This is a genomic window from Leptolyngbya sp. CCY15150 (assembly GCF_016888135.1).
Taxonomy (GTDB): domain Bacteria; phylum Cyanobacteriota; class Cyanobacteriia; order RECH01; family RECH01; genus RECH01.
The window spans coordinates 115,344-173,014 of record NZ_JACSWB010000157.1 but is presented as its reverse complement, the minus strand read 5'-3'; the positions used below and the strand labels follow the sequence as shown (position 1 = coordinate 173,014).

General features: G+C 55.8%; 48 protein-coding genes (2 of these 48 cut by a window edge). 17 read left to right on the top strand and 31 right to left on the bottom strand.

The features are described 5' to 3' along the window. Window positions 1-1,703: the 5' portion of a glycosyltransferase family 39 protein gene (locus JUJ53_RS08380; protein ID WP_204151539.1), read on the bottom strand. The gene continues 37 nt to the left of window position 1, outside the view; the window shows 1,703 of its 1,740 coding nt (coding positions 1-1,703); it begins with the start codon at window positions 1,701-1,703; its stop codon lies off the left edge, out of view. Between the two features lie 26 nt (window positions 1,704-1,729). Between JUJ53_RS08380 and JUJ53_RS08375 the strand changes: the two genes are divergently transcribed. Next, the gene (locus tag JUJ53_RS08375) at window positions 1,730-4,114 is read left to right on the top strand and encodes an ATP-dependent helicase (protein WP_239124879.1); all 2,385 of its coding nucleotides are present in this window, start codon (window positions 1,730-1,732) and stop codon (window positions 4,112-4,114) included. A 237-nt stretch (window positions 4,115-4,351) separates the two neighbouring features. Here JUJ53_RS08375 and JUJ53_RS08370 read toward each other — a convergent pair whose 3' ends face one another. From JUJ53_RS08370 to JUJ53_RS08340, 7 genes are all read right to left on the bottom strand, one after another. Further along, window positions 4,352-4,783 carry an RNA-binding protein gene (locus JUJ53_RS08370; protein ID WP_204151538.1) on the bottom strand — a complete coding sequence of 144 codons (432 nt, stop codon included), beginning with the start codon at window positions 4,781-4,783 and terminating at the stop codon, window positions 4,352-4,354. A gap of 653 nt (window positions 4,784-5,436) precedes the next feature. Continuing rightward, complete coding sequence (locus JUJ53_RS08365; protein ID WP_204151537.1) at window positions 5,437-7,878, bottom strand: M48 family metalloprotease; 2,442 nt, start codon at window positions 7,876-7,878, stop codon at window positions 5,437-5,439. Window positions 7,879-8,259: 381 nt separating this feature from the next. Continuing rightward, window positions 8,260-9,555: an ABC transporter substrate-binding protein gene (locus JUJ53_RS08360; protein ID WP_239124878.1), complete on the bottom strand. Its 1,296-nt coding sequence runs from the start codon at window positions 9,553-9,555 to the stop codon at window positions 8,260-8,262. After that, window positions 9,552-10,208 (bottom strand): flavin prenyltransferase UbiX, encoded by a 657-nt coding sequence (locus JUJ53_RS08355; RefSeq protein ID WP_204151536.1) that lies wholly within the window; start codon window positions 10,206-10,208, stop codon window positions 9,552-9,554. Before JUJ53_RS08355 ends, JUJ53_RS08360 begins: the two co-directional genes overlap by 4 nt. A gap of 66 nt (window positions 10,209-10,274) precedes the next feature. Next, window positions 10,275-12,731: a ribonuclease R family protein gene (locus JUJ53_RS08350; RefSeq protein ID WP_204151535.1), complete on the bottom strand. Its 2,457-nt coding sequence runs from the start codon at window positions 12,729-12,731 to the stop codon at window positions 10,275-10,277. An 891-nt stretch (window positions 12,732-13,622) separates the two neighbouring features. Further along, window positions 13,623-15,191, bottom strand: coding sequence for an NAD(P)H-hydrate dehydratase (locus JUJ53_RS08345; RefSeq protein WP_204151534.1), 1,569 nt, complete (start codon window positions 15,189-15,191; stop codon window positions 13,623-13,625). A 65-nt stretch (window positions 15,192-15,256) separates the two neighbouring features. After that, complete coding sequence (locus tag JUJ53_RS08340; protein WP_204151533.1) at window positions 15,257-16,195, bottom strand: hypothetical protein; 939 nt, start codon at window positions 16,193-16,195, stop codon at window positions 15,257-15,259. Between the two features lie 303 nt (window positions 16,196-16,498). Between JUJ53_RS08340 and mnmA the strand changes: the two genes are divergently transcribed. The 3 genes from mnmA to JUJ53_RS08325 all read left to right on the top strand — a co-directional run bounded on the left by mnmA (window position 16,499) and on the right by JUJ53_RS08325 (window position 21,413). Then, a complete protein-coding gene (gene mnmA, locus JUJ53_RS08335; RefSeq protein WP_204151532.1) occupies window positions 16,499-17,596 on the top strand; it encodes a tRNA 2-thiouridine(34) synthase MnmA in 1,098 nt (365 codons plus the stop codon). 274 nt (window positions 17,597-17,870) lie between these two features. After that, entirely contained in the window at window positions 17,871-19,049 is a 1,179-nt protein-coding gene (gene sat, locus JUJ53_RS08330) for a sulfate adenylyltransferase (RefSeq protein WP_204151531.1), read from the top strand. Between the two features lie 9 nt (window positions 19,050-19,058). Then, window positions 19,059-21,413, top strand: a complete 2,355-nt coding sequence (locus JUJ53_RS08325) for a caspase family protein (RefSeq protein WP_204151530.1) — start codon at window positions 19,059-19,061, stop codon at window positions 21,411-21,413. 116 nt (window positions 21,414-21,529) lie between these two features. Here the strand turns inward: JUJ53_RS08325 and JUJ53_RS08320 are convergent, their stop codons facing one another. Beyond that, a complete protein-coding gene (locus JUJ53_RS08320) occupies window positions 21,530-21,826 on the bottom strand; it encodes a DUF3288 family protein (RefSeq protein WP_204151529.1) in 297 nt (98 codons plus the stop codon). A gap of 54 nt (window positions 21,827-21,880) precedes the next feature. Then, window positions 21,881-22,351 carry a thioesterase family protein gene (locus JUJ53_RS08315; RefSeq protein ID WP_204151528.1) on the bottom strand — a complete coding sequence of 157 codons (471 nt, stop codon included), beginning with the start codon at window positions 22,349-22,351 and terminating at the stop codon, window positions 21,881-21,883. 439 nt (window positions 22,352-22,790) lie between these two features. On the opposite strand from JUJ53_RS08315, the gene JUJ53_RS08310 reads away from it, so the two are divergent. Further along, on the top strand, window positions 22,791-23,645 hold the full coding sequence (locus JUJ53_RS08310) for a universal stress protein (RefSeq protein ID WP_204151527.1): 855 nt from the start codon (window positions 22,791-22,793) through the stop codon (window positions 23,643-23,645). A gap of 205 nt (window positions 23,646-23,850) precedes the next feature. On the opposite strand, the gene JUJ53_RS08305 is transcribed toward JUJ53_RS08310, so the two are convergent. Together JUJ53_RS08305 and murJ are read right to left on the bottom strand one after the other, a co-directional pair. Further along, the gene (locus JUJ53_RS08305; protein ID WP_204151526.1) at window positions 23,851-25,335 is read right to left on the bottom strand and encodes a calcium-binding protein; all 1,485 of its coding nucleotides are present in this window, start codon (window positions 25,333-25,335) and stop codon (window positions 23,851-23,853) included. Between the two features lie 325 nt (window positions 25,336-25,660). Further along, entirely contained in the window at window positions 25,661-27,289 is a 1,629-nt protein-coding gene (gene murJ / locus JUJ53_RS08300; RefSeq protein ID WP_204151525.1) for a murein biosynthesis integral membrane protein MurJ, read from the bottom strand. Window positions 27,290-27,562: 273 nt separating this feature from the next. On the opposite strand from murJ, the gene JUJ53_RS08295 reads away from it, so the two are divergent. From JUJ53_RS08295 to JUJ53_RS08265, 7 genes are all read left to right on the top strand, one after another. Continuing rightward, window positions 27,563-28,873 (top strand): GNAT family N-acetyltransferase, encoded by a 1,311-nt coding sequence (locus JUJ53_RS08295; RefSeq protein WP_204151524.1) that lies wholly within the window; start codon window positions 27,563-27,565, stop codon window positions 28,871-28,873. After that, the gene (gene ruvX / locus JUJ53_RS08290) at window positions 28,874-29,332 is read left to right on the top strand and encodes a Holliday junction resolvase RuvX (RefSeq protein WP_204151523.1); all 459 of its coding nucleotides are present in this window, start codon (window positions 28,874-28,876) and stop codon (window positions 29,330-29,332) included. A 338-nt stretch (window positions 29,333-29,670) separates the two neighbouring features. Continuing rightward, window positions 29,671-30,231: a DUF3727 domain-containing protein gene (locus JUJ53_RS08285; protein WP_204151522.1), complete on the top strand. Its 561-nt coding sequence runs from the start codon at window positions 29,671-29,673 to the stop codon at window positions 30,229-30,231. A gap of 129 nt (window positions 30,232-30,360) precedes the next feature. Further along, window positions 30,361-31,458: an endolytic transglycosylase MltG gene (mltG, locus tag JUJ53_RS08280; RefSeq protein ID WP_343327917.1), complete on the top strand. Its 1,098-nt coding sequence runs from the start codon at window positions 30,361-30,363 to the stop codon at window positions 31,456-31,458. Window positions 31,459-31,665: 207 nt separating this feature from the next. Further along, window positions 31,666-32,220, top strand: coding sequence for a YqeG family HAD IIIA-type phosphatase (locus JUJ53_RS08275; protein ID WP_239124890.1), 555 nt, complete (start codon window positions 31,666-31,668; stop codon window positions 32,218-32,220). A 199-nt stretch (window positions 32,221-32,419) separates the two neighbouring features. Continuing rightward, window positions 32,420-32,725: a glutaredoxin family protein gene (locus JUJ53_RS08270; protein ID WP_204151521.1), complete on the top strand. Its 306-nt coding sequence runs from the start codon at window positions 32,420-32,422 to the stop codon at window positions 32,723-32,725. A 27-nt stretch (window positions 32,726-32,752) separates the two neighbouring features. Further along, the gene (locus tag JUJ53_RS08265; RefSeq protein ID WP_204151520.1) at window positions 32,753-34,258 is read left to right on the top strand and encodes a UDP-N-acetylmuramoyl-L-alanyl-D-glutamate--2,6-diaminopimelate ligase; all 1,506 of its coding nucleotides are present in this window, start codon (window positions 32,753-32,755) and stop codon (window positions 34,256-34,258) included. A 79-nt stretch (window positions 34,259-34,337) separates the two neighbouring features. On the opposite strand, the gene JUJ53_RS08260 is transcribed toward JUJ53_RS08265, so the two are convergent. From JUJ53_RS08260 to JUJ53_RS08245, 4 genes are all read right to left on the bottom strand, one after another. Continuing rightward, window positions 34,338-34,529 carry a DUF2949 domain-containing protein gene (locus tag JUJ53_RS08260; RefSeq protein ID WP_204151519.1) on the bottom strand — a complete coding sequence of 64 codons (192 nt, stop codon included), beginning with the start codon at window positions 34,527-34,529 and terminating at the stop codon, window positions 34,338-34,340. Window positions 34,530-34,940: 411 nt separating this feature from the next. Beyond that, the gene (locus tag JUJ53_RS08255) at window positions 34,941-35,687 is read right to left on the bottom strand and encodes a hypothetical protein (RefSeq protein ID WP_204151518.1); all 747 of its coding nucleotides are present in this window, start codon (window positions 35,685-35,687) and stop codon (window positions 34,941-34,943) included. A 122-nt stretch (window positions 35,688-35,809) separates the two neighbouring features. After that, window positions 35,810-36,586: a tRNA (adenosine(37)-N6)-threonylcarbamoyltransferase complex dimerization subunit type 1 TsaB gene (gene tsaB, locus JUJ53_RS08250; RefSeq protein ID WP_204151517.1), complete on the bottom strand. Its 777-nt coding sequence runs from the start codon at window positions 36,584-36,586 to the stop codon at window positions 35,810-35,812. A gap of 71 nt (window positions 36,587-36,657) precedes the next feature. Beyond that, window positions 36,658-38,010, bottom strand: coding sequence for a proton extrusion protein PcxA (locus tag JUJ53_RS08245; RefSeq protein ID WP_204151516.1), 1,353 nt, complete (start codon window positions 38,008-38,010; stop codon window positions 36,658-36,660). A 286-nt stretch (window positions 38,011-38,296) separates the two neighbouring features. On the opposite strand from JUJ53_RS08245, the gene JUJ53_RS08240 reads away from it, so the two are divergent. The 4 genes from JUJ53_RS08240 to hisS all read left to right on the top strand — a co-directional run bounded on the left by JUJ53_RS08240 (window position 38,297) and on the right by hisS (window position 42,412). Further along, on the top strand, window positions 38,297-40,420 hold the full coding sequence (locus JUJ53_RS08240) for a recombinase family protein (protein ID WP_204151515.1): 2,124 nt from the start codon (window positions 38,297-38,299) through the stop codon (window positions 40,418-40,420). 82 nt (window positions 40,421-40,502) lie between these two features. Then, window positions 40,503-40,787 carry a LuxR C-terminal-related transcriptional regulator gene (locus JUJ53_RS08235; protein WP_204151514.1) on the top strand — a complete coding sequence of 95 codons (285 nt, stop codon included), beginning with the start codon at window positions 40,503-40,505 and terminating at the stop codon, window positions 40,785-40,787. Window positions 40,788-40,799: 12 nt separating this feature from the next. Next, window positions 40,800-41,120: an acyltransferase gene (locus JUJ53_RS08230; protein WP_204151513.1), complete on the top strand. Its 321-nt coding sequence runs from the start codon at window positions 40,800-40,802 to the stop codon at window positions 41,118-41,120. 5 nt (window positions 41,121-41,125) lie between these two features. Further along, on the top strand, window positions 41,126-42,412 hold the full coding sequence (gene hisS, locus JUJ53_RS08225; protein WP_204151512.1) for a histidine--tRNA ligase: 1,287 nt from the start codon (window positions 41,126-41,128) through the stop codon (window positions 42,410-42,412). 23 nt (window positions 42,413-42,435) lie between these two features. On the opposite strand, the gene JUJ53_RS08220 is transcribed toward hisS, so the two are convergent. The 10 genes from JUJ53_RS08220 to JUJ53_RS08175 form a co-directional block, all read right to left on the bottom strand. Beyond that, window positions 42,436-43,284, bottom strand: coding sequence for a M28 family peptidase (locus tag JUJ53_RS08220; protein WP_343327916.1), 849 nt, complete (start codon window positions 43,282-43,284; stop codon window positions 42,436-42,438). 1 nt (window position 43,285) lies between these two features. Next, entirely contained in the window at window positions 43,286-45,520 is a 2,235-nt protein-coding gene (locus JUJ53_RS08215; protein WP_204151510.1) for a glycoside hydrolase, read from the bottom strand. Between the two features lie 241 nt (window positions 45,521-45,761). After that, window positions 45,762-45,992 carry a NifU family protein gene (locus tag JUJ53_RS08210; RefSeq protein ID WP_204151509.1) on the bottom strand — a complete coding sequence of 77 codons (231 nt, stop codon included), beginning with the start codon at window positions 45,990-45,992 and terminating at the stop codon, window positions 45,762-45,764. 199 nt (window positions 45,993-46,191) lie between these two features. After that, complete coding sequence (locus JUJ53_RS08205) at window positions 46,192-46,833, bottom strand: DUF3386 domain-containing protein (protein WP_204151508.1); 642 nt, start codon at window positions 46,831-46,833, stop codon at window positions 46,192-46,194. A 284-nt stretch (window positions 46,834-47,117) separates the two neighbouring features. After that, window positions 47,118-47,750 carry a thylakoid membrane photosystem I accumulation factor gene (locus JUJ53_RS08200; RefSeq protein ID WP_239124876.1) on the bottom strand — a complete coding sequence of 211 codons (633 nt, stop codon included), beginning with the start codon at window positions 47,748-47,750 and terminating at the stop codon, window positions 47,118-47,120. 132 nt (window positions 47,751-47,882) lie between these two features. Next, window positions 47,883-48,845 carry a YihY/virulence factor BrkB family protein gene (locus tag JUJ53_RS08195; RefSeq protein ID WP_204151507.1) on the bottom strand — a complete coding sequence of 321 codons (963 nt, stop codon included), beginning with the start codon at window positions 48,843-48,845 and terminating at the stop codon, window positions 47,883-47,885. A 403-nt stretch (window positions 48,846-49,248) separates the two neighbouring features. After that, entirely contained in the window at window positions 49,249-49,422 is a 174-nt protein-coding gene (locus JUJ53_RS08190) for a hypothetical protein (protein ID WP_204151506.1), read from the bottom strand. A gap of 648 nt (window positions 49,423-50,070) precedes the next feature. Next, window positions 50,071-50,685, bottom strand: coding sequence for a hypothetical protein (locus tag JUJ53_RS08185; protein WP_204151505.1), 615 nt, complete (start codon window positions 50,683-50,685; stop codon window positions 50,071-50,073). Then, a complete protein-coding gene (locus JUJ53_RS08180; RefSeq protein WP_204151504.1) occupies window positions 50,666-51,877 on the bottom strand; it encodes a sulfite exporter TauE/SafE family protein in 1,212 nt (403 codons plus the stop codon). The genes JUJ53_RS08185 and JUJ53_RS08180 overlap by 20 nt, the downstream gene beginning before the upstream one ends. An 89-nt stretch (window positions 51,878-51,966) precedes the next feature. Beyond that, complete coding sequence (locus tag JUJ53_RS08175; protein WP_204151503.1) at window positions 51,967-52,461, bottom strand: redox protein; 495 nt, start codon at window positions 52,459-52,461, stop codon at window positions 51,967-51,969. Window positions 52,462-52,758: 297 nt separating this feature from the next. Here JUJ53_RS08175 and JUJ53_RS08170 point away from each other — a divergent pair, with 297 nt between their 5' ends. Next, window positions 52,759-53,646, top strand: a complete 888-nt coding sequence (locus JUJ53_RS08170) for a LysR family transcriptional regulator (RefSeq protein ID WP_204151502.1) — start codon at window positions 52,759-52,761, stop codon at window positions 53,644-53,646. 36 nt (window positions 53,647-53,682) lie between these two features. Here the strand turns inward: JUJ53_RS08170 and larE are convergent, their stop codons facing one another. The 5 genes from larE to JUJ53_RS08145 form a co-directional block, all read right to left on the bottom strand. Continuing rightward, the gene (gene larE / locus JUJ53_RS08165) at window positions 53,683-54,489 is read right to left on the bottom strand and encodes an ATP-dependent sacrificial sulfur transferase LarE (protein WP_204151501.1); all 807 of its coding nucleotides are present in this window, start codon (window positions 54,487-54,489) and stop codon (window positions 53,683-53,685) included. 232 nt (window positions 54,490-54,721) lie between these two features. Further along, entirely contained in the window at window positions 54,722-55,177 is a 456-nt protein-coding gene (aroQ, locus tag JUJ53_RS08160) for a type II 3-dehydroquinate dehydratase (protein ID WP_204151500.1), read from the bottom strand. A 48-nt stretch (window positions 55,178-55,225) separates the two neighbouring features. After that, on the bottom strand, window positions 55,226-55,363 hold the full coding sequence (locus JUJ53_RS08155; protein ID WP_204151499.1) for a hypothetical protein: 138 nt from the start codon (window positions 55,361-55,363) through the stop codon (window positions 55,226-55,228). A gap of 123 nt (window positions 55,364-55,486) precedes the next feature. Next, complete coding sequence (locus JUJ53_RS08150) at window positions 55,487-56,770, bottom strand: competence/damage-inducible protein A (protein ID WP_204151498.1); 1,284 nt, start codon at window positions 56,768-56,770, stop codon at window positions 55,487-55,489. 76 nt (window positions 56,771-56,846) lie between these two features. Continuing rightward, window positions 56,847-57,671, bottom strand: partial view of an MraY family glycosyltransferase gene (locus JUJ53_RS08145; protein WP_204151497.1) — the 3' portion only. Its footprint extends 234 nt past the window's final position; the window shows 825 of its 1,059 coding nt (coding positions 235-1,059); its start codon lies beyond the right edge, outside the window; it ends in the stop codon at window positions 56,847-56,849.

Sequence of the window (57,671 nt, the reverse complement as noted above, 5' to 3'; positions counted from 1 at the left end):
GTGCGGTAGCGCTGATCCTCCACCTGCTGGCAGGGGGGCGCTGGCTCCGCCGTTGAGGTAGATAGATTCAGGGTTAACGGTAAACCACTAGGGTTGGTATTCGGGGTGAGCACCGTCCAGAGATTGGCGGGCCGCGGCACGTTTCCGCCTAGCTCCGCCAGTTGTCGCCATACGGGACGATAGCCGGCGGGACGATGAATAAAGCCTAGTTGAATAGAGGTGGGGGAGGTGGGTAACCGTGGAGCCTGGCGATCGATCGCCACGGCAAAGCTGAGGCCTAGAGCCACATCTTGGAAGGATTGATCAACGGTTAAAACAGCTAGGGAGCGATCGGGGTTTGAGTAGAAGGTTTGGGCTACGCGGTCGGGATAGTAGGGTTTTTGGAACGCTAGACCGTAGCTGACGAACAGACTGCTGATGACGCCAACGAGACCTATCCCCCAGAGGAGCGATCGCCGCTGGATTTTCCAGGGTTCGGGCAGGGTGAGCAGGGCACCCAGCAGAAGACAACAGCCGGGATAGTAAACGAAGCTGTAGCGGGGCGCGAGGGTCAGGTCTTTGCCCAAACCATAGACAATGGCTAGAAATTCCAGCACCATACAGAGCGTGAACCCAGCTAGTAGGGCAATGGCTGGGTGGCGGCGGGCCGATTGTCGGAGGGCGATCGCCGGCTGCCAACAGCGCCAAACGATGACACTAAAGACGAGGAGCATCAGCACACCAGACAGCAGGATGATCGGTAGGGGCTGATGTTCAACGGGCAGCGCCACCACCATGAGAATCCATCCCATCACCAGTTGCAGCAAGGGCATGAAGCGATCGCCCCAGGTGGGATCAACGATGGTTAGCCAACTGGCTTCCGGACGGTTGAGGTGGGCCCAGAAGGTGGGCAGCCAAGGCACATAGCCCAGAGCCAGACCCATGAAAGTGATACCAATCCATCGCCAGCCAGCATAGCTCACCTGCTGCTCTTGCCAATCGTGCCACAGTAGCCAGAGGATGAGGGTGATCCCTTGGGCAGCGATCGCCAAGGCCACAAAGTAATGCACGTAGAGACCCAAAAGACTCAGACCCACCCAGGCTAGCCACAGGGGCCAGCGTCGATGCTGTCGCTGGAGATCCTGCTGCATTTGCACCAGGGCAGCGAGGGAAAGCGTAATCAGCAGCATGGGTAGGGTATAGTGGCGCGCCTCTTGGGACAGGTAGACGGCAAAAGGGGAGACGGCCATCAGCAGGGCGGCGGCTAACCCCGTGCGGGGGGAGAGGGTGACTCGCCCCAGCCAGTACATAGCGGCAATACAGGCGACACCGATCAGAGCTGGGAGCGATCGCACTGCCCAGGCTAGATCAAGGCGATCGAGGGGCAGCCAGCGCAGCCATTGATGCAAGGCACAAAAAAAGAGGGGTGGATGGTTAGAATCAGTAGCAACATGTTGGGTAATCTGGGCACAGGTGGCGGCGGCATTCAGGCTGAGCAGATTTGCCATGTCGGTGACGGGCCACCAGGTTTCTCGGGGAATGTCTGCGGAGTTGCGCCCTAAACTAAACAAAACCGTGAGCATCTCATCCAGCCATAGGGGCTTTTGCCCCAGGTTTAAAAACCGCAGCCCGGCTCCCACCAACAGGATTGCGGACAAGGCGCGATAGTGGTGCTGGGGATGGCTGAGGTGGGGTTGCTTGAGACGGGGTTGGGTGGAAGTCACGCGCTTTATCATAGGTGGACTGGAGTATGCCGTTATCATCAATGCCGCCGTCGATTCTAGAGCGATCGCAGCGGCTACAGCAATTGCGCGATCGCCTGCGATTGGGACAGCGCTGTCTGGCAGATTGGCAGGGTGGCCCGTTGGCGGTCTCAGCGGTGCCGGGGTCTGGCAAGTCTACAGGCATGGCGATCGCGACGGCCCTGCTCCTAGGGCATCGCCATCAGCAGCGCCAGCAGGCGATTCTGGAGAATCCAGAGGTGGTGCTACCGCCAGAAGGGCAAGTGGTGTTGGTCACCTTTACGCGATCGGCGGCGGCCAACCTTAAGGTGAAAATTCGTCAGTACCTGCAGGAGTTGGCGTTGCCAGCTCAGGGATTTGTGGTGCATACCTTGCATGGTCTAGCCCTGAGTATTGCCAACCGTCATCCCAATCTTTCAGGACTGAATCTGGATCAAACCACACTGATTTCCCCCAACCAGCATCACCGCCTGCTGCAGGTGACGGTTGAACAATGGATTGCTGCCCATCCCCAACTGTATCAGCAACTTTTAGAAGGACGGCAGTTTGATGGCGAAGAAACAGAACGTCTGCGACGGCAGTCGGTGTTGCGCACCGAAGCGCTACCTGAATTAGCCCAAACCTTGATTCATGAGGCCAAAAGTTCTGGACTATCCCCGGCAGATCTTGCTCAGGTGAGTACCTTGGCTCAGGGAGGCTCCGAACCAGGTGAGTATGACCTGTTGGCGATCGCAGCGGGACTGTATGAACACTATCAAACCAGTTTGCGATCGCGCTATCTGATTGACTACGATGACATGATTTTGGCAGCCCTGGCGGTGCTGGATGACCCCACGGCACGATCGCTCTGGCAATCTCAGATTTTTGCCGTATTTGAAGACGAGGCCCAGGATTCATCACCGTTGCAAACCCGGCTTTTGAATGTCCTAGCCGCCCGCCCCGAGGCCATGTCGCCCCAGGTGAATCTCGTGCGGGTGGGTGATCCAAACCAGGCGATCAATTCCACCTTTACGCCGGCTGATCCGATCTTTTTCCGACAGTTTTGTCAAGATTGCGATCGCCAAGGACGCCTGTTCGTGATGGATCAAGCCGGACGCAGTACGCCTCAAGTGATGAAAGCAGCCAATGCTGTGTTGACTTGGGCCAATCAATACCTTGTGCCGCTTGGGTCGGTCTCTGACCTGGATCGCCCGTTTCAGTTTCAGCTCATCCGTCCCGTGGATGCCGATGATCCGCAAGCCAATGCCAATCCCATGCCCCTGGGTCAGGGACTAGAACTGTGTCAGCCCCGCCATCCCGAGGAAACGGTAGCCCTGATCGCCCAGCGGGTGGCGGAGCTAGCCGCAGCAACGCCTAACCTCAGTTTTGCCGTGCTGGTGCGAGACCATCGCCAGGGACGCTTCCTAGGGCAGCGGTTGGCCCATCCCGAAAACTATGGGTTAACCACCCACCTGGAAGACTACGGCATCTCCCTCTACGACGTAGGACAGCAGGAACGCCAATCCCATGTGCCGCAAGACGTGCTGGCGCTGCTGCAGTTCATCGATCGCCCCCATTCCCCCGATCGCCTCAAGGCCGCGCTGAAGATTTTGACGGAGCGCCAATGTATTCCCAACCAAGATTTGAATGCGATCGCCAGCTTTCCTGAGCAATTTCTCTACCCTGGCCCCCTCGATCCACCGCAAGCTGAACCGGTGCGCCAGGCCCGCCGCTACTGTACCGGGTTGCTGCGAGCCCGCTTGGAGCTACCCCAGCATCAGATCATTCCGTTTTTGGCCCTCACCCTGGGGTACAGTCAGAGCGAACTGGCCACCGCCGATAAACTGGCCGAACGCCTAGCGCAGCAAACGATGGGTCACCTATCCCTAGGTGCGATCTTGGGTGCCCTCACCGATATCGTCAGCGCCGAGCGATTTGAGCCCGTGGACACGGAAGATGCCGACTCTCGCTATACCCGGTCGGGGCAATTGACCATTATGACCATGCACAAAGCCAAGGGACTAGATTGGGACGTGGTGTTTCTGCCCTTCCTCCATGCTGACCTACTGCCTGGCTCTCTACGGGTGATGCCACAAACTCAATTTCTGGGAGACTTTACCCTAGCGGAGGTGGCCCGCACCCAACTGCGCGCCCACCTCCATCAAGACACGGCTCTACCCACCATCCAAGCAGCCTGGAAACGAGCGATCGCCCTCAAGCCAGCAGAAGACTACCGATTGCTCTACGTGGCCATGACCCGCGCCAAGCGTCTGTTGTGGATGTCGGCGGCTGAGCAAGCTCCCTACAGTTGGAGCAATGTTGATAATCTTAATGCCAAGGAACCCTGTCCAGCCTTAACAATGTTGCAGCACAACTTTCCTGAAGCCGTTGTTCCCTGCGTCTTGAAGTCCTGATTGACGAACCCATTTTCTCCCCTTCTCCCCCACGAGAAGCCAGAAAGGTGCAGGTGTTTTCAAAGCCCCTCTACCGCCCTGGAAGAGGGGTTTGGGGTGAGGGTCTTTGAGGTTGGTCAGTCAACCAGCTTGGAGGTTCAGTAGGCCTCAATCAACGGCTACGAACATTCCCATAAAAAACTCTGCTGATCCGAACCTCATCTCAGCAGAGTTAACTTCATTCAAACTATTGGCCTCTTAGGAGTTAGCCGTTTGAGCTGCTAGTAGGCTCTTGAGCTTCTCTAGTTCACTAGCCCAACGTGGATCAGGCTGAGCGGCCGTTGTCGCGGTCTCAGGAGTGTCACCAGCACGGCGGGGCTTAGCACCCTTGGGAGCACGGCGGCTAGGGGCTGAACCTTCAGCTTCATCAGCTTTGGCTTTGGCCCGAGGCAGCGCTTTCTCAATTTTGAGGGTGGTTTCTTTGAATTCGTAGCCGTTAAATTTTTCGATAATTTGGTCGGCCAATTCATCATCCTTGACGGTCACAAACCCAAATCCACGGCACTTCCCGGTCTTGCGATCGGTGATGAGTTTCATTGAGGCGGCTTCCCCGTATTCTGCAAAGACGTCTTCAAACTCTTGCTTTTCGACTTCTTTGGGCAAATTACCAATGTATAAACGAACAGACATAAATACCTCCAGGTTCAGATATGACGGTGCTTTCTCAAATCAACTGTGTCAACGTTGTTGTGGCCTTCAACGCTCACCGACACCAAAACTTAATGTGGATTGTGATCAATACTTTCTATCCAGGTTTTACCGTTGCTGCTCCCTCGGATAATGGATGTGTGTCGATAGCTCGAGGTTGATGACGTACAGCATTCTCAATTTCAACAAACAACCGGTATCGAATCAACTTAGTCTAGATGCTCTCAACGGTAACCGAGGGTACCGGCGAAATTAGAGCAATGAGGGGGGCAGGTGGGCTGTGCCATTCATTAAGGTATCACGGCAGTTCGTCCAAGGATGATGCAGATTCAAAAAACCGTGGTGCGATCGCTCCATGTACCTTCTTGACGTTCTACAGACTTATGGTTCTACAGACTTACGTATGTTGCAGTTCACTCTGTAGAGCCTACGGAGTCATAGACTCAGACAGTCACCAAGACAACCTAAATCATTACCTCAACGGCTTGGATGATCGAGGGGGATGGCTACAAACTCCCGTAAAGAACCGTAACACTAACACCGGAGATCATGCAACCTGCAGACAGCGGACTTCTGTCCTATCAACGGGTGTAGGCATCCTTGGGGACTTTAGTGCTATTCAACTGTTCAGACCTTTAGCCAATACCCCGGATAATGATCCAAATTCCTAGGAAGGCAATGGCAAAGGCTGCCAGGGTAGACCAAATGGGATGACCGCTCTTGATGCTGGAACGGCCCTGGATTTGCAGGCGATCGACATCGATCCATGGGGTGGCTCCCCGTCGAAACCATCCGGTAATCGTCACAATATTTTGGATGGCGCGGTGGGGGCAGCCTGTGGCACCTAAGGGGGAGAGGTAATGTAGCTTGATCAATCCACTCTCAGTTTGTAGCAGCAAATCTTGCTCGCAGGCATTGCTCCAGCCCGGTCGTCCCAGCAATTTACCGTAGAGCTGGACGGGATGACCGGTTAATGGCAACGGGGGAGCGGTGGTGAGTAGGTCAGGCAAGGGCGGGTTGATGGCAGAGTTTTGGCGGGTGATATCGGGAAACATGGGATTAACCCGCAGGATGAGACCGATGGCGCAGCCTATGCATCCCAGTCCATACATCAGCGGGCGATCGCCCCAGAGCCAGATCAGGGGATCCCAGCGCATCCAGTCAGCAACTAAACCCAGGCCCCATAGGGCTAAAGCTAGCATCACGCCGATGGGTAACCCCACAAAGGGAGCAGCCTGCCGCAGCAGGGCAGAGAGTCTGAGCGTAGGCGCAACCGGGGAGGGCAGACTACATTCTGGGCTAAGCTGCCAGCGCTGGGCACAGCGGCTGAGGAAGAGGAGGCGATCGCCTAGGGGTGGGTGGGTGTTGTTGACCGACAGCCAGCGGCGGTGGGGATTTTGCACCTCCCAGGTGAGGATAGACTCAAGGGTGCTGAGATTCGAGGCTCCACTGAGGCTGAGGGCGCTGCGGTAGCTGATGGGCATGAGCAGATCCATACTCTCCAGCCCATGGGGCGTATGGGTCTGATGCTGAATATCCTGGGCCATGCCTAGGCTCATTTTCAGCAATGCTCGGCTCAGGGCATTGGGATTCCCCGTTTCGTTGGCAGCTAGGCGATCGCTGAGCTGGATGCGATAGCGTGAGAGCCACAGGCTTGGGTAGCGCAACAGTCGGTACAACCCATAGCCGATGAAGGACAAGAACACGAAGGGTAAGTTCACCACGGGAATCGCTAGGCGATCGCCCCAGACGGCGCATTTCCAATAGAGCAGGTAGGGCAATTGGATGATGACGGCCAACAGCGTCATCAAGGGGTTGGTGCGCTGCAGGATGTGAGCCATGTTGCTAGCGACGAGACTCGCGAGTTCTTCGTCTGCAAACTGATCTAGGGCTCCTTGGCTGATCACCAAATGATGGGTGTAGGGCAGATGTCCATAGGCTAAGGTGATGGGCGCTGTAGCGGGCAACCACAGCATGTGGGGACGCGGGCAGCGCTCTCGATTACACAATCGTTTGACCAAGCGCAGGGATTCTGGACTGGATTGTTCGAGCTGTTCGTTCGAGAGCGATCGCGCTCCGTAGTTCCAGCGCAGCATACCGGTCATGACCCAAGGAGCGATCGCCCACAGCAGCAGCACAATCGGCACCACCCACCAGAGAAAGCCTGTGGAGGGAAATCCATAGCGCTGTTGATAAAGAAGAGTTGTGACCAGATTACGGAGGGAATGGGCGATGATGACGATGCCTTGCAGCAGCCCCCGCAGAACTAAGACAAGGGCGATCGCAGTTAGCCCTTGAATCATCCAGGTTTCCACCCATTGCCCTTTATCGGGTAAGAGAGCGTTCCACTTTTGGGCTCGACCGCCGTTGCGCCAAGCGAAACCATGCTCCTCTGGGGGGCGATCGCTCTCTGGCGGCAGTTCAAGCTCGGCGGGATAGGCCGCGATCTCATCCGACGACCCAGACTCGGTGGGAAATGGGGGTGTTTGGGGCGCAGGAGAACTGGACGGTGCAGGTTCTACCTCGCTGATCTGACTGGGTTGAATCTGGGTGGAGGTGGATTGAATCTGGGTACCTCCCCCGGCGGGCCATTCCACCCGCTGGCGCTGGGTGGCGCTAGCTGGCGCAGCAAGAGGCATAAACCCGGTTGCATCCGGTACCTGAGGCGTAGGTGCTGGGGAGGCTGGTGGCGGATCGGGAGCCGGGGCAACCTCGGCTGGCGGGGGTGGCTGGGCAGCGCGGAGTTCGAGCTGACTGAGCGCCTGCTGGCTCCATTGCTTAATGCGTTCACTGGAATGCTGACAGAGGGGCTTACAGAGAGCGATCGCTAGTTTTAGATCACCGGTTTTTTCATAGGCCTTAATCAAGCCCATCTGCGCCTTGAGATGGGTGGCTTCATCCAGGGCACTTTGGCACACCGCTTCTAGGTGGGCGATCGCCTTCTTATAGTGACCTTGCTTGAGGGCGGCTAATCCCGTTTGCAGAGACGCTGTGGGCGGCGGCACGAGGTCATCATCGGCAGACTGAAAAAATTGATTGACCGGCGATCGGTCGGAGGCATCAGGGGAATGGGTCATGGCGGGTGCTCTATCGTCCAAGTCCGTTCACAGGCAAGCTGCACGGCCGAGTGGGAGTTGCTTTAGGATGCCCTGATCAGGGGTGATTGATAGCAGAGCGTAATGTTTATCCATGCAGACCAACCTGATGATGAGCGATCGCTGAACGTGATGGGGTAGACCTAGCCAAGGAGCCAATCCACTGGCTGTAGGGCTGAGGATCAAAAGGCGATGGCAGTCCCAGAGTCTTGCTGCCTGAGTCGATGAATTGGGCGAGAATCTAAGCCGGGACTCACGTCAGCTTCCAGGGAAGATGGGGAATGTTGAACGTTATCGTCGCCTTCAGCACCGCTCATTATAGCAATCTGGCTTCGTCCTACCATCCGAGGCGACAGGTGGCCTTTAAGGCGATGACGGCCAGCTTTCATCGACGGTATCGAGCACCTCATCGAGGTCTGCACCGCCCACATAATCAACCATACCGCTCCAGAAGGTGCCGGTGCCCACTGCCCCTGGCATCAGGTCAGATGCATCAAATCGCACAATCTCGGCATTGGCCAACATCTCAGCCTGCTGCTGAGTGACGGTATCTTGGTAGGCGGTTGGCGACACTTGCCGGTGCGGCGAGACATAGTTTTCGAGGCGCACCCAGGTTTCATGGGGAGTGGGGGTGAGCAAGTAGTCCATCACGGCCCGGGCGGCTGGGGTATCGTTCAACATGCCAAAGGCGGTACCGGCGACCAAAACCGGCTGCCCAATGGCTGGATCAATCTCTGGCAGCGGGAATATGGCGACATCATCGCCAACGACGACATCCGGGGGAAAAAACGTCGAGATGAAGTTGGTTTGACGATGCAGGTAGCAGCCTGGTGGGTCGTCAAACATGGGCAAGGGCGAATCGCCAAAGGGGGTGCTGAGGATGCCCACCGGGCCGCCCAGAACGTAGTCAGGATTGAGGGCGATCGCTCCAAATCGCTCAAAGGCATCGCGTACGGGGGGCGAATTAAAGGGAATCTCATGGGCCACCCACTGGTCGTAGACCTCGGGGCCCGCCGACCGCAGCAGGATATCTTCCACCCAGTCGGTGCCCACCCAGCCGCTGGCCGCCCCGCTCTCCATGCCCAAGCACCAAGGTACGTTGCCATCTGCGGCGATCGCTGCCGTGAGATCCATCATCTCGTCCCAGGTGGTGGGAATCTCGTAGCCCGCAGCGGCAAACACATCGGGGCGATACCACACCAGGCTTTTGACATCGGCCCTTGCCCATAGGCCATACACCTGTCCATCCACCCGTCCTAGCTCCAGCCAGTTGGGATCATAGGCGGCAGCTAGGGCATCGGCATCCAGGAACGGATCCAACGGCACTAGGGCCCCCTCGCGGGCCAGGTCAGCCATCAAGCCCGGCTGGGGAAAAAGGGCTAGATCGGGAGGATTGCCCCCCGCCACCTGCACCGGCAGCAGGGTAGCAAAGGAGGCATCGCCCACGTAGTTGACTTGGATGCCTGTGGCCTCGGTGAAGGGTTCAAACACCTGCTGGATCACCGTGGCACCGTCGCCGGTAATTGACCCTAGGATGGTCACGGTGTTGGGGTCTGGGGAGGATGGATTGGGATTGCAGGCCGTGAGCCCGATGATCGGTAGAGCGATCGCTCCCCTACCTACGGCCATCCATCGTTGCATCCATAGCTGCCGAATCATGCGCCCTCCTGGGTTCCATGCTCCAAATGCCCATCCCAACGCTTGATCGGGACGCATTGAATATCCAGCTGGTCTAACACCCGCGCCACGACAAAATCTACTAAATCGTTCACCGTTTGTGGGTTGTGGTACCAGGCGGGAATGGCCGGCACAATCTTCGCCCCCGCCTCTGCCAGGGTGGTGAGATTGCGCAGGTGAATCAGGCTGAAGGGGGTTTCCCGAGGCACGATCACCAACGGACGTCCTTCCTTGAGTTGCACATCCGCCGCCCGCTCTAGCAAGTCGGAACTGAGGCCCGTAGCGATTTTGGCCACCGTACTCATGCTGCAGGGCATGACAATCATCCCTTGGGTACGAAAGGAACCGCTGGCAATGTTGGCTCCCACATCGCCCCAGGGATGGCAATGGAGTTTACCGCCCGTTTCCACGCCAGCCTGCTGTCGCCAGAACTGCTCCTGCTGGGCGGATTCTAGGGGCATACGAATCGATTGTTCAGCCTGCCAGACCATATAAGTAGACTTGGAAGCGACCAGCTCGACAGCATAGTCAGCTTCCAGCAAAAACTTGATGGCCCGGATGGCATAGATGAGACCCGACGCCCCCGTGATGCCCAGAATCAGGGGGCGAGATAGTGGCGAATTAGATGAAGACACGCGATCGCTCAACGATAGACGATAAGCGGTGAGCCCGAGGGCAGATGGTCTGCCCTAAAACTCCCCTTAGCTATCGTAACGATCCTCTCCATCGCCGTCACCCACATCCAGGTCATCGGTCTGATCGATATCGTCCTCGTCTAGGTCATCCACGTCATCATCAAGGGCTTCACTACCGCCCCCTACCGCGACTAGGTCAATCTGCTGGCGATAATAATCCACACTCTTCACCTGCACTTCCACGCGATCGCCTAGACGATATTGGCGGCGGTTCTTACGCCCCACCAGCTTTTGCTGCCGAGAGCGATACTCGTACCAGTCATCTTTCAGGGAGCTGACATGCACCAGCCCTTCCACCAAGAGTTCTTCAATTTCCACAAAGAACCCGTAGGACTGCACGCCGGTAATCAAGCCGTGGAAAGTTTCGCCGGTATGCTGCTGCATAAACTCGGCTTTCTTCAGCCCTTCCAGATCCGCCTCAGCATCCTGAGATAGCTTTTCCTGCTCACTCAGGTACATGACGACGGAGGTGAAATGCTCCTCCAGCTCCGCGTGCATTTCTGGAGGAATCACGTTCCAGTTCACCTTGCCATGGCTGGAGCTATGGCGTAGGTCTACCCGATCCTTCGCGCGGGTGGAGCGGCGATCGCGCCCATGCTCAAACATGGTGTGCAGAACCCGATGCACCAGCAAATCTGGATAGCGGCGCATGGGAGAGGTGAAGTGGGTATAGCCCTGCTCAATGGCCAGACCAAAGTGGGGGCCAGGATGGGTGCTGTAGGTGGCAGGCCGCAGGGTAGACAGCAGGAGATAGGTCAACACCTTTTCGGCCTTGGAGTTGGCAAACTGCTGGGTGAGATGTTGATATTGGCGAGGATGCACCTCTTCTTCCTGATCCAAATCCGTTTCAATGCCCATATTGCTCACCAGCTTGAGCAATTCCTGCACCTCGTTAGGGTCAGGGGTGCGGTGAACGCGGTAGACGCCCGGCAACTGCAGCGCCTGGAGGTGTGATGCCACGGCTTGGTTGGCCAGCAGCATAAACTCAGTCACCAGCGATCGCGACGGCAGCAGCGATGAAACCACCATGGCTCCTAGAGCCCCTTCATCGTCATACTGAAACTTGGGCGAGAGGTATTCCCCGAGGTCGGAATGCATTTCATGGGGAATGATCTTTTCCGGTAGATTCAGCTCAAACGCTCCACGGGCATGGCGCTGGGTCTGCACCACTTGGCTGAGGGTAAAGAGTTGATCCAGCAGTTCAAACACCGACGCGTAGGGCTGCACTTCCTCTAGGCTGGGCAGCGGATAGGGAGAGGTTTCGTCGCTGGGGGGAGCATCGGTTTGGTTGCGATGGAGAATGGTTTCCACCTGCTGGTAGTCCAGTTGGTGATCCACCTGAATCAACGTGGGTTGAAGTTCAAACTCCACCAAGTTGCCATCGCCATCCATGGTAAGCAACACAGAGATAGCTAAGCGATCCTGACCTGGAGCCAGGGCACAGCACTGGTGCAGCTTTTCAGGCAGCATGGGCAACACCGTCTCTCCTAGATAGATGGAGGTACCGCGTCGCTGAGCTTCCACATCCAAGGGAGAGCCAAAGGGAATGTAGTGTGAAACATCGGCAATATGAACCCCCACCCGCCAGCAAAGATCATCACCTTTTTTCTTGGGAGGCAGGGCTTCTAGGGTCAACGCATCATCCACAACCATAGGATGATCTGGATTTTTAGACCCCACAATCGAAACCGTTGGCAGATGGCGTAGATCCATCCGCCCCTTCAGATCAGATTTCCGCAGCTTAGTGGGCAAGGCCTTAGCAGCTTGCAGTACGTCCTCGGAAAAGATCCGGGGCAGATCATACTTGCAGCAAACGATATCAATATCCGAAGCCGCTTCCGCATCACTACCCAAAATTTGCGCCACTCGGCCCAGAGGACGGTTTTGCCCCAGGGGGTAGCGGACAATGCCCACGTGAACCAGTTGATCCACAGCTTCTTCTAAGCGTTTGCCGTCTGGATCATCACGACCGGGCTGCAGCTCTAGTTCAAACAGCAAGCGATCGTCTAGGGGCACCGCTCGATATTCATCGCCCACCTTTTTGACGCGGGCTAACACCGAATTATTGGCCCGTTCCAGAATCAGCCGGACTTCTCCCTCAGGACTGCGCCGCCGACTGCCTTCCTTGGTGACTCGCACCAAGACGCGATCGCCATTCCAAGCTGTATTGAGCTGACTCTCGCGCACATAGATATCGTCTGCCCCCTCCGAATCTTGGATGGCAAAACAAAATCCCTTACTGGAGCATCGCAGCTTGCCCTCCACCACATCATTTTCTGAGACCCGGCGATAGCGCCCCCGATCCTTCGTCAGGATGCCGATGCGCTCTAGGGCATCTAGGGCAATTTGCAGCCTGCGCAGACTGGTATCGTCCTCACAGCTAAGTTTTTTCTCTAGTACCTTAGGTGCAACCAGTTTATCGTCAGAAAAGTTGGTGAGAAGCGTTGCGATCGTGAATTCCATGTGGCGGCTAATCCTTTGTCTGTATTGTTCTAAGCTCGTTCAGGGAGTAGTTGACCTCAACGATTCAGCGATGTAGCGGTGAATCTTGGCCCTAGTCTTGGCAATGGGCGAACCTCAGCAGATGTGAGCCATCGTAGACATCATGACAGCTTGCGATCGCTGAGAAGCGGAGTTGCATCAACTCCATACCCTGGAACTACCGCGCCGACTATCCCTTAGCCGTTGGCGTTGCTGGCTGAGAGGATAGCGAGTTGGCAGGTGTCATCTGGCGTCATCCTGAGCCGCCATCACGGGGGCAGCAAGCAGAGAGATTGATTCCATTGAAAACCAACATGGGCTGGTGCCAACCCAACTGAGCCATCGTTACCTGAAGGATTGACGCTGATCCACCGCATCATCTGAACCTCATGCTGTTCCTGAGTCAGTTGGGGTTTAGACATGGGCAAAGTTGCGTTCAGCACGACGACATGAACGACCCTCTCTGCAAAAGGCTTGCCCCTTAGCTAACGCTCGTCGTTGATCTGGATAGGCTGCTGATCGGGCGACAGACCTGTAAAGTTCTGCATGAATAGCACGATTAGCCTGCATCCAATTAGCTTGCGTCAAAGGGACAAGATTTCAGCCTGCGAAGACTGCTTGCGCCAACTACTTGGGCTGAGCGATCGCCGCTTTGATAGGGTGGAACCGTCAACCTAATGATTCCTCAAGCACGACAACCCAAAGATAGTCAATCATAACTTCATCGCCGGGAACCGTCTACTTATCGTTAAGTACATCATATTTATAATTTCTTCATGAACGGCACCCCTGTCAAATTCCGGGACTCCCGCTTGGGCAGATGGGGGTGAGGTAGAAGATCCTTTCCCTTGCCATTCTTAGGGATATGCCTTCTTAGGAAATCGGGTGCTGGCGTAGGGCCGGGATGAGGAATTGCGTCAGGGTAAAGGCATCGACCCCTCGGGTGGTGCGCTGGGCGGCGGCGAGGCAGCCTGCTTGAGCATGCCACCAAGCGGCGGTGGCGATCGCTCTCAAAACAGGCTCTGCCGCAGGCGCAGTTTGAGATAAAATCCCCCCGGCTAGGCCCGTCAACACGTCACCGCTGCCCCCTCGGGCTAGGGCTGGAGTACTTTCAGGATTGATCCATACCTGTTGATCGCTGGCGATCGCCACCCTGGCCCCCTTGAGGAGGACGATGGCTCCGCTGTCCTGGGCCGCTTGCCGCACCACCGAGAGGCGATCGCTCATCTGATCCGTCAGGTGGGGAAAGAGGCGCTTAAACTCACCGGGATGGGGCGTGAGAATGGTGGGTTGCGATCGCGATCGCAGGCTAGAGACCAGCTTTAGCTCGGCCAGACCATTCAGCCCATCGGCATCGAGCAACAAGGGACAGGGAGCCGCTAGGATCGTTTCAAGCACCGCTTGGGCACCTCGGCTTAATCCTGGGCCACAGGCAATGGCATCGTAGCGGCGCAGATCCAGGTTAGAGGGTAGGTGAGCGATCGCCCCCGTATCGTCCTCAGGGCAGGGAATCACCAAGGCTTCCGGTACTTGGTTGACGATCAAGACCCGCAGGGAGGCCGGAACCGCGATCGATACCATACCCGCCCCGCTGGCCCTGGCTCCCAGAGCGGTTAACAGAGCTGCCCCTGGATAGGTTTGCGAGCCGGCCACCAGAAGCACATGCCCCTGTTCATATTTGTGAGTGGTGATCACCGGAGCAGGCAGGGCAGCGATCGCGGTTGCCACAGTAACGCGTCGCAAAGAGGGTGCTGATCCCACCACGGCCTGGATATCAGCCTGGGGCAGGTCAAAATCCAGCCACTCCACCTGACCCAGATAGTTCAGCGCCCCATCTTGCAGACAGGCCGCCTTCCAGAGACCTAAACAAAGGGTATGGGTGGCGCGCAGGGCCGTACCCAGAACAGCGCCGGTGTCGGTATGCAGGCCCGAGGGTAGGTCGATGCTGACCACGGGCTTTTTCCAGGTATTGATCTGGTCAACCAGGGTGGCGATCGCTCCCTCTAGGGGACGGGTGAGCCCAAAGCCAAACAGGCCATCAATGAGCACATGGCAAGCCTGGAGATCCTCGAAGCGATCGCTGCCTGGAATCCCCAGCGCCTCAGCATAGCGGCGATGGGCCGCGGTCAAGTCTTTGCAGCGGGAAAAGGGGCAGTGTAGCAGTACCGTGTAGCCGCGCAGCCACAGCTCCCGCGCCACCACCAACGCATCCCCGCCATTGTGCCCTGGGCCGACCAAGACGCCCACCCGTCGTCCTTCGCCTAGGGGATAGAGCGCCTGAATCCGTTGGGCAATCAGACCGGCAACCTTCTCCATCAGCGCCGCCACGGGCATCCCGGCATCAAACAGCCGGGTTTCAATAGCGGCCATCTGATCGGCGGTCACCACCACCGATTGCACCCAAGAGCGATCGCTCCTAGTTTCCTTGGAGGGATAAGTCATGGGTGTTTCCTCACGGCAACAAGGGGAATATGGGGATCGAAGCTCTGAGACTAGATCGACAGCAGCTACCGCCGATAATAGACCCTCGCATCCATTCCAAAGTCTCGGAAATATCGACTCCAGCGAGACGCGGCACTGCGACCCACATAGGGACCGACGAGAACATGGGGCCCGAGGGGAGAGGTGCGCTCATCCACCACATCGGCAATGCCAATGCCGCTACCCAAACGAATCACCTGGTTAGCGATCGATTCCACCTCACCCGATCGCCCTGGAATAACCACGTAGTAGGAACTACCTACAACAGCGGTAGTTTGCGCCTGAGCAACCGTCTGCGGAGCAGCGGGGCGACCAAATTCGACTTCGCGGGGGGTGATCGTGGCTGGCAGCATCTCGGGTTCACCCACGGGCGATCGCCCGGTCGCCACACTCACCATTTGGGTGGGCGGGCTGACCGCAATCGTTGCAGGCGGGGCAGCATTGGCCGGACTCACCGCCGCAGTGGGTACAGCAACCACCTCGGCACCAATACCTTGGGCGACTAAGCTTTCGGCCTGCCGTTGGGCAACGAGGACGTTATCGAAGACCCCAGCTTGGATCATCTGCTGCCCTTGAAAGGTTTGTAGCTCCGCAGCAGAGTCAATCCGGCGCACTTGGTCGAGCAATAGTGGACTATCGCCATTGATCAGCACGACATAGCGATTATCTAGAGCGCTGGGCTGGGCTGGAGCGGTCTGCCGAGGCGTGGTGGGCACCGAAACGGTGGGAGCGCTAGGGGCTGGAGCGGCAACCGGCGGCGGCGGCGGCAGTCCATCCACAACCTGCTGGGCGATGTAGTAGGGATCGGATGCGTTGGTATACCGCTCTCCGTCCTCTAAGGGAAGAGCGATCGCACTGAATCCCCAGCTCGCCATACAGCCCAGCACCGTGACTCCCCAGCCTAAAGACCATCGCCTAGACCTTGGGACAGTGGTGATGCGAACGGGGACGTCGCTTTCCGGCATTGACCGACATAATCCATAACCCATCGCGCAATTGCTCCCTTGCACTGATGACATCAAGCATTGATCCTACGCTACCGGCTAGGGCGCGATCGCTCAACCTAACGTAGAAATTTGCAGCAAGTCTAGCATGGCATTTCCCAGATAGGACGCGCCTTCCCATGGGATTTTTGAGGGATTCTCTGGAGGGGCGATCGAACCGCGTCCTGAATGCTAGCCTAGTAACAGGATGTAACAATCCTAACGAGGCTGGGCCCTTTATTGGATCGCCCTCCTCACTTCCCCTCACCGCAATCCACAGGATTTATGAAGAAGGTTGTCGTTGGGCTTTCAGGCGGCGTCGATAGTTCCGTGGCGGCCGCCACCCTGCACCATCAAGGCTATACCGTAGAAGGCTTAACGCTCTGGCTGATGAAAGGCAAGGGGCAATGTTGCTCGGAAGGAATGGTCGATGCAGCTCAGCTCTGTGAACAGTTGGGCATTCCTTACCACGTGGTAGACAGCCGCGAGGTCTTTCAGGCTGAAATCATTGATTACTTAGTCAAAGGCTATGGAGCCGGTGTGACGCCGCTGCCCTGTTCCCAGTGCAATAAGGCGGTGAAGTTTGGGCCGATGCTGCGCTATGCGCGAGAAACCCTAGGCATCGACACCATTGCCACCGGGCACTACGCCCGGATTGTTCATGATGCCGAGAGCGATCGCTACCAACTGCACCGCGCGGTCGATCTAACCAAAGATCAATCCTACTTTCTCTATGACCTGCCCCAAGCCGTACTTGCTGCCACCCAGTTTCCCCTCGGCGACCAAACCAAGGTAGAAACTCGGCGCATGGCGGCCCAGCTCGGGCTCCATACGGCGGAGAAACCCGAAAGCCAAGATCTCTGCTTGATTGAAGCCCATGGCTCCATGCAAACCTTCCTCGATCGCTACCTAGCGCCCACGGAAGGTGACATCGTCGATCAATCCGGTACGGTGTTAGGAAAACATACCGGCATTCACCACTACACCATCGGGCAGCGCAAAGGTCTAGGCATTGCCGCCGCCCAACCCCTCTATGTCATCGACATTGATGCGGGGCGCAATCAAGTCATTGTGGGCGATCGCGACAGTACCCATCAACGGGAATGCACGGTGCAGCAGGTGAATTGGGTGTCGATCGCCCCGCCCAGCGCGCCCCTGCGGGCCATGGTGCAAATTCGCTATCGATCGGCAGCGGTGCCGGCCACAGTCATGCCTATTCTGGGTGAAGGTGAGAGCGATCGCGTGCGGATTGTCTTTGACGAGCCGCAGTTTAGCATCACCCCCGGACAGGCCGCAGTTTGGTACGATGATGCCAGCAACTGCATCCTGTTAGGGGGCGGCATTATTGAACCATCCAAGGACTCCCCAAACACAGTATTCTAAATAGTGAAGAAAGTCTTAAGCCGCCAACTCCAGTCCTAGGGTTGCGCCAGCCTGGGCTAGAGCACGGTTGGGTCTAGTCGTGCCGGATATCTACCGGATCGTTCTAGGGTGATCTAGGGTGATGGAATCTAGGGTGATGGAGCAGTTGGGATGTAGAAAAAACCCGACCCAGGGCACAATTCTTCCCAGCTCGACATCAACTAATGCAGGCTGCCTCTCTAAACGTGACCAACCCTTGACTAACGTCGTTCATTAACCAGAAAGAGGAAAGATCTTGAAGCATTATCCAGATGGCATTCCCCCCCATGGTGGGGTTCTGATCAATCGCATTGCCACCCCGGAACAACGTCAATCATTCTTAGCTCAAGCGGATGCTCTACCCCGCGTGACGCTCGACGAACGGGCTACGTCAGACCTAGTCATGATTGCGATTGGAGGGTTCAGCCCGCTGGATGGCTTTATGAACCAAGCGGACTATCTCTCGGTGGTCGTGGATATGCACCTAGCCTCGGGGCTTCCTTGGGCTGTGCCGGTGACCCTCTCCGTCAGCGAAGACGTGGCAGCGCCGCTCTCCGAAGGCAGCACGATTCGCCTAGATGACGCCAGCGGTCGCTTTATCGGCGTGATGGAACTCACCGAGAAGTATCACTACGATAAACAAAAAGAGGCCATCAACGTCTATCGCACCGACGAAGATAAGCATCCCGGTGTGAAGGTTGTCTATGACCAAGGCGATGTGAATCTAGCTGGGCCGGTTTGGTTGCTCGAACGGGAAGCCCATCCCCAGTTTCCTGACTACCAAATCGATCCCGCCGAATCCCGCCGTCTATTTAAAGAGCGGGGCTGGTCAACGGTGGTAGGTTTCCAAACCCGTAACCCCATTCACCGGGCCCATGAGTACATTCAAAAATGTGCCCTGGAAACCGTTGATGGTCTGTTTTTACATCCCCTCGTGGGCGCAACCAAAAGTGACGACATTCCCGCCGATGTGCGAATGCGCTGCTACGAAATTATGATGGAACACTACTTCCCCACCGACCGGGTGATTCTGGCCATCAACCCCTCTGCCATGCGCTATGCTGGGCCACGAGAAGCCATCTTCCACGCTCTCATTCGTAAGAATTATGGCTGCACGCACTTTATTGTGGGTCGCGACCATGCGGGAGTGGGTGACTATTACGGCACCTATGATGCGCAACACATTTTTGATGAGTTTGATCCCGATGCCTTGGGTATTGTTCCCATGAAGTTTGAGCACGCCTTTTACTGCACCCGCACTCAGTCGATGGCAACGACCAAGACGAGTCCAAGTGCGCCCGATGAGCGGGTTCACCTCTCGGGTACAAAAGTGCGTCAACTGCTGCGCAGCGGAGAACTGCCGCCGCCAGAGTTTTCCCGTCCTGAGGTGGCTGCAGAGCTAGCTCGGGCTATGAAGGTCACCGTGGAGGCGTAGGAATAGTCGGTGAGGGTAAGGCGACGCACATTTCTCCAGACTTCAGTCGCCCTGACAGCCTACGGGCTTAGTCAGGCAGGACTATCGTGGATAGCCGATCGCTCCCACGTCGCTCTTGCCCAGCCGACGCGGCGAAAGCTGGCCCTGCTCGTGGGTATCAACGCCTATCCCGATCGCGCCTGTGATTCTGAAACAGACTGCTGGGCAGGACGAGGCAGTGGCATACCCCTGCAGGGCTGCTTAACCGATGTAGAGCTGCAGCGGGAACTGTTGCGATATCGGTTTGGCTTTAGCGATCGCGACATTGTCACCTTGGTCAATGACCAGGCAACCCGAGAAGGGATTGAAACAGCATTTTTATCCCACTTGGTGGAGCAAGCTCGGCCGGGGGATGTGGTGGTGTTTCACTTTAGTGGGTTGGGTAGCCGTCTGCAGACCATCGGCAGCGATCGCCCTCTACGTTCCTTGGTGCCGGTAGACGGACTGCTGCCCACGCCAGAACATCCGGTCATTAACGATATAGGTCTAGACACCCTGGGGCTGTTGTTGCAGTCCCTGAAGACCGATCAGGTGGTGACAGTGCTAGACACCAGCTACACCACGCCCGCCTCAATTTTGCAGGGTACTCTACGGGTGCGATCGCGCCCCAATGCCCCCAGCGGTCAGATCAGCGACGAAGAACAGGCCCTCCAAGAACGGCTGCTCAGCCAGTTAAAAGTATCCCGAGAACAGCTTGCAGCCCAGGTGAGTCGGCTACAGTTTCCCGGCATGGTGATATCCGCCGCCGCGGATCAGCAACCGGCTGCAGAAGGGCAATGGAATGGCTTTAGCGCTGGGCTATTGACCTACGCTCTCACCCAACAACTTTGGTCTGCCACCCCAGCCACCACCCTGCGCAATAGCCTCAGTCGGGCGTCCGGCACCATTGAGCAGGTGGTGGGTGGCCGTCAACAGCCCATGCTCACCGGCAGCCGCAGCACAGATCAAAAACTCTTGCCCTATTATCTGCCCTCGATTCTCACCCAAGGTGCCGATGGCATCATTCAGACAGCAGGCAATGACGGCAAAGGCATTCAGGTGCTGCTGGCGGGCGTACCGGCCCAGGTTCTAGAGCAATATGGCCCCGATACGGTGCTGACTGTAGATGCACCCATGAGTGGTGATACCGGCGATCGCCCCCCAGCCACCATTCTGCTACGAGTGCGATCGCGGGATGGTCTGCGGGCCACGGCTCGTCTGTGTTGCAATAGCCCGGCTTCCGTTGTGCTGACACCAGGGCAACCGGTTTATGAATCGATCCGAGTGATTCCTCGGCAGGTGGGGCTCACCGTGGCCATCGATCCATCCTTAGAGCGGGTGGAGCGGGTGGATGCCACTAGCGCCTTTTCCACCCTTGCCAGTATTTCCTCTGTCGTTTCCGGTGGGCAGCCCGCGGACTGTCTCTTTGGTAAAACCCAGCCCTTGACGCAGGCGATCGCTGCATCATTACCCAGCGATCGCCCCTCTACCGATGATGTGGTGACTCAGGTTGATGTGATGCCGGCGGGGCCGGAGCTATTGCCGAGTAAAACAAGCTATGGGCTGTTCTATCTTGGCAAGACCGCCATTCCCAATACCACAGCAGAAGATGACGAAGCGGTGAAAACAGCCGTCACACGCCTGACGCCTAGGCTGCGCACGCTGTTGGGCACGAAGCTCGTGCGGCTCACCGAAAGCGGCGGTTCATCGCGGCTGGGCGTGCGTGCAACCCTAGAGTTGGTGACCCCCCAAGAGCGGATTGTGGCCCAGCAAGAAACTGGCCGCGCCCCTTGGACACCTCCAGAAGGTCGGCTGGCTGCCCTCTTAGTCAGCAGCGAGTTGCCCGAACTGCCCATGGGTGGACGGATCCAATATCGCCTCTATAACTACAGCGATCGCCCCGTCTACTTTATTCTGTTTGGCTTAGACAGCAACAGTAATGCGATCGCCCTCTATCCTGCCGATCCCAATGCCGCCAGCCTAGGCAATGTCGCCATTCAACCGGGCGAAATTCTGACGATTCCTAGCCCATCCACCACCTCAGAATGGATTGTTCGAGGAGCGATCGCGCCTGCAGAAACTCACCTCATCTTTAGTCGTAGTCCCTTCGCCAAAACGACGGCTGTACTCAATGCTTCCATGCCCTCTCGCAACAGTGCCAGTCGGGTCAGCGTTGTTCACAATCCCCTAGAAGTAGCCCGAGCCATCTTAGATGACCTGCATCATGCTACCAAAGCAGCCAGCGATCGCCCCCTAGAGTTTTCGCCAGACGCCTATGCGCTGAACGTTAACGACTGGGCAACCCTCAGCTTTATGTACCGGATCACCGAAGAGCCCACAGCCTAGGTGATCAACAACCCAGCCGTCGCGCCCTGAGCCATCGTGCCCTGAGCGAAGTCGAAGGGCACGATATTCAGAGAATGCTGGTATCCCACGACAGGGTTGATTTCCGCCGCAGATTACTAACTCCAATCGTCTTGTCGATTACTACGGCCTCGATAGATGGTTCCTAGGGTATGGATTTGGCGCGTTCTCTCAAATAAAGCCTCCTCCGTGAGCTTCCATCGGTTCATCACCTTTTCCAGATCTGCCTGAATATCCCGCGCCCCTGGAAAGCCCTGGTAGCGAATCCGCAGCCGGGCCAACTCCACTAAGTTGAGGTCGGTGGGCTCACCTTGAATGAGCGTCATCACCGTTTCGCGATCGCGTTTCCATAGAGGATGCTGCTGCTCGTTAGATCGATCCTGATCATTGGCCATGGTCGCATGTCCCCACTTCTCATTTCCCCACTATTGACCTGCACTTGCCACAGCTTACTGGACAAGTTTCATCAGCGCTTCTTGAATATTGGCAGGCAGCCGGCGCATAATTTTGCCCTTGTCGCGATCGACTGGCACCAGAACAACCTGGGCTGAAACATAGGTTTCCTGCCGATCGAGAGACTGAATTTTATAGTCCCAGGTCATACGCACCCCTGCCATATCCCGCATCTGGGCGCACACGAGGGCGGATTCACCCATGCGTAGGGAACGGTGGTAGCGAATGCTGAGATCGACCACGGGTAAGTCACAGCCGAGCTCCACTAAATCGGCAAAGCTCACCCCCAACTGGCGCAAATAGTCTACCCGTGCCTCTTCCATCCAGGCAAGATAGGTGCCATGCCAGACAGCCCCTGAATAGTCCGTATGGTTGGGGTAGGCATGGACGCCATATTCAAACCAGCGATCGCTCGTGATGTGAGTATTGGCTTGAAGGGTACCGTAGGGCTTGATTTCAGACGACATGAACGTTTATGGATCAACCTATTAAAACACCAGTCAAACCATGCAAGTCTGACCATGAACGACCACAATTCTTATGCAACCCATGCCGAGGTGTCAATGGTATTGCAAGGTTATTGCAAGGTTATTGCAGGTTTTTGCGCTGTGCCGATGACGGGTGATGACGATGAATCTGCTGGTATCCGTGGACTAGATATCTTCAGCCCAGAATGTGGACTCTGTCCTAGGGTATGACGTTTCCCAACGGCTGGTTGGCTAAAAAAGATGTCATTCCCGAGGGGAGAACAATCGAGACGGTATGATCTTAGTTGGCTTTGTGCAAGCTTGCCAACGTCATCCCCCTGCTGTTCAACTGTGCTAGCTGGCTTAACAGAACTGTTTTGTAAATCCTATGATTCATTGACCTTGAATCAGTCTTGATATCTTAACCAAAGGAGGAACCATGATAGAAAAAATCCTACTTGCAGATTCCGGTACCGGCCAAGCAGAGGCCATGCTCAAATCCTTGATGGATCTGCCCATCATTCAAAAAGCCTCTGTGACGGTTCTCCACGTTGTCTCATCCCAGGTCACGGCCGAGGGCATGACGGCGAAATGGGAAGAGGGCGGCAAAGTATTGGCACGCTCCATCCAGTCGCTGCAACTGGATCCTGACAAAACGACGGCTATGCTGCGCGAGGGCGATCCTAAGGATATCGTCTGTCGGGTTGCCGATGAGATCGATGCTGATTTAATCATCATGGGCTCTCGGGGACTGAAGCGCCTTCAGTCTATTCTGGAAAACTCTGTGAGCCAATACGTCTTCCAGCTTGCGGGTCGTCCCATGCTGTTGGTCAAAGACGATATCTATGTGAAGCGCATCAAAACCATCTTGGTGGCTGTGGATAAATCCGCGGCTGCTCAGGAATGTTTGGATGTGGCGATCGCTCTCCTGCGGGATGTGACCGGCGGGCAGTTGATTTTGGTACATGCCAACCCCGACTTGACCTCTAAGCTAGATGAGCAGCTCTCAACTCGGGGCGAACAGGATCCGGTGCTAGCACCAGCGATCGCTAAGGCTAAGCAGTATGGCATCAAATATCGCTGTGAAGCACCAGAAGGTAAGCCAGGTCTACGGATTTGCCAATTGGCAGAATCGTTGAATGCTGACTTGCTGATGCTGGGCTCCCCCGATCGCCGCCCATCGATCGCCAAGGGACTTCCGGATCTCGATCGCCTCTTGGGTCAGTCCTTGTCCGACTACGTGCGTGTCTATGCCAACTGTCCAGTCATGTTGGTGCGCCACCCCAGCGCCTAGGTATCCCATACCCAGCGATTCCGCCACGATTCTCTTGAGCAAAGGGAGAAGAGGCATCCTCTGGTATGTTCATCCATGGCGGAGCACAGTGATCTAGTGATCTATTTAGATTGGTGATCTATAAAATCCAGTAATTGATCAGATCCTGTGACCTCACGGCTTCCCCAACATCCCTTGCAAGGGGGATGTTGGGGATAAGGAGACTCTAAAAGAGAACAATATCGCTATGACTGAGCTGAGCATTGTTCGACAACCGGGCCACCAAAACGCGATCGCCCCGACCACTGCCGTCGGCATCAAAAAAGAGTTGCCCCGTGCTGCGGTTATAGAGGAAGCGATCGCTCTCGTTTCTGGCAACGCTGCCTAGACGAAACTGCTCGGGGTCGAGGACACCACGGGATGAGTTTTGCAGTCGGAAGCCCGATCGCGAGATATAGATCTGATCGACATCGTCGTCGAAGTCGGTGATGGTGTCGGCTCTGTGATTGATATTGGTGAGGTAGAAGCGATCGCGATCTGCGCCACCGGTAAGCGTATTTCGGCCTGCCCCGCCGATGAGAATATCGTCCCCGTCCCCGCCGATCAAAACATTATTACCGATGCTGCCCTCCAGGCGATCGTTGCCATTACCGCCCTCTAGGCGATCGTTGCCGCCGCCGCCGATTAAAACATCGTCCCCAGCTCCACCCTGCAATAGATCATCGCCAATGTTGCCAAGGAGGCGATCGCTGCCGCCGCCGCCGCGCAGGATGTCGTTGCCCCCTCCCCCAAGGAGAAGGTTGTCGCCTAGGTTGCCGATCATCTGATTGTCTAAGGTATTACCACTGCCGTTGAGAGCAGCGCGTCCTCCCAAGAGCGTCAAATTTTCTTGGTGATTGCCGAGCCTCCAACTGACCAAGGCTTTGACAAGGTCAGTACCCTGTCCAGCTTGTTCAACAACAACATCACCGCGACTGCGCACAATATAAATATCATTGCCAGAACCACCAATCAGGCGGTTTCGCCCAGTGCCGCCATCCAACACATCATTGCCGCCCCGACTGCGCAGAGTATCGTTGCCGCCACCCCCGCGTAGCAGGTTGCGATCGCTGTTGCCGTTAATGACGTTGTCTAGATCGTTGCCAAAGCCCCGAATCTGTCCACCCTCGTCCAATAAGGTTACATTCTCGACATTGGGAGAGAGGCTCTGGAGGTCAATCGAAATGCTAGCTAGAACCAAGTCGATGCCTTCATCAGGCTCTTCTTCGACCGTGTCATCGACGTTGTCCAGCACATAAACATCATTACCAGGGCCACCGACCATGCGATCGACACCGGGGCCGCCATCTAGGTAGTCATTGCCCTCGCCACCAAAAAGGCTATCGTTGCCGCGACCTCCGAGGAGCTGATCGTTGCCGAGGGTTCCCAACAGCAGGTCATCTCCATCATTGCCAGAGAGTTGATCGTTGCCGCTGCCGCCTAGTAAAACGTCGTTGCCGTTGCCGCCTTCCAGGGTATCGTTGCCTTCGCCACCATCTAGGGTGTCGTTGCCCTCGCCACCTAAGAGGCGATCGTCACCGGCACCTCCATACAGCGTATCGTTGCCATCCTCACCGAAGATAGCGTCACCCCCGCCCAACCCGAAGATAACGTCATCTAGGGGAGTGCCTGTCAGAATCTCACCATTCTCTGTGCCGATAAACTCTGCCACAACTCACGACCTTCCTGAGAATTCAGTATGGTTAAGTACATTGAAGACCTGACTGGCGATCGCCCTCATCTGTCATAGATAACGGCCGCTCAATCATGGCTAAGCCATCTCCACGGCTTAGGAACGAAGTCTAGATCAGAACTGACGCAGTTGGACGATATTCATTTGAAGATATTGTGTGGAATGATCGTGCAGTCTTGCGTCAGTTCTGTAGATGCTGCTGATGATTTATCTATACGAGCTTGCAATGCGAGCTTAATGTGCCCAAACGGCTTCCCATTGCTAACACAGGGCAAGAACTTAGGATAGTTTGGATCTCCCTCGATTAATCCCCAGAACGACGTAGGCGTTGGCTAATCCGGCCAACCACCATGTCAAATTCCGGGATGCCCAATCGACTGGCGATCGCCCCAAATCCCGCCAAACCAATCGATCCAGCAATACAAAGCTGTAGGACTTGAATGAAAAATCCTTCCGTACCCAGCAGCTCTTCTAATCCCCACCGGCTTCCCCAACAGAGCCCCGCTGCAACGGTACTGGCTCCCACCAGTCCTAAAAAGGGCAGACTCCAGGTTCGCCAAGGTAGACCATCCAAGCGGCGATCCAGCAGCCACAAAAACATCACCATAGAGACGAGGTTGACCCCCACGGTGGCTAGCACGAGTCCTGGGGCACCAAAGGCTTGGATCAGCCAGTAGTCGAGCAGGGCATTCAGAAAAATGTTGAAAATACTCACCCGAAAGGGCGTGTCGCCATCACCAAGGGCATAGAACACCCGCACTAAGACATCTCGCCCTAGGTAAACAAACATGCCGAGACCGTAGGCGATCAGGACGGACGTCACCAACCGGGAGGCGCTTTGGTCAAAGGCGTAGCGTTCATAGACCACCCGCACAATGGGAAAGGCTAGGGTCATCATCAGAGCGCTCAGGGGCAGCATGGTGACGGCGGTGAGCATCATGCCTTGGCCAATGCGCTGCTTAAATTCCGTGCGGCTTTCGATGCCGGATAGCCGGGACAGGATGGGTAAAAAGGGCACCAAAATTACGTTGGAAATGATGCCGAGGGGCGTTTGCACCAGCAAGTTGGCATAGCCCAAAGCGGCAGCGGCTTGGGGTAGATAGGAGGCAAAGAAAAGATCAGTGTAGACATTGATCTGCATCATGCCAGAGGAAAAGGTGGCCGGCATGAGGATGCGGACGATGTCTTGGACGCCAGGACGACGAATATTGAAGCGTAGCCGCAGCCGCCCTAGGCCCGATCGCCATTGGGCCGGCACCTGCACTAGCCACTGCAGCACAGCCCCCGCCAAGGTTCCCCAGGCTAAAACCATGCCCCCGAGTACGGCATTCTCAGGATCGGTGACGGCGCTACCCAGGTGGAGCACCAGTAATCCTAACCCACCCAGGAGGGCCACGCTGGAAAAGATGGGGCTGATGGAAGGCAGCCAATATTGATCGGCGGCGTTGAGGGTGCCAAAGCCAATGCCAATCAGACCCGCAAGCAGGGCCATGGGAGCCATAATCCGCAGTTGCTGGATGGCGATCGCTCGAATCTCTAACCCTTCAGGCGACTGATTCAGCCCCGGAGCCACCAGGTCAATCAACGGAGCAGCCCAAATAATCAGCCCGATCGTGACCAGCAGCAACACACCACCGATCAATGTCGTGATGGTTTCCACCAGGGGAGCAATGTCTTCGTCTTCAGACCGGCGTTTGGCCAAAACACTGACGATGGCGCTATGAAATGGGCCATTGATGCCCCCCAGCAGCACGAGCAAAAAGCCAGGGATAACGTAGGCAAAGTTGTAGGCATCAACGGCTGCCCCCACCCCAAATGCAGCAGCGATCGCCTGTTGACGAAACAGGCCAAAGATCTTACTAATCAGCGTGGCAGCCGCCACAATGCCAGCAATCCTGGCAAATGAACGTGTTGGTTTCTTCGAATCAGCCACAGGAATATCGACAATGTGCCACCGCCAAGCCTAGCATCAACGGAGCAATGCCAGTGAAATCCTAGACCTGCGGCTCTCAGCTCCAGGCTGCTGAAGCAGATGCAACCATGAGTCAGCTTGATGTCTTGCTGCCTTGATCTAGAAAATGACATCTGGTATTGGAGTTGATGATTTTGCCGGGGAGAATTGCTGCAAATCTCGTCTTTTTCCCGTCGTCTGAAGTTGGACACTGTAGACTAGGGATATAGCACACCCTCTGGATGTCAAGTTTTCATGACTTCAGCATCTCCTCACCCGCAGAGTATCTCTATCCGCCCCTTGCAAGGTCGAGATTTCGACGCCCTTGAGCATCTTGCTTCGAAGGAATTGGCGGCCGAGCATTCCTACCATCCCACTGGGCCCCATCCCACCATGGAGCAAATGCGGCCTTGGTACGGGGTGCTGAAATGTCTAAGTTGGGTGCCCAATCCTCTCCAACACATGCTCTGCGCCTTTGTGGCAGAACATGCTGGGCAGCCCCACGGCATGATTCGGGTCTCGCCCGTCAACCGGACGCGCAGCACCTGGCGGGTGGAGCAAATTGCGGCGGAGTCTACCTTGGTAGATGGGCAGGTGAAGCTCTTGGCTACGGATGTGGCATCCCAACTCCTGCGCTATTGCCTGCAAAATATCTGGGAAGCGCGTACCTGGATGATTGAGGTAGACGTGAATGATAGTGCGGCTTTGGGCGTCTATCGACAGACGGGGTTCCAGCCCTTGGCGCAGATGGCCTACTGGGCGATCGCTCCTGATCTATTGACAACCTTGGCCCAGCGGGAGCCCGATCTCCCCAATCTGCTGCCGGTGAGCAACGCGGATGCCTTTTTGCTGCATCAGCTCGACACGGTGGCCATGCCGCCGCTTGTCCGCCAAGTCTTTGATCGCCAACCGCCAGACTTTAAGTCCGGTGTGTTCCAAACCTTAGTCAACGGTGTCCAGCATTGGGTGCGGCGGGTAGACAGCGTGAGTGGCTACGTATTTGAGCCCCAGCGCAAGGCAGCGATCGGCTATTTCAACCTACAGCTTTGTCGTGATGGGCGCTGTCCCCACGTCGCCGAGTTGACCGTGCATCCAGCCTACACCTGGCTCTACCCAGAACTGCTCGCCCAAATGGCCCGCATGACCCAAGACTGTCCACCCCAGCAGCTTTGCCTAGCCTCGGCTGACTATCAGTCTGAGCGGGAAGAATATCTAGCCCAGATTGGGGCAGAGCGCACCCAGCACACCTTGCTAATGTCGCGGTCGGTGTGGCATAAACTGCGGGAAACGCGGCCGGTGTCCTTCGAATACTTGCCGCTGCCCGAGGTACTGCAGGGTCTGCAGCCGGCCCGCAAACCGGTGCCCAGCCGATTTTCTATGTTTGGTCGAACGGCAGCCAACCCAATGCCTGCCGCCCATCCCATCCCCCCCGTCTCCGGAACGGTGCGGGATGATCATGGTGATTCGGCCCCCGCTTCCCCCGAAGCGTCGAGCACCGATGGGAAAAGTAGCGATCGCCGCCTGCCTTTCTTGAACCACGATTCCATGGAAGGATCCCAGGGATAGGTGAAGCAGCGCATTTCAGCACTAGGTCTGGATGTCGGCCGGCGGCGCATTGGTGTCGCGGGTTGTGACGGTACAGGTTTAATTGCCACTGGCCTGTTCACCATCGAGCGACAATCGTTTCAGCAGGTGGTCGAGCAACTGCAGGCGATCGCCCGTGAGCGCCAGGTGCAGGTCTTAGTCATTGGCTTGCCCTACTGCATGGATGGGCATCTGGGGCAGCAGGCTAGGCAGGTACAAAAATTTGTCCATCGCATCACGCCTCTGTTGAACCTCCCAGTCGTCTATGTCGATGAACGGCTGACCTCGGTGCAGGCAGAAGAATTGATCGAGGCAGAACGACGCGTGTCCCACGATAAAGGGCTGATTGATCGCAAGGCCGCCGCCCTGATTCTGCAACGCTGGCTAGATGAAGGGGCCCAGCGACCCGACCTCATGGAGAGCGATCGCGTAACCCCATAGCCTGTCTGCATCTCCTAGGTTGTTGCTGGGAGCATCCCAGTTTCGCACGTTGCCCCTTATCCCCTACCCCCTTCTCCCTTTTTTGGGAAGCCGGGCTCAACGTACCGCCCGACGTGGGAGAGGTGGTGTAGGGTAAGGGCTAAAAACGTGGGATGTACCCTTGTGGATCTTGGGTCTACGATAAATTTATCCGCACAGGTCTAGATGCATGGCATCGTGCTACGATACTGTGTGCCATGTATCTGTGTTGTTCAACACGGATGGCTGGTCAAGCGAAAGCACACTGGACTTTCCATCGACGGGCTGCCAGGATTACATCGAATCGGGGAACTTTTGGGATGAATGACGACGACTTAGATCTGAATGTAGAGACCATTCACCTCGCTGACGAAGACGGGCGTTTACTCCTGTGTTCGGTCGAAAAGTCAGCGGATATTGAGGGCACCAAATACCTCCTCTTACTTCCTGTCCATGCGCCGATTGAAATTTTCGCTTGGGAAGAAGGCGACGAAGAAGATGAAGAAGTGCTGGTCGATATTGACGATGAGGAAGTCGTCGATGTGTTTGACACAGCTCGGGCTGTTTTAGCAGAGCAGAATTTGATGCTCACCCATACAGCTTTTACCCTAACCGCTGAGGGAGATCTGCCTGATCCTGTCGATGACGACATCATTACCCTCAACATTGGTGAGGATGAAGAAGCCAATGAAACCGAGCAGTTTCAAATGTTGGCAACCTTTTTCTATGAAGAGCAAGAATATGTGCTCTGTACCCCTCTAGAGCCGCTTCTCTTTTTCGCCCGCGTCAACGGTCAGCAGACTCCCGAACTGTTATCGCCCGAGGAATTTCAGACCGTACGCCCACAACTAGAAGATCTGCTGTTTGAGGATATCGATTAGTAGACTGGAGATCCCTGCTCTAGGGCGCGGCAGGCTCTAAGCAGGGGATTCATCCGTTGGGGGCACGCGGCGGCAGGGCTGCATGGATTAGGATTTGCATGTTCTTTGATCGACGCATTCATACGTGCTGTGCAACGCATTACCCGAACGTTATTTTATATCCTCATCTTGCCAGCCACGCTGGCTCTTGGAGGCTGGCAAGGATGGGCTTGGTGGAGTTGGGCGACCACGCCGGCACTAAGCAGTTCTGACCCATCGTCGTTGACGGCGGACGATTCGCTGATCCGCATGGAAATTCCGTCGGGTACCTCCGCACGCCAGATTGGGCAAGATCTCAAGGCCGTGGGCTTGATTCGGTCAACCACTGCTTGGGATCTCTGGGCTCGTTGGCAAATGCTGCGCGATCGCCCTGGGGGATTCTTAGCAGGTACATATGAGCTGTCGCCCACAACCCCGATGGTGGCGATCGCTGATCAAATCTGGGATGGAGACGTCGCAACCCAGCAATTTACCATTCCTGAAGGTTGGTCGATTCAGCAAATGGCCGCCTATTTTGAGGCAGAAGGATTATTTTCCGCCGATGAATTTATAGCAGCCAGCCAAGCGGTTCCCTATGATGCCTATCCGTGGCTGCCCAGGGGACTACCCCACGTCGAAGGGTTTCTCTATCCCGATACCTACGAACTTGCCTACCCTCTGACTGCAGAGATGGTCATCCGTCAAATGCTGGATCGCTTTGAGACGGTGGCCCTGCCGATTTATCAAGAGTCCTCCTCTCAATCCTCTTATACGATCCTGGAATGGGTCACCCTATCGAGTATTGTGGAAAAAGAGGCGGTGGTAGGACAAGAGCGCCCCCTCATTGCCAGTGTCTTTGCAAAACGCTTGCGAGAAGACATCCCCCTCGGTGCAGACCCGACGGTGGAATATGGTCTAGGCATTCAACAAACCCCCGAACAACCCTTGACCTTAGCTGAGGTGAGGACGCCCTCTCCCTACAATACCTATATCAATCCAGGTCTACCCCCAACTCCTATTTCGAGTCCAGGTTTGGCTAGCCTAGAGGTCTCCTTAGATCCAGCCGATACCGAGTACCTATACTTTGTGGCTCGCTATGATGGAACCCATGTGTTTAGCCGCACCTTGGAAGAGCATGAATCTGCTCAAGGCCGCATTCGTGATGAAGTCGATGGCGATCGCTCGTCTAGTGCGGATCGGGTGAATTGAATCAAGGTACCCTTGAAGAGTCGTGATGGATAGATACACCCCGCTGGATCCAATCTAGATCCTCCATGGCTCTAGGGTGCAGCATGGATTGTTTCGCTCTGAGTGCTGGACACCTCTGGAGTCACAAGAGTTCTGAAGAGCGATCCAGGTGCCGTTGTGGCGGGGGCTAACCGACCCTTTCGTTTGTTGTTTTGGGGGCTATTTAATTTGAGCAAGTTTCTACAGCCCGATTTGGTGCTGGGCAGTTCAGTACTCGACTTAACGCCAGAGATGATTCAGCGCTATGGGCTGCGTGGGTTAGTGCTGGACGTAGATGAGACACTAGTACCCATTTCCACGGCGGATATTCCTGATGAAATCTATCAATGGATTGAAGGGCTCAAGCCCATTGTCTCCCTATGGTTGGTCAGCAATAACCTGAGCCAAACCCGCATTAGTCGGATCGCCCAATCCCTCGATGTGCCCTACATCTTAGGAGCACGCAAACCATCTCGCCGCAAACTCCGTCAGGCGGTGGCGGCCATGGATTTTCCGGTGCATCAAGTGGGCATGGTGGGCGATCGCCTATTTACAGATGTGCTGGCCGGAAATCGTCTTGGCATGTTTACGATTTTAGTCGAGCCCATGGTCTCCCCAACCCAAACGCGCCGCTGCTATCCTGTGCGTGCTTTGGAAGTTTGGCTATCCCAACTGCTGGGAGCCTCTCTCTCGGCCCATCAGTCCATGCAACAAAACGATACGCAACGTAACCGGAACACATAGAAGTAAATATAAAGAAAACATTATGATTCAACCGATTTTTCTGGCGGTCTGGCATTCTAGCAATAGATTAAATGAGGTCAGCCCGTATAAAGACCTTAACGATATAACCCTGTGAATACTTGAGTGAGGCACCAACTGCGACCCATAGCAGTTGGTGCTTCGCTATCTGAGCCCTATGACGTCATTGCCTACCGACTCTATGCATCTGATCTTGTACAGCAAACCTGGATGTCATCTTTGTGAGGGTCTTCAGGAAAAACTGGAGCAGGTCACCACGGTCGCGATCGCCCTAGAGATTCGAGACATCACGACCCAGGATGACTGGTTTCAAGCCTATCAATACGAGATTCCTATCCTGATGTGGGTGTTGCCCGATTCGGCAGTCTTACCGGAGGGCGTAGACAAGGGCAGTGCGCTGCGTCTGCCGCGCCTCTCGCCCCGGGCCAGCATTGCTCAAGTGGAGCAAATGCTACAGACATATCAGCGTCGTCATCAGCCAGAATAGAAGGATTGCATGTGAGGACGTGTTGACATGAAATTGCGTGAACTCTTAGCAGCGGTGATCCAGGACAGGGATCTCCCCGATCATCCAGCGTTGGATCAAGATGTGACAGGGCTTTCAACCAATTCCCATGCCTGCCAGCCGGGGCATGTATTTTTAGGAATGCCGGGAACGCGGGTGGATGGGGGCGAGTTTTGGCGAGGGGCGATCGCAGCGGGAGCGATCGCTGCCCTAGTGTCTCCAGCCGCCGCCCAGAAGCCTTTACCGGATGGGGAGTACCCAGCGGCGGTGGCCGAGGGCTGTGTCATTCCCATGGAAGATATGCCGAAGGTTTGTGCCCAGCTAGCAGCCTGCTTCTATGGACATCCGACGCGATCGCTCCACTTAGTAGGCGTGACCGGCACCAATGGCAAAACGACCACCACCCACCTGATTGAATATCTCCTCGGTGATACCCCCAAAGCCCTGCTAGGCACCCTCTATGCCCGTTGGCCAGGGCATCAGGAAACGGCGGTGCATACGACACCCTTTGCCTTAGAACTCCAGCGGCAGTTAGCGGCGGCGGTGAGCGCCGGCAGTCAGTTTGGGGTCATGGAGGTCAGTTCCCACGCCCTAGCTCAAGGACGGGTGATGGGCTGTAGCTTTGATGTGGCGGTGTTCACAAATTTGACCCAAGATCACCTAGATTTCCACAAGGATTTAGACGATTACTTTAACGCCAAGGCATTGCTCTTTACGCCAGATTATCTGACGGGGCGGGCTGTGGTGAATTGGGATGATTCCTATGGCCGGCAGCTCTGCGAACGCTTGCCGGCAGAGCAATTGTGGACCTATAGCACCCAAGATGCCAGCGCGGATTTATGGACGAGTGATTTGGTTTATGGCGTGGATGGGGTATCGGGACAACTCCATACGCCTAAAGGAGCGATCGCGTTTCGGTCGCCGCTCGTGGGGCAGTTTAACTTAGCCAACCTCTTGGCCGCCGTTGGAGCAGCGCTGCAGTTAGGCGTGGAGCTAGAAGCGATCGCTCAGCGCCTACCAACATTTGCGGGCGTGCCAGGGCGCATGGAACAGGTGCAGATTCATAAAAAGCAAGATATTAGCGTCATTGTGGACTATGCCCACACGCCAGACAGCCTGGAAAACCTGCTGAAGGCGGCCCGTCCGTTTATTCGGGGGCAGATGATCTGTGTGTTTGGCTGTGGAGGCGATCGCGATCGCACCAAGCGGCCACAGATGGGCGATATTGCAGCCCGCTTGTCTGACGTGGCCATTGTCACCTCCGATAACCCGCGCACCGAAGATCCAGCTCGGATCCTCGATGACATTGTGGCGGGTATTGCACCGGACGCCGAGCCGCTGGTGATTGGCGATCGCGCTGAGGCCATTCGCACTGCCATCCTGCAGGCTAAGCCAGGGGATGGGGTGTTGATTGCTGGGAAAGGGCACGAAGACTATCAAATCTTGGGCACGGAGAAGGTGCATTTTGACGATCGTGAACAGGCCCGAGATGCCTTGATGGCACGCTACGCCTAATCTAAAACTCCCCCTGATGCTGGTGGAGAAGCTAGCAATCGGGGGGAGTCAGACGGTTGGTCGGGTTGCCTTAATCTAATTAGGCTGTTTCCAGCCAGTCAAAAATTCGATCAAGCTGTTCCAAGGTAATCAAGCCATACTTCCAGAGGATCATCGGCAAGGGCCCCGGATCTTGTTCGCAGTGGCGCAGGGCCATGGAAATGGCTGATGAGGAAAGAGACAATTCCTCTTCTAGAAATTGGACGAGTCGAGTATAGCTTTGGGGGGTCATAGCGCGATCACCTCCTGAGGAATGACTTGAAGGAAAAAGGTTGGGCAAGGACTGGAGAAGCTAGATGCTGAGGCAAGCTTTCCTAGGCTAGGGCGAAAGCAAGGAGCGATCGCTTTCCCTTAAAAGCCTGGTTCATCAGCCCTGAGGACGACAAACCGAGTTGAAGCGATCGCTGCCAACCGGGCATGATCTTCAAATCCCTGACGCACCATTCCGGACTCAAGTATCCTGTTGGGACAAAAACTTAAAATTCTGTTACATACGATACAGAATTCTGTGGCGACCTGACAATTAGTCCGGAATCATAATTTAGCAAAGTCTCTAGGGTTTGTATAGATCAATTGGGTGAACTTCTCGGATGAATTGAATAAGTTTTGATAAAGATGGGGAGGAGAGTCTGATTCCAGAGCGCTATCCCTTAAATTCGGCAGTGCAGGATGACTGCAGGCTGGGGTTTGTGAGGGGAGAATCACCGATCGCTTCTTTCACTTGGGGAATCTCTGCATCGTAGGCTCCGCGCAAAAGCCAGCAGTCTTGGCTGGAGAGGTTAGTTTCAGCAGCGATCGCTCCCAATAGGGCCGTTATGGCCGGGTTGTTGGGATCAGTGGCGAGGAACCCAGCACAATGTTGCCCGACAATATTATCCGTCGCTAGGTCATCCTTAAAAATATCGCCCACGAGGGCATTGGTGTTGTAGGCACCGGAGAGCAGCCAGCATTCACCCTGGGTAAAGCGATCTAAGACGCGATCGCTAACGCTGCCAGCACTTTCTTGTTCATCTAAGATAACGGACACATCCACCAGCGCCATAGAGGTTGCTTCTCCCAGAACTTCGGAACATTGAGTAGCCACATCAACGGGGGCAGCGATCGCCTCATGGGTGGCGATCAGGTCATCCGTTAGCAGCAAGGCCGCTTCAATATCGCCGTTGTCCCAATGCTTAACCAGTTGCTCACAGGCGGGGGCGGTTAATCGCATGGTTAGCTCCGGTGTTTCTGACGTGTCATCCTGCGAGACTTCCTCGGTATCATTGGGGATCGCCACCGTTGTGACGGCGGAGGAAGAGGGCGCAGAGGTTGAACCACAGGCTGCTAACCCTGCACTGAGGGCGAAAGAAATGCCCAGCAACCAACACCGATCCGTTGCATGATGAACCATGAGGATGTCTCCGTTTTTTGCAAGATAAGGTTAGAGTTCACCTAGTTCTTCGCTGACGGCGTTCAAATCCCGGAGGGGTTGTATAAATGTTTCATAAACTGGGCGCATCTAGACTGAGATAGCTAGACTGGGCTTTGCCCATAGGTGGGTAGAACCGATGACCAGTCAGGGCGATGACCTTGTTGCCATGCTAAGTGCGCCAAGGTCAAGATTGATACTACGGACTCCCCTAGTCCATCGATCGCTTCGACCCAATGGTCGGGTTTGGGATGGGCGGCGAGGCAGGCTTGCCAGCCCTCTTGAGAAAAGACAGCATCGGGCACTAGGGCAACGAGGGTGGCTTGGCCATCCTGGGGCGATCGCTGCATCCTGTAGATTGCGCCGTGGACGGATTGACGCTGGGCAGCCATGTGAACAGCGATCTGGATAGGTCGATCTGGATCGGTGTGATACATGGGTGCAGCCGCTTGCCAAGCGATCGCTCCTAGGCTGGAAATGCCGAAGAGAGGAATCTTGAGCTGCTGGGCCAGGGTGCGGGCGGTGACCACGCCGATGCGGGTGCCGGTGAAGCTACCGGGGCCAATGGCAACAGCAAGATAGGCCAAATCTGACCAAGTGTGAGGCTGCAAAAAGTCCTGGAGATAAAGGTGGAGCTGGCTGGAAATCTCTCGTCCAAGGGGCCAGACTTGAGAGCGGCGATCGCCAAACAGATCGGCATGAGATCGATCATAGTGAGATAAATCAGAGCCAGATCGATCGGAACTGGATAGGTCTGAACTGGATAGGTCTGAACTGGATTGATCAGAGCTAGATAGATCTGCGAGAGATGCCATGGCTAAGCCTAGATCAGGACTAGAGGTATGAATGGCCAGGGCGTAGGATGGGGATGCAGAGGTCATGAACAAGTAGGGTTAAACAAAGTCCGATGGAGAAAGTTAGATAGAGGCAAATGATGGGGGAGCGATCGCGGCTATTCGTTCATATTCTTGTAGGTGGCCACGGCTGAAGGCGAGATACGGTTGAGATATCGGAAAATCCAGTACTTGAAAACCGTATCTAAGATCACGGGAAATGTAGCAATAAATAAGAAAATGAAGTCTCGACTGGCGGGTAGCCCAAAGTGTCGAGAGATGCCCTCCAGAATAATTTCCCAACCGTGGGGAGAGTGAAATCCAACGAAGGTATCGGTGAATAGGATAATAATGAAAGCTTTGGCACTGTCGCTTAGTCCATAAATCAATTCATCAATGAAGGATTTGAGAACAGCAATTTCTGCCTTGCTGCGAACGAGGACAAAAGCAAAGACGAGGACGGATAGAAAGTCGGCAAAGATGTTTTTGATGGAATCGGAACTGCGCCAGTAAAACTCGTCCTGAATTTCTGCCGCTTTTTCCTTGATGCGAGATTCCATCTCTTCCGATGAAATGGCGGGTATCTGCCCAATAAGGGCTTTGAACCGCAAATGTTCTTCATAGCGACTGAGTTCTTCTAGGGCCTCCTCTTCCATTTCGCTGTTGAGAAAAATGATGGCGCTATCTTCATGGCGGCTTTGATCGACAATGGGCCCCACCAGGAAGTTCTTGGCCACTTGCTGGGTTAACAAGGGGGCGATCACTAAAATCAAAATGAAGCGTAGGGAGACAAAGGTGCGGACTTTAGAATCGCGAAAGGTTTCAACAACCTGGTCTTCAGCTTTGGGGTCTAATTCGCGGCGGATGCGATCGACGGTGCGCAAAATGGAGCGCGGTAACACGCCGGTTTTATCGGCAAAGGAGGCCACATCATTGCGCGGGGCCGTAGAGCGGGGCGTTTGGGGTGGGCCAGGAGCAGGGCTGCCTAAGGGGGCTGGGTCGGAGCTGGGATCTGTGGCGGTGACAACGAGGGGGGCACGGCGGGTGGGCGTGTAGCGCTGGGGGCTATAGCGATCTAGCACGTCGTCAATAAACCGCAGTTTCTTAAAAATGAGGGCGGGTTTATCAATAATATTGACGTTGGCTTCACCGGAGCGATCGTCTACCTCCACTTCTGTGATGCGGGCGTTGGAGAGCCGGACGACGGAATTGCTGGTCTTAAATTCGGCTAGGCGCAGGCGGGCCGTTTCCAGGTTTTTCTTCAGTTCGCCCTGGAAATAGGCTTGGGTGCCCTCGCCATAGTTGCCCACATCGGGAGAGATGCGATCGCCATTGAAGTGATTTTCTTCAATGCTGCGGATCTTGCAGGCGGCTGCATAGGCTTCGTCCAAAGCGCGATCGGGGGTTTTGAGCCACCATTGATTGAGCCGGCGCAAATATCGTTTAACGGTGCTGGAAAGTGCTGATGTCATAATGATAGGGGAACGGTTTACCCACAGGGTTGAGACGAGTTGAGCTGCGAAGGATCATCTCTGAGCTGGTGGGCAACGGTCGCTGGATGAGTGGGTGAATCAATGGGCGCTCTGGTGGGCTCACGTTCACAGACTCGTTGGAAGAGCGATCGCCTCAGGACGGCTAGGCAATAGAATGGGGATGCATGGGCGAGAGGCGTATCTCTATGACCTAGGGCGTATCTCTATGACCTAGATAGAGTCAAGATGTGAGTAGTATCATATCAAATCCCTTTAGGAACGATAGGTGTCTTCTGGATTTCTCTGGATTGTTGGAACAACGCGCAGTGGTAAGACGGAACGCTTGGTGCGCCAGTATGCCCAATGGGCGCAGGATCAAGGCGCTGCCCTGCGTCCGATGGTGGTCTTTGCGGCCAATGGCGATAATCGCCTAGAGCTAGTCGATCGGTTGCTTGATACTCAGGTAGCCGTACCGTTTGAGTCGCACACGCCCTTAGGATTTTTTCAGAAGGAGGTGATGCTGTTTTGGCCTCTATTAGCCCAATCTCTGCAGCTTACAACACCTTTCCCAGTACGGCTGCGGCCGGAGACAGAACAGGCCCTGGCCACCCAGGTATGGCAACCGCTGCTCGACGGTGGCCCACTCCAGCAAGAAGGGGTACGTCAAGCCGTGATGGTGCGGCGATCGCTGGATATCTGGCAGCTTGCAGCATTGAGCGGGACGGCGATCGATGATATTCCCGCTCGTCTAGAGGCGGGGCTGGGAGAGATGGGCGGCACACCCGATCTGTGGCACCACATGGGAGAGGCGCTGCAGCAGTGGCGGAGTTGGTGTTTGCAGCGGGGGCTGCTCACCTACGGTCTGATTACGGAACTCTATGGCCAACACCTCTTGCCCAATCCCCAGTACCAATCCCATCTCACCCATCGCTACGGGGCGCTGCTGGCGGATGATCTGGATGACTATCCGGCGATCGCCTTTGATCTCTTCAGCCAGTGGCTAGATGCCGAGATTCCTTCCCTGTTCACGTTTAACCCCGAAGGGGCGATCCGTCTAGGGCTAGGAGCCGATCCCCGCTGTCTGGGGCAGTTGGCCCAGCGCTGTCAGCAAGAAACGCTAGTGGCGAATCCGGAGCAATCCTTAGGCGATCGCTTGGGGGTAGACAGGGTGCTGAGTTGGCTGGCAGAGCCGCTGTGGGTGGAGGTGCCGGAGACGGTGCAGGCGATTCAAACCACGGCGCGGGGCAGTCTTTTGCGCCAGGTGGCAGAGCAGATTGCCGAAGCGATTCATTCGGGGCAGGTGGCGGCCCATGAGGTGGCGATTATCGGCCCAGGTTTGGATGCGATCGCTCGCTATACGCTGCGGGAGATCTTGAACAGCCGCGGCATTGCGCTGATCTCGTTGCATGATCAGCAGCCCTTGGTGAGCTATCCCAAGGTGCGATCGCTGCTGACGCTGTTGGCGTTGATCTATCCAGGGTTAGGGCCGTTGATCCAGGCGGATGCGGTGGCCGATATGCTGGTGGTGCTGAGCCAACAGCCGACGCCCGTCAGCGATCGCGGCGGGGATGTCTCTATCGATCCGGTGCGGGCTGGTCTGCTGACCGATCATTGTTTTGTGCCCGATGTGCAGCATCCTCACCTGCTGGAGGCCACGGCGTTTCCGCGCTGGGATCGATTGGGCTATCAGGCCACAGAGGCCTATGACGCGATTCGTCGCTGGATTGCCACCCAGAAACAGCAGTTAGATTCATCACCGGTGCCCAAGCTGCTGAAACCGATCACATTGCTAGATCGGGCCATTCAACAATTTTTCCACGGCGGCACGGCGCTGCCCTACGATCAGCTATCGGCGCTGCGAGAGCTGATGGAAACCGCCCAGCACTATTGGGAGGTAGATGGACAGTTGCGACAGGCAGGGCACCACCACCTACCCGACGCGGCGGTGGTCGGCGCGTTTATCGACCTGCTGCAGCATGGCACGATTACAGCGGATCCCTATCCCCTGCGTTCGATGGGGCGATCGCCAGATGCGGTGACCCTGGCAACGCTGTTTCAGTATCGATCGCAGCGCTGTCATCATCGCTGGCATTTTTGGCTCGATGCCGGCTCCACCCTATGGCTAACCGGAGGGGGGCCGCTGGTGGGTGCGCCCATGTTCCTCAGCCATTGGTCTGGCCAACCCTGGACAGCGGTGGACGAACAGGCCGATGATCTGGCTCGCCTCCAACGTCAGGTGGCGGATCTGCTCAGACGGGTGCGCGATCGCCTCTATCTTTGCCATAGCGATTTATCCACCAATGGTCAGGAGCAGGTGGGGCCGCTGTTGGCGATCGTCAATGCTGCCCAAGCGATCGCCCCCGACCGATCCATACCCGAGGCAACAGTGAACCTTGGTGAACCTTCATGAAAACCCCTAAACCCAGTCAGTAGATTTGCCTATCACCCCTTAAAATGAAAGGTACAGTGAGTAAAAATACACGGTTGGGATTATGAGCGTTGGTGAATCTCAGGGGTCAGGAGTTCTCTCCGATCGAGAGCTGCAAATTGTTGACTTGGTTGCTTCAGGTTTGACCAATCAAGAAATTGCTGAAAAACTTGAGATCAGCAAGCGGACGGTGGATAATCACGTCAGCAATATTCTCACCAAAACGGCAACGGGAAATCGGGTAGCCCTAGTACGCTGGGCGCTGCAGTGGGGCAAGGTTTGCATCGATCAAGTCAATTGCTGCACCCTGCCGGTGGTGGATAGCAGCATTGCCCAGGGCGAGGCGTAGAGAATTTAAATCATGGCGACTGGTAAGCAATCATCAGGGGCTCAGGATGCTCAGCCCCCCTATCAAATTCGCTGTACCCATCTGCCCTTGGGGGTCTATCGCGAAATTGCGGCTCATCTGCGGCAAGTGACGGGTGTAGAAGCAGGTCTATTACCCCAAACGTCTCAAGACTTTGATTATCTCAAAAGTCAGGCGGGTGGTTTGTGGATTCGCTACAAGCCAGAGGCAGATGATGCATCTCATCTCCGCGTTGAGCAGGTTTTAGCGTATTATGGCGATCGCTACGGGGACTGGGACGTGATCAAGTCCCAAGCGGCAGTTGAGCGTAAGTAGGCAGCATGGGCACGATCAAAGCAAGCCGAGGCACACAGGATATTCTGCCGGAGGCGGTCAGGATTTGGCAGCAGGTGGAGGCGACAGCGCGGGAGATTTTGGCGCGGTCGGCCTACCGGGAAATTCGCACGCCCATTTTCGAGCAAACGGATTTGTTTGAGCGGGGCATCGGCGAAGCCACGGATGTGGTGGGTAAGGAGATGTATACGTTTCACGATCGGGGCGATCGCTCCCTAACCCTGCGACCGGAAAATACGGCGGGGGTGGTGCGGGCGTTTATTGAGCATAGTCTCTATGCCCAGGGTGGTGTGCAGCGGCTGTGGTATACCGGGCCGATGTTTCGCTATGAGCGCCCCCAGGCAGGACGGCAGCGGCAGTTCCATCAGCTAGGGGTGGAGGTGATTGGCAGTCGCGATCCCCGAGCTGATGTGGAGGTGATGGCTCTGGCAACGGATATGCTGCAAACCTTGGGTCTCACGGGTCTCACGCTGTACTTAAATTCCGTAGGCAATCCTAGCGATCGCCACCACTATCGCGATGCCCTAGTGACCTATTTCACGCCGTTTCAGGCTGACCTAGATGCAGATTCCCAGGAACGCCTGACGCGCAATCCCCTACGCATTCTCGATAGCAAAGACGAACGCACTCAGGCGATCGCCAAGGATGCCCCCAGCATTTTGGATTACCTGGGAGATGACTCGAAGCAGCATTTTGACCGGGTGCAGCAGTTGCTGACGGATTTGGGAATTGTCTACACCCTCAACCCGCGTCTGGTGCGAGGGCTAGACTACTACACCCACACGGCTTTTGAACTGGTGTCCCAGGATTTGGGAGCCCAGGCAACGGTATGTGGCGGCGGGCGCTATGACGGATTGGTGGGGCAACTGGGCGGCCCCGACACGGCGGCGGTGGGCTGGGCCATTGGTCTAGAGCGGCTGACGCTCCTGCTGCGCCAGTTGCAGGAAACATCGCTGCCGGATCTAGATTTTTATCTGGTGTCGCGGGGAGAACGAGCGGAAGCGCAGTCGGCTCAGCTAGCCCAGCAGCTACGCCACCAGGGTTTTTCCGTGGAGGTGGATCTGAGCGGCAGTGCCTTCGGTAAGCAGTTTAAGCGGGCCGATCGCAGTGGGGCGATCGCTTGCCTTGTCCTGGGCGATGCAGAAGCAGAGGCGGGCACGGTAAACCTGAAGTGGTTGGCCAGTGGAGATCAGGAAGCGATCGCCCAAGCGGAACTGCTGGACAAAGCCGATTCTCTGCGCCAGACGATTGCGGCCCAGCGAGCTGGTATCTAGTCCAGCAGCAGCTAGGCCGGCAGCTAAGACAGTGCGGTCAACCCCATGGACAACCCCTGGCATACGCCGGTGAGAAAGTCTAAGTCTAAGGTTTGGAGGCGATCGCTGGTCTGGTGATAGTGGGGATTGCGCAGGTTGGCGGTATCGGTGACCATAATGGCGCGATAGCCCGCATCCCAAAAGGGCACATGGTCGCTGCGGCGGGTGTCGGGTACGCCGCGCCCCCGCAAGGGCACCGGCAGCCATTGGCAGGAGGTACCGCTGCGGTTGATGTGGCGGCTGAGGCGGATCAAGTCAGGCAGGGTAGCGAGGTTGCCCACGAGGGCAATGAAGTCACCGCGATCGGGATAGAATCTCGCCAATCCTGGCGGATAGCGCTGGCTGCCGGGGGTGCGATCGCAGTAGCCCAGCATTTCTAAAGACAGCATTAATCGTAGGGAACGCTGGTGCGATCGCCATGCTTCAACGAAGGCGTAACTACCTTGCAGGCCATATTCTTCGAGGTCAAAGGCAACCAGGATGACGGGATGCACTGGGGGATGCTGGGTCAACCAGCGGGCCAGCTCCAGTAAGACCGCTACACCGCTAGCGTTGTCATCGGCACCGGGGGAGCCAAGTACCGCGTCATAGTGGGCTCCAACTAAGATAGGCTCGGTCTGAGGGCGCTGGCCGGGGAGATGCAGAATCAGATTTTGCAGGGGCAGAGGCGGCTGCTTGCGTTCCTGCACCGTCACCGATCCCCACTGGGATAAGTCCTGACGGATATAGTCCCGCACGAAAAAATAGCCGGCTGTGGCCAGATAGGGATCGCGATCGCGCACCAGATGGCTCAGATGCTTCTCTAGGCGCGATCGCAGGTCGGCATCAGCCACCCTAGGGCACATTGACGGGAATCAATCGATGTTCCGGCAAGTAGCTGTTGTAGCAACTGTCTTCTGCCAAAACAGCCAGCATACGTATCTGCCAATCGGGTTCTACCATCTGCAAATCGGCCCAGGGAACGGCAATCTCTAGGCAGCGATCGATCCCCACTTGGGCGCGGGAGGGATGGGCCTGCCAACGATGATGTTCGGTGGCCGCTTGGAACCAGGCGGACTGGGTCACGAGGTTCACACCGAGGTGGTGGTGGAAGCGATAGTTGACCGGTGCTTCATCAGGCACATTGGCCAAGGGCGCAGGACTGGTGCTCAGGGAGCGATCGGGGTAGAACCAGAGGAGATGCAGCTCGGGTGGGACATCCACACCGGGTTTTGAACCGCTCTTGAAGTCTAGCCGCAGGTAGAAGTTTAAGTGGTCTACGCCATACCACAGCCGCTGGACGACGCTGCTGCGGTGCATGGTGCCTCGGGCTCCGCCGAGCTCAATCCGCCCTGCCTTATCCCAATCCTGCTCGTCGCCAATGCCGTCAATAACCGGATGGATGAAGCTCATGGGCAGGTGGTCACCGCCCACCGCATGGATTTCGATCGGCTGCTGCACGGCCGTTGGCACGGGTTCATTCAGGGCGTAGTAGATGGCTGCCAAATGTTCTCGGAACAGTTGGTCAAACATGGCATCTTGGTTGGAGGAATGCCCCTCGCCAAACCACCAAAACCAGTCGGATCCTTCAGCGGCATAGAGGGCTTCCCAGGCTTCGGGGTTGTTCTCTTCCGTGGCTTCGGGATGGCGGGCTAAGACTTGACGGGCTTCGGTGAGCAGATCCCACGCTTTGTTCTTCGCCGGATCGCCAATCCAGGTGGTGAAACTACCATCCACCCAAGAGCCGCTGTGCAGGTTCTCTGCGGGCAGGCGCTCTGTGGCAGGAAACTGCTCTAGAAATTCACCCACGGTGACCAGTTTGATCCCGGTTTGTTCACTCAGTCTCGAATAGAGCGCTTCTAGGAACGGCTTACCGTCGTGAGGATAATATTCCCAACAGTTCTCGCCATCCAGGGCAATGGTGACTAGCCAAGGATGATCGAGGGACGTATGGCCGGTGTGCTGGTTGTATTTGAGCGATCGCCCGATCGCTTCTAGGTGGCCAATCAGATCAGCGGCGGCGGCCTTGGGTTCCATGGCTCCGTAGGTGAAGCCGATTAGATCCGACAGTCGGTGGTCTCGGAAGACAATACCCAGGTCGCCATGGGGCGTTTCTAGGCGATAGGGGCGATACATCAACTCTGGTTCTTGGACGTTGCCGGAACCATCGCGGTGGAAGTAATGCTTCATCGTCCAGCCTAGGACGGCTTCATCGGAACAGAGCCACTGAAAACCTTGCTTAGCAACTGGATCCAGCATGGCTGGGCTCACCGACTGCTCAGACGGCCACAGCCCACGCGGAGCACAGCCAAAGCGATCGATGTATAAGTCCCAAGATTTTTGCAGATGGCGGGGAATATCTTCCGCAAACTGGAAGCGGTGGTTGGGCAACTGCATACCCGGTACCGCCACCCGTCCAGCATCCGTGTCGGCCAGCAGCGGCAGAATGGGGTGGGTATAGGGTGTGGTGGTGACCTCAAGCTGTCCCTGCTCCTGCATCTTGCGGTGCTGGGGGATGATACGGCTTAGGATCTCCTTCTGCTTAACGTAAATCTGTTGGCGATCGCTGAGGCTAAAGTTGCGATCCTGCTCTAGCCAGCGGGCCACTTGGGGATCGTCCCAAAAGAGTGGATCAATCCAGGCCAAGTTGTGCCAGGCCAGCACATCACCATAGTCGGCCGGCCCCCAGTTTTCCACACACCAGCCTAAACCTTGCTCCTGCCGCTGGTTGTAGAGTTCAGCATAGCGAGGATGGGGATCCACCATGGTACGGTGGTTGGCGTCGAAACAATGCTCGACGGTAAAGCGGCGTTGGGTATCTGTGAAGGTGGTTACGTCGCTTAACGCTAGGGATAGATAGGGATCCCTGGCCTTCCCAGCGACATAATCCTCAATTTGCAAGATCAGGGAGGGAACTAGGTTTACGGTTTGATGCAGCTTGGGATAGCGTTCAAGCATCAGCACCAAGTCGAGATAGTCTTTGGTGCCATGCAGCCGCACCCAAGGCAGTTGGTAATGACCGGCTACTCGGCTTTTGTAAAGGGGTTGGTGTTGGTGCCAGATGATGGCAACGTAGAGCGGATGAGGCATAGAACCTCCTAAAGTGCCTCTGTCAGACACCCGATCGCCTAACAGAGAGGGGCAAAGAAGTGGACTAGCACCATGGCTAGAGCAACACAACATAACTTTACCGCAGGCTGGCATGAGTCCAACCTGTCTTGGTAGAGTCACTGCTACTACTCTACTTAAACGACGCGGGGAAGATGATGTCACTTCCCCGCGTTATGTAACTATTTACGTTAAGAATACCTACCAACTATCACAGTCAGCACTACAGAACTTGCTCGACCTCAACAATTTCGGGAATGGATTCCCGGAGACGGCGTTCGATACCCATTTTCAGGGTCATGGCTGAGCTAGGGCAGGATCCGCAAGCTCCCTGAAGTCGCAGCCGCACAACTGGGCCATCGAGTTCGACAAGTTCGACGTTACCACCATCGGACATGAGGTAGGGACGAAGTTCATCAAGGACTTGTTCAACGTTGGTAATTGTGAGTTCCATGGCTTGTGATATAGGGTGCAGGGTGAGCGATGATGTCTAATCTAGATGGTGTAGCGCTAGAGTCACTCTCGGATGGGCGATCGCCCTCAACATCTACCCAAAGTCTAACATCTAGGGTCTGTTATCCTTCGAGGCTTGACCTAGAGAATTCTGATTGAATCAATAGGTAGGGGGCGATCGCCTCTTAAGAAACCGAGATCTAACCTAAAAGCGCTAGGTTGGAAAACTGGAAGACGGTAGTGGTTTGTTGACCATCGGCGGTGGCGTGGATGGTTTGCTGGCTCATCAGGTAATAGTCGCCCACGGCTTCATAGCGATCTTCAAACTGCATGTCTCGCAGAATGTCTTGGGTTTGCGGATTGCGGAAGACGGCATTGTAGCGAGTTGATACGTAGCCGTTGCCGGTATCTAAGCTATCGAGGTGGTCGATGGTGAAGGCCATGCGTCCCATAACGCGGCTAACTTGACAGACTTCGTTGTTGCGTAGTTTGTAGTTAGACCCCATGGCATCGCCGCCGACAAGGATTTCAACGGCACCGGTGTCGTCGGTGGTGCCAGCGCTGAAGGTGTGTTTGCTGTGGGCCTGCTCAAAGGAATTGCGCTTGCGATGGGTCACCACGTCGCGCAGTTGGGTGTAGATCGATTCCTTAACGGTTTCATCTTCAATGTCGGTCACCTCAACGCTGTAATCAGCCTTGACGGTCACCTTAGCGGTGTGGACTTCGTCGCCTTGGGTCACGGTGAGATCGGCGGTGAATCCAGGGAAGTTGGTATCCCAGGTGTAGCGATTGTTGTAGGCGGAGCGAAATAGATCTTGAGCGTTGATTTGAGTAGTTGTCATTATGTCTATACCTATGGCAATTGAGCAGTCCCACAGAGGGATGACGAAACACCCCATGCAGCATCCCTAGGGCCATACCAGCTCTAGGTGATGCGCTGAAAGGTTTTGGATCAGGGAGCGATCGCAACTCCCCTAGGTTGAGAGCAAGCGGTCTATCTCACGCAATCGTGATCGCTCACCATGATCTCTCACCGTGATCGCTCCATGACTGAAGGTCGGGTTCCGGTTGGGTGTTCCGTGCTGTTTTCAGTGTAGGGAGTTTTTTCGAGGTCTGGCCGTGGAGGTCACGATTCAGAATTGGGAACAAGCTCGGTATTCACCTCGTTGACCGATCGCCGTTTGAGTTCGGTCGATTCCGATCGCGGCAGCAGGTCAAAAATTTCTCGGAAGCGATCGTCGAGTTCTTCAAAGTCTACGGATCCGGTTTTGTTGAGCACAACCTGGCCAGCTTGGTCAAAGACAACCGTTTGGGGGACTAGACCTTCGTAGTAGTAGCCCGGTTCTGTGGGTTCATACTGATCCTTGATCGGCAGGGAGTCAATATCAATGGGGATAATATCGGTGGCGCGTCCGTAGAAGGCATCAAATTGCGAAACAACGGAGACGTAGGCTTTGCAGTCGCTGCTGTCGTCGATGTAGAGCACCAGCAGGGTGGGGCGATCGCCCTTGAGCGATGCTTCTAGGGTGACCCGAGGGGGAACCAGGGAGCCGTTACCGGCATAGAGAGGGAAAATGCCGCCGTCAAAGCGATCGTCGGTTAATCCGGCTAGAGCTGGGGTCGCGCCCATCACCACCAGGGCGATCGCTAGCACGGTTGATATCAGGATGGAAGCGAGGGGCGATCGCCGCCAATAGGTCTTGAGCGATGCAGTCATTTGACAAATCCATAACATGGGCGATCGAGAAAAAAGTCGCATGGGCCGAGGGTAATGTCCGCAATAGTCCCGAGGACAAAGGCCATTGTTTTAACGGTGGCTTCGTCCTACTCCTTTGTATTTTGCAACAAGGGCTACACCTCTTGCGATCGAGTTTGACATGACTGCCATTGACTAGAAGCGAGAGGGGCGTTTTACCCCTGGCCCCGTGGAGGATTTCGAGCGGCGTGGCTTGGGTTCCGAGGGATCAGCGGCTAGGCGTTGGCGATCGCTGGTCTGCATGGCTTCCCCAACGGTGACGTTCACCTGATCGCCGATCAGCATCACCAAGGAACTCATATAGAGCCACAGTTGCAGCACAATCACAGCGCCCACCGTGCCATAGACTTTGTTGTAGTTGCCGAAATGCAGCACGTAGAGACGAAAGCCGTTGGAAATCAGGGCCCAGGAAATAGCCGCGAGGACAGCTCCGGGGAATAAGGGCTTATTAGGGCTCCAGCGACTTGGCCCAAAGCGGTAGATGAAGGCAAAAGCCAAAGACATGATGCCCAAGGCAAAGGGCCAGGTGAGCCAGCGCCATCCCTGCAGCAGCCACGGAGCAAAGGTTGAACTTTGAATAGCTAGGTTGCTGATCGCCCAGTCGCTAATAAACACCAAGGTGGAGGCTAGCATCAGCAACAGGATCGTTCCCAGGGTTAGTCCTAGGGAAATCAGCTTCGCTTTCCAAAACGGCCGCATTAACGCTTGGGGGATCTGGTGAATTTGATCCAAGGCCCGCATGGCGGCGCTCAGGGCGCTGGAGGACACCCAGAGGGCAATTAAAAAGCTGACGGAAAATAGACCACTACTGCCGCCGGTGGTGATGTCGCTGGCGAAATTTTCAATCAGATTGAGGGCGTCCACTGGAGCAACTTCACTCAGCCGACCCATGAGGCGTTCGAAGGAGTTGGTGAGGGGTTCGAAGAGGCTGACAGCAGTTAAGACGGTCAGTACGGCAGGGAAAAGGGCGAGTAGCGCATTGTAGGCCATCTCTGCCGACAAGCTGGGTAGTCGCTGTGCCATGACCCCTTTGATCACCCGGCGTAGGGTGGTGAGGTTGATGTGTTGAAAAAAGCGCACAAAGCGAGGGGCATACATAGCGACTGAGCAATAGGGTCTGGATTTCATCATCCAGAATGATGGGCAGATGAGTGGCGATCGACGTGCCAGAAAAATAAATGGCTAGAGGTGATTCAGGTGCTGTTTCAACAGCGACTGAATCATAGTGGATAGGGATAAATCTAGCAATGGGCGATCGCCCCGAGGGCTATTTCACATTGCACTTTGAGTTTAACAGAGTCACGCGTTGCTCCTAAGCGTCATGGGGGCCCTAGATTGATGAGACGCAAGATTTTTGCATGGTCACCTAGGACTACAAGCGAAATGCCGAGATCCGTAGTGGTATCTCGGCATTCACAGCGGATTGAGTTGCGAGAGGGCAGGTTGTGATGATGTAGCTAACGATGCGGGAGATTGCCGGTGGCGTTGGGCTTTCTCAGAACTATCGGTTGCTAAACAAACTGCCTACGGAACGATTCGACACCAGCACGGCTGCCAGCATGAGAAGATGCACTGGCCAAGGTGCCGCAACGAGGGCAAGAGCAATACCAACAAGAGCCACCGCTACACAGGCGATCGCGATCTCTGCCGATGATTTTTCTGCCTTGTTATACATGTACGCTGCACTAAGCGCAGCAATGGATGCAATAAACCACATTTGGAATCAGGTTGTTTACTAATCTACACAATGGAATTCATGTTTAGTAATATACGACACTTAATCCCTGAGGTCTTCCATCAATCAGCGTAATTTATGCTGATCATTGATAAACCTAAAGGTCTAGACGACCTGAAGTGCTTCTATCAAGAGCGATCGCGGCAATTGTTAAGAAAAATCGGATTCACAAAACTTTTGAATTCTTATGTCTTAAACATCGATATCAGGGTCAACAAAATGCATAATAAGTAAGTATTTTTGCTCATTCAAAAAACATGTTCCTTCACATTTTTGATGAGTATGTTTACTTATCAAAAAAACACGCTCCCCCACATTTCTAAGGAGTGAGGGCGCACTTTATGAGGGAGGGCGATCGCCTAGAGCCAAAGTACAAATAAAACTGCAACGAGCCTGGATAGTCCTGAGCCGATGATGACTTAGGCAAGCCCTTGCCTGAATCTTCTCCGAGTGGATTTGGATATCAACTACCAACTCAACTGAGATCGGTGCCACGGGTAGATACAACTCAGGTGCAATAGAAGCCTGCTTGAAGACACCAGTTTTAAGCGATTGACAGCCAGTATCTGGTGCTTCGCTCAAGCCGCGCTAGTGTTTGCCGATCTTTCGTCCGACTAGAACTAGAGATACTAGCAGAGTCATGGCTGCTCCAGCGATCGCCCCGAGTCTCCAGAATGGCAGATCATCTGCTGGTTCGGGCTGTTCTAAAGGAGCGATCGCCTCCTCAGAGGACGGCGCATTTTCCTGGGTAGGTAGAGGTGCCTCCGGGGCAGAACCGGCCGCTACTACAGTGGTGTAGCTGAGTTCAAAAGGTGTAAAACTGCCCTCGGCTGTGGGGCTGCCAGTCAAAACCAGACGGTATTCACCCACGGAGGGAAAGATAACCTCAGCCCCAGGAATCCCCTCAAAACGTTCGGGAGACATGGCCTCTAGCGTCGGCGTGAGCACCGGATCTGCCTCGGGCTGGTTGGTGTTGTACACCGCCAGTTGACAGTCACACTGCTCAAGGGGAATTGCCCGCCCCCCTGGTTGGGTGAGGGCCACCCAGACCCGAGCCACCTCTCCAGCCTTGGGGCTGTGGTTGGGCTCAAGGTGCCAGGTACCGGCCACATCACCCGACACCTCGGTTTTGTGGGCCTGGGCAGGCAGCGCCAGCAGCACCATCACTAGCCAGCCCAGCCCACTAAGATTTGTAGGGCGCATAAAACTTCTCTAGAGACAACATGGCCCAAAACCGTCGCCAGCGTAGCAGCAGAGCCAAAACTGCCAGGCTCCCCAGGGCGATCGCCCCCAGCCAGTGCCGAGAGGTACGATCAAAACTCCCCAGGTAGCTGGAGCCCAGCAGCAGCGCATGGGTAATGACCAGCATAAAAATTGGTACGCTGAGCAGGTGTAACTGCCGCCACCTAGCTCCCAGACAGGCCTGGGCTTGGTCAAAGCTGGTGACAGCCAAGGGTACCATCAACGCCAAGGCAATCAGGCCCGCCCAACCCCCCATCTGGAGGCGGGGCAGCAAAAAGGGGAGAGCCATTGGGTTCCAGCCCATGGTGACCATGTGGGCCACGTGGGCCACCGACAGTACAAAGGCGCTAACCCCTAAGGCACGGCGATAGATCAGAAACGGCGACCAGAGGCGGCTGATGGGGCGGGCAACCAGCGCCAGCAAGAGGCAGACCAGCGCCCCATGTCCAGTGAAATCGACCATGTCATTGCCCCGGAACAGGGTCAGCAGACCGACGGTGAGCGTCACCCAGCCCCCTAGGCGAAAGAGTTGCCCTCGCCGATCAGCACTGAGAGCAGCGGTGGATACGCCGACCCCAAGCATGGTGGGCAGGGTGCCGATCCCAAACGCCAGCATGGCCGCTCCACCCATCCACAGCTCCGTTGTGTCAGCAGCCTTGATCTGCGCGGCATATAAAAACCCACAGGGCATCAGTCCCCACACCAGCCCCAGCAGCAGCGGTGTCCAGCGCTGGGGGTTGAGGGAAAGGGTTTGCATCGCCCGACTGAGGCGATCGTGCCAGCTAGTCTGGGACATGGGATTGAGCATAGGCACCGGGGGCACCTGTCCAGGACGAATTTGTCCCAGACCGAACCACACCAGCAAGAGCCCGGTTCCAACGGCGATCGCCTGTCGCAACAAGCTACCCACCCCAGCCATTTGCCCACCGGCCACCAGCACCGACCCGATCGCGCCAATCATCGCCCCCACTAGAGCGTAGCTAGCGATGCGGCCCAGATTGAGCAGCAGGTGAAACCGGACTTGGGGCCAGCGCCCTTGGAGATCTGACCGCTGCGATAGGGAAAAGGCGACGGTGATGGGCCCACACATGCCTAGACAGTGGCCAAAACTCCCTAGGAATCCCAGGCTGGCCATGAGCAGCAAATCGAGCATTCCAGCGATGTCGGATTCAAATAGACTGCCTTGAGTTTACCATTCCCCTAAAAGGTGTGAGGGCGCTTGTTGTGAAAGGGGGCGATCGCTTAGGCAGCTCGTCGCTCATCCATTTCAGGGAAGCCGTGGAGAAGGGGGGCAGGGGCTCCGTAGGAGGTTATCTGCCTGAGTTTGGGAATGTCGGCACTGCTGTAAACTCGAAACTCTCGTTCAACGGTAGCCTGGGCTGTACGTACGGCTTGATTGAGCACGAGGGAACCTCCCCGGTCAGACACCGAGCGGTGGAAGGTGCCGGGAGGGATCCGCAAAATTGCACCATTGGCTTCTAGGCGCACCATATGAAAAGGCTGTTCCCAGTTAAAATTCACCAGATAAAAGGTGCGGCCTCCAGAGACGGCTAGGAGATTATCTTCTTGATGGGGATGGAGATAAAACTGCCAGTTGCCCCGATCGGTGTTGTTGGGGCTGACCGCAGGGCCGTCATGAAAGACGAGATCGCGGGCATTAGAGTCATTGATGGTGATATCAAAAAAACGAACACTAGGGGTGTCGCGGAATTTTTGGTAGGGGATGAGTTCAAACATAGGGAAAAGGGGGTAGGCAATATACAGGGGTGTATCAACGCCGCACAGGGTTCAGACGGCTCATTCCATGGAATGGAGAAGGACATCTGCAGGTCGTCATGTCATGACGCTTTGCAATTAAGGGGGTTGATCCGCGTCCCATTCGCAGATTGCTGAGCTATTTTGGGGGATGAGGAAGTCTGGGGCTGACGGTGTTGGCTGTCCAATCAGGTGTTCCGTCTACCGTAGCGTTGCTATCTTCAGAGATCAAAACTCATCCTGTAGCTCATCTATCCGAAAATCGAATAGATTGACAAGATGCACATTTATCATCTTCAAGTTTGGTTGGCGGTTGTGGAAGAGGGCAGCTTTTCAGCGGCGGCTCTTAGGCTCAATACATCTCAAGCGGCCGTGAGTCGAGCGATCGCTTCCTTGGAGGATGAATTGGGCGTTCCGCTTTTAGTGCGGGGGCGGTTTGGTGCCCGATTAACCCCCATGGGCGATCGCATCATGCACCATGCCCGTCAGATTCTAGATCTGCGGGGCTGTATTGATGCAGAGGTGAATTTACAAAAGGGTCTAAATGGCGGTCGGTTGCGCATTGCATCGTTTCGCAGCGCCGCAACCCACCTGCTGCCGCCGATGATCGCCCGATTTAGCCAGCGCTTTCCAGGAGTTGAGGTGACGCTATCAGAACTGGATCCCTCGGGGGTGGAGCAGGAGCTGCGGGCAGGACGTGTGGATATTGGGTTGGTGCCGCTACCCCGGTCAGAAGACTTTGCCACCTGGGAGATTGCGCGGGATGAATATGTGGTGTTGTTGCCCCAGACGGGGGCCATCCCCCCCGATCAACTCACCTGGGAGCAGCTTTCGCTCTACTCATTCATTTTGTATAACTACGCCGAATGCACCTCCGCTGTGCGCAACTATTGGACAGAGTGGGGGCAGTCGTTGAAGGTAGCCTACGAGATCAAGGAAGATTCCACCATTGTCAGCATGGTGGCTCAGGGGCTAGGCGCAGCAATTTTACCCCGACTGGCAGCGCTACCCATTCCCCAAGACGTTCTGGTGCGATCGCTGCCGGTGCCCTTAGATCGGGTGATTGGCGCGGCGGTGTTGTCGGAGGCCATTCACCCGCCTACGGTCTTTGCGTTCCTAGATGTGCTGCGGGGTACAGGACTGTTTGCCACAACATCCGTTCCGTAGTGGCCCAATGCTCCAGAAAACGTCAATCCCGGAAGGTTAGAGACCAGCGGCAGCAGTTTGCAGAACTTGATTGAGTTTGCCGCTGCGGTAGCCTTCTAGATCTAGGGTGACGTAGAGAAATCCGTAGGTTTGAAACTCGCGAACAATTTGGTTGAGATCGGTGGTCAGCACAAATTCTTTGATGCTTTCGGGGGGTAGCTCGATGCGGGCGGTGTCTCCCTCAGAGCGTACCCGCAGGTCGCGATAGCCCCGATCGCGGAGGTAGCGTTCGGCTCGCCCCACGCGCTGTAGCTTGGCGACGGTAATTTCTTCGCCGTAGGGAAAGCGAGAGCTGAGGCAGGGCTGGGCCGGCTTGTCCCACCAGGGTAGGTTCAACTGTTTAGACAAGGCGCGCACGTCTAGTTTGCTGACGCCTACTTCAGCCAGGGGCGATCGCACCCCTCGTTCGTGAGCCGCTTGAATGCCGGGGCGATAGTCACTGAGGTCATCGGCGTTAATGCCATCGACGACGTAGGGATAGCCTCGGTCTAGGGCCAGGGGTTTGAGGGTGTCGTGGAGTTCGCTTTTACAAAAGTAGCAGCGGTTGATGGGGTTTGAGGTGTAGTTGGGATTATCCATCTCGTGGGTTGAGACGATTTCGTGGCGAATCCCAATCATGGCGGCCTGAACCCGAGCGTCTTCTAAGTCATCGGGTAAGAGGGACGGAGAATCGGCGGTGACGGCTAGGGCGCGATCGCCTAGGACGTCTTGGGCAATTTTGGCCACTAGAGTGCTGTCTACTCCACCGGAGTAGGCAATCAACGCATGGTCCATCTCGGCAAAAATGGCCGTGAGTTGGGCCATCTTATGGTCTAACGGGTGATTGAATTGGGTAGATGATGGACTACTATCCTCAAATCTCCTCAATGGGCTATTCCTCCGCGTCCTAGATCAACAGCACCTCGCCCTGACAAGAACGAGGTCGTTTATAATACATGGGCTCTCTACCCTAGCTCAAAACTAGGAACAGAGACACTTCCATCTCTAGATTAACGAATTTTCACATCTCTGAAAATTCATTTCTGGCGACCTGCGCCTAGAGCGACGTGCCTGCCTGTTCCTGCAGATGATGAACTAGAGCCTGCAGTCCTAGATAATAACTATTAACGCCAAATCCACAGATTTGACCGACCACTACGGCAGCCATGTAGGAGTGATGGCGGAACGATTCTCGCCGATGAATATTGCTGAGATGCACTTCTACGGTGGGTATGGCAATACCAGCGATCGCGTCTCGAAGAGCGACGCTCGTGTGAGTATAAGCACCTGCGTTGATCACCAGCCCTTGGTGACGATTTCGGGCACTGTGAATGGCGTCCACCAAAGCACCTTCATGGTTGGACTGCAGGATTTCCAGCTTGACACCTAGATGATCCGCCTGTCGTTGTAGCCCCTGATTAACATCATCAAGGGTAGTATGCCCATAAATCTCTGGCTCTCGCAGCCCCAGCAGGTTGAGATTTGGGCCATGAAGCACTAGAACGCTCAGCATGACCGTCTACTCAGCGCTATGAAATGAAGAACCATAGAGAGCTAGAGGCTAACGCCGCCGTTGGTTATCACGTACAGGGATGGGAATGAGCTCGGGTTCTGGCTGAGGTTCAGGGCCGAGGAGAGCATCCACAATCTTGCGGGCCCACTCTTTGAGTTTCTCCAGCACCTTGTCAATTTGAGCCATTAAACTTAAATCTCCTTTTGTTTCAGTCAGCGTTCACTAACAACAGCGGCTAGTTGAACAGGGCTGACCTGACAATTACGATCACAGCTTCTTTATACGATCATAACCAATCCTTGGAAATGATCAAGCTAGTGATTTTGGCAAAGATGTGGTATGCAGCTCTCGGCGGAGCCAGTCTAGAGCCGTACACATGCTCAGCCAGCGCACCCAATCCCGTCCCTGGCGATCGTTGAGGAGGAAAGGACGGCTTAAAACTCGCCCATCGGGGGTGGCGATGCCGATGTAGACGAGGCCAACGGGTTTTTGATCGGTGCCGCCGCCAGGGCCAGCAATGCCGGTGATGCTTACGCCCCAGTCGGTTTTGAGGCGCGATCGCACCCCCGCAGCCATCTGCTGGGCGACAACATCACTGACGGCTCCCTGGGTCTCTAGGTCGGCTGGGGAGACGCCCAGCAGCTCGATCTTGACGGCATTGTCGTAGGAAATCACCCCACCCCGGAAGTAGGCAGAGCTGCCGGCGGCTGTGGTGAGCAGGTGTCCTAAACCACCGCCGGTGCAGGATTCGGCAACGCTAAGGGTTTGTTGCGCGGTGAGTAGGTATTGACCGACGACGGAGGCTAGGGTATCGTCATCAGCTCCAAAGCAGTCTATGCCGGTGATCTGACGGATTTGCTGCTCGATGGGCGCGATACATGCCTGGGCTTCTGCAGCGGATGAGGCTTGGGTGGAGAGGCGCAACCGCACTTCGCCGTTGCCGGCATAGGGAGCCACGGTGGGATTAGGCAGGGCGAGGAGATGGGCAACATTTTCAGCTAGCCCAGCTTCGGAAATCCCCCAAAATCGCAGAATTCGGCTGTGAATGGGAGCCGTTGCCCACCCCTGCTCCTGCAGATAGGGAACGGCAACCTCTTGCCACATGGTTTTCATTTCTCGGGGAACGCCGGGGAACGTGAGAATCGTCAGCTCCGGTGTGGGCTGCCAGATGATGCCAGGAGCCGTACCCATGCGATTGGTCAGCAGGTCTGCGCCTTCGGGCAAGAGGGCCTGCTTGAGGTTGCTGGGAGACATGGGACGATTCCGGCGGGCATATTTTTCGGTGAGGTCGGCAACGACATCCGATCGCTCCACTAAAGGCACACCAAAAAAGTCGGACAGGGCTGCGGTAGTCAAATCATCGGGGGTGGGGCCCAGGCCACCAGTAAAAATAAGCAAAGAGGAGCGCTGGGCAGCGATCGCCACCACCTGCTGCAGCCGTTGGACATTATCGCCCACCACGGTTTGGTAATAGTGGGGAATACCAAGCTGGGCCAGCTCCGTAGCCAAAAACTGGGCATTGCTGTTGAGAATTTCACCCAGCAGCAGCTCGGTGCCCACACAAATAAGTTCCGCACTGCGATCGCGAGTCATGGGTATCAGGTCGATCCTGTGGATTCAATCTCAGGTTGGATCTGAGGTAATTTCTGAGGCAATTGTATAGGATTGCTTAGCTGCTGGAACGAGAACGAGCGTGGCGTTTTGCTTTCCAGCCAATATAGGCAAACAGCACCGTGGCAGCGATCGCATAGGCAACGCCACTGGGAATATTGGAAAAAGCTAGGGCGAGGCTACCGACCCATAGGGTGAGGGAATAGATAAACAGAACCGTGAGCCGATGGGATAGACCAGCTTCCAGCAGTCGGTGATGGAGGTGGCGTTTGTCGGCAATGAAGGGAGAGTTGCCGCTGCGCAGGCGATCGACAATCACGGCGAACATGTCCAAAATCGGTACGGCTAAAATCAAGTAGGGCAAGAGCACCGCAACGGTGGTGACACTTTTCACTAAGCCGACAACGCCAATACCGGCCAGGGTAAATCCCATATAGTAGGCTCCCCCATCCCCCATAAAAATTTGGGCGGGGTTGAAGTTGTAGCGCAGGAAGCCAAGGGCCCCACCGGCCAAAGCAGCAGCAATCAAAGCAGCGGCCGGCTGGTGCATAAATAGACTCGCGACCAGCATGACCACGGCAGCAATCCCGGATACGCCTGCAGCCAGACCATCGAGGCCATCAATCCAGTTAATGGCGTTGGTCATACCCACCAACCACAGCACAGTGACCGGCAGGCTAATCCAGGCCGGTAAAACCACCAGGCCATGAAAAGGAATGGTGAGAAATTCTATCTGGACGCCTACATACCAAGCTCCAGAGGCTGCTATGGACTGCATCGCCAAGCGGGATATGGCCGGTAGACCAAAGAGATCATCGGCTAAACCAATCAGGAAGAAGACTAGCCCGCCAATCGTCACGCCCCAAATCTCATACTCCTTGTC

Excerpts from the sequence above, each read along its gene's own strand:
- JUJ53_RS08205 (WP_204151508.1), bottom strand. The coding sequence starts at position 46,833 with ATGACAACTACTCAAATCAACGCTCAAGATCTATTTCGCTCCGCCTAC.
- tsaB (WP_204151517.1), bottom strand. The coding sequence starts at position 36,586 with ATGACCTCTGCATCCCCATCCTACGCCCTGGCCATTCATACCTCTAGT.
- JUJ53_RS08230 (WP_204151513.1), top strand. The coding sequence starts at position 40,800 with ATGGCGACTGGTAAGCAATCATCAGGGGCTCAGGATGCTCAGCCCCCC.
- JUJ53_RS08270 (WP_204151521.1), top strand. The coding sequence starts at position 32,420 with ATGCATCTGATCTTGTACAGCAAACCTGGATGTCATCTTTGTGAGGGT.
- JUJ53_RS08150 (WP_204151498.1), bottom strand. The coding sequence starts at position 56,770 with ATGACTCGCGATCGCAGTGCGGAACTTATTTGTGTGGGCACCGAGCTG.
- JUJ53_RS08190 (WP_204151506.1), bottom strand. The coding sequence starts at position 49,422 with ATGTATAACAAGGCAGAAAAATCATCGGCAGAGATCGCGATCGCCTGT.
- JUJ53_RS08180 (WP_204151504.1), bottom strand. The coding sequence starts at position 51,877 with ATGCTCGATTTGCTGCTCATGGCCAGCCTGGGATTCCTAGGGAGTTTT.
- JUJ53_RS08265 (WP_204151520.1), top strand. The coding sequence starts at position 32,753 with ATGAAATTGCGTGAACTCTTAGCAGCGGTGATCCAGGACAGGGATCTC.
- JUJ53_RS08245 (WP_204151516.1), bottom strand. The coding sequence starts at position 38,010 with ATGACATCAGCACTTTCCAGCACCGTTAAACGATATTTGCGCCGGCTC.
- JUJ53_RS08195 (WP_204151507.1), bottom strand. The coding sequence starts at position 48,845 with ATGTATGCCCCTCGCTTTGTGCGCTTTTTTCAACACATCAACCTCACC.
- JUJ53_RS08210 (WP_204151509.1), bottom strand. The coding sequence starts at position 45,992 with ATGGAACTCACAATTACCAACGTTGAACAAGTCCTTGATGAACTTCGT.
- JUJ53_RS08345 (WP_204151534.1), bottom strand. The coding sequence starts at position 15,191 with ATGACTTATCCCTCCAAGGAAACTAGGAGCGATCGCTCTTGGGTGCAA.
- JUJ53_RS08365 (WP_204151537.1), bottom strand. The coding sequence starts at position 7,878 with ATGACCCATTCCCCTGATGCCTCCGACCGATCGCCGGTCAATCAATTT.
- JUJ53_RS08185 (WP_204151505.1), bottom strand. The coding sequence starts at position 50,685 with ATGCGCCCTACAAATCTTAGTGGGCTGGGCTGGCTAGTGATGGTGCTG.
- JUJ53_RS08295 (WP_204151524.1), top strand. The coding sequence starts at position 27,563 with ATGACTTCAGCATCTCCTCACCCGCAGAGTATCTCTATCCGCCCCTTG.
- JUJ53_RS08260 (WP_204151519.1), bottom strand. The coding sequence starts at position 34,529 with ATGACCCCCCAAAGCTATACTCGACTCGTCCAATTTCTAGAAGAGGAA.
- JUJ53_RS08310 (WP_204151527.1), top strand. The coding sequence starts at position 22,791 with ATGATAGAAAAAATCCTACTTGCAGATTCCGGTACCGGCCAAGCAGAG.
- larE (WP_204151501.1), bottom strand. The coding sequence starts at position 54,489 with ATGGCCCAACTCACGGCCATTTTTGCCGAGATGGACCATGCGTTGATT.
- JUJ53_RS08340 (WP_204151533.1), bottom strand. The coding sequence starts at position 16,195 with ATGCCGGAAAGCGACGTCCCCGTTCGCATCACCACTGTCCCAAGGTCT.
- JUJ53_RS08255 (WP_204151518.1), bottom strand. The coding sequence starts at position 35,687 with ATGGTTCATCATGCAACGGATCGGTGTTGGTTGCTGGGCATTTCTTTC.
- JUJ53_RS08375 (WP_239124879.1), top strand. The coding sequence starts at position 1,730 with ATGCCGTTATCATCAATGCCGCCGTCGATTCTAGAGCGATCGCAGCGG.
- JUJ53_RS08170 (WP_204151502.1), top strand. The coding sequence starts at position 52,759 with ATGCACATTTATCATCTTCAAGTTTGGTTGGCGGTTGTGGAAGAGGGC.
- JUJ53_RS08215 (WP_204151510.1), bottom strand. The coding sequence starts at position 45,520 with ATGCCTCATCCGCTCTACGTTGCCATCATCTGGCACCAACACCAACCC.
- aroQ (WP_204151500.1), bottom strand. The coding sequence starts at position 55,177 with ATGCTGAGCGTTCTAGTGCTTCATGGCCCAAATCTCAACCTGCTGGGG.
- JUJ53_RS08370 (WP_204151538.1), bottom strand. The coding sequence starts at position 4,783 with ATGTCTGTTCGTTTATACATTGGTAATTTGCCCAAAGAAGTCGAAAAG.
- hisS (WP_204151512.1), top strand. The coding sequence starts at position 41,126 with ATGGGCACGATCAAAGCAAGCCGAGGCACACAGGATATTCTGCCGGAG.
- mnmA (WP_204151532.1), top strand. The coding sequence starts at position 16,499 with ATGAAGAAGGTTGTCGTTGGGCTTTCAGGCGGCGTCGATAGTTCCGTG.
- JUJ53_RS08235 (WP_204151514.1), top strand. The coding sequence starts at position 40,503 with ATGAGCGTTGGTGAATCTCAGGGGTCAGGAGTTCTCTCCGATCGAGAG.
- JUJ53_RS08350 (WP_204151535.1), bottom strand. The coding sequence starts at position 12,731 with ATGGAATTCACGATCGCAACGCTTCTCACCAACTTTTCTGACGATAAA.
- JUJ53_RS08315 (WP_204151528.1), bottom strand. The coding sequence starts at position 22,351 with ATGTCGTCTGAAATCAAGCCCTACGGTACCCTTCAAGCCAATACTCAC.
- JUJ53_RS08320 (WP_204151529.1), bottom strand. The coding sequence starts at position 21,826 with ATGGCCAATGATCAGGATCGATCTAACGAGCAGCAGCATCCTCTATGG.
- JUJ53_RS08360 (WP_239124878.1), bottom strand. The coding sequence starts at position 9,555 with ATGATTCGGCAGCTATGGATGCAACGATGGATGGCCGTAGGTAGGGGA.
- JUJ53_RS08200 (WP_239124876.1), bottom strand. The coding sequence starts at position 47,750 with ATGCGACTTTTTTCTCGATCGCCCATGTTATGGATTTGTCAAATGACT.
- JUJ53_RS08155 (WP_204151499.1), bottom strand. The coding sequence starts at position 55,363 with ATGGCTCAAATTGACAAGGTGCTGGAGAAACTCAAAGAGTGGGCCCGC.
- JUJ53_RS08285 (WP_204151522.1), top strand. The coding sequence starts at position 29,671 with ATGAATGACGACGACTTAGATCTGAATGTAGAGACCATTCACCTCGCT.
- JUJ53_RS08175 (WP_204151503.1), bottom strand. The coding sequence starts at position 52,461 with ATGTTTGAACTCATCCCCTACCAAAAATTCCGCGACACCCCTAGTGTT.